The sequence below is a fragment of the Anaerobacterium chartisolvens genome (assembly GCF_003337415.1).
Taxonomy (GTDB): domain Bacteria; phylum Bacillota; class Clostridia; order Acetivibrionales; family DSM-27016; genus Anaerobacterium; species Anaerobacterium chartisolvens.
In genome coordinates this window covers 57,672-115,342 of sequence record NZ_QPJT01000005.1, presented here as the reverse complement: position 1 = coordinate 115,342, position 57,671 = coordinate 57,672, and the positions used below count along the sequence as shown (strand labels likewise).

The 57,671-nt window shown below is 40.9% G+C and carries 53 protein-coding genes and 5 tRNA genes (1 of these 58 only partly in view); 14 read left to right on the top strand and 44 right to left on the bottom strand.

Annotation, left to right across the window (positions count from 1 at the left end):
• From DFR58_RS05975 to loaP, 7 genes are all read right to left on the bottom strand, one after another.
• Positions 1-3,151: the 5' end (the start) of a non-ribosomal peptide synthetase gene (locus DFR58_RS05975; protein WP_114296896.1), read on the bottom strand. It extends 7,361 nt beyond the left edge of the window; 3,151 of the gene's 10,512 nt are visible here — the first part of the coding sequence; the start codon lies at positions 3,149-3,151; its stop codon lies beyond the left edge, outside the window.
• Between the two features lie 41 nt (positions 3,152-3,192).
• Complete coding sequence (locus tag DFR58_RS05970) at positions 3,193-5,679, bottom strand: penicillin acylase family protein (RefSeq protein WP_114296895.1); 2,487 nt, start codon at positions 5,677-5,679, stop codon at positions 3,193-3,195.
• 313 nt (positions 5,680-5,992) lie between these two features.
• A complete protein-coding gene (tsaA, locus tag DFR58_RS05965) occupies positions 5,993-6,475 on the bottom strand; it encodes a tRNA (N6-threonylcarbamoyladenosine(37)-N6)-methyltransferase TrmO (protein ID WP_114296894.1) in 483 nt (160 codons plus the stop codon).
• A gap of 24 nt (positions 6,476-6,499) precedes the next feature.
• Complete coding sequence (locus DFR58_RS05960; RefSeq protein WP_114296893.1) at positions 6,500-7,267, bottom strand: alpha/beta fold hydrolase; 768 nt, start codon at positions 7,265-7,267, stop codon at positions 6,500-6,502.
• A 49-nt stretch (positions 7,268-7,316) separates the two neighbouring features.
• Positions 7,317-8,492, bottom strand: a complete 1,176-nt coding sequence (locus DFR58_RS05955; protein ID WP_114296892.1) for an acyl-CoA dehydrogenase family protein — start codon at positions 8,490-8,492, stop codon at positions 7,317-7,319.
• Positions 8,493-8,624: 132 nt separating this feature from the next.
• Positions 8,625-9,392 (bottom strand): thioesterase II family protein, encoded by a 768-nt coding sequence (locus DFR58_RS05950; RefSeq protein ID WP_114296891.1) that lies wholly within the window; start codon positions 9,390-9,392, stop codon positions 8,625-8,627.
• Between the two features lie 199 nt (positions 9,393-9,591).
• Complete coding sequence (gene loaP / locus DFR58_RS05945) at positions 9,592-10,113, bottom strand: antiterminator LoaP (protein ID WP_114296890.1); 522 nt, start codon at positions 10,111-10,113, stop codon at positions 9,592-9,594.
• A gap of 853 nt (positions 10,114-10,966) precedes the next feature.
• Here loaP and DFR58_RS05940 point away from each other — a divergent pair.
• Positions 10,967-12,676 (top strand): IS1634 family transposase, encoded by a 1,710-nt coding sequence (locus tag DFR58_RS05940; protein ID WP_114296889.1) that lies wholly within the window; start codon positions 10,967-10,969, stop codon positions 12,674-12,676.
• A 409-nt stretch (positions 12,677-13,085) separates the two neighbouring features.
• Here the strand turns inward: DFR58_RS05940 and DFR58_RS05935 are convergent, their stop codons facing one another.
• From DFR58_RS05935 to mnmC2, 3 genes are all read right to left on the bottom strand, one after another.
• Positions 13,086-14,330 carry a DEAD/DEAH box helicase gene (locus DFR58_RS05935; RefSeq protein WP_114296888.1) on the bottom strand — a complete coding sequence of 415 codons (1,245 nt, stop codon included), beginning with the start codon at positions 14,328-14,330 and terminating at the stop codon, positions 13,086-13,088.
• Between the two features lie 109 nt (positions 14,331-14,439).
• A complete protein-coding gene (locus DFR58_RS05930) occupies positions 14,440-15,792 on the bottom strand; it encodes a DEAD/DEAH box helicase (protein WP_114296887.1) in 1,353 nt (450 codons plus the stop codon).
• An 88-nt stretch (positions 15,793-15,880) separates the two neighbouring features.
• Complete coding sequence (gene mnmC2, locus DFR58_RS05925) at positions 15,881-16,579, bottom strand: tRNA (5-methylaminomethyl-2-thiouridine)(34)-methyltransferase MnmC2 (protein WP_114296886.1); 699 nt, start codon at positions 16,577-16,579, stop codon at positions 15,881-15,883.
• A gap of 551 nt (positions 16,580-17,130) precedes the next feature.
• Here mnmC2 and DFR58_RS05920 point away from each other — a divergent pair.
• Complete coding sequence (locus DFR58_RS05920; protein ID WP_114296885.1) at positions 17,131-17,331, top strand: cold-shock protein; 201 nt, start codon at positions 17,131-17,133, stop codon at positions 17,329-17,331.
• Between the two features lie 185 nt (positions 17,332-17,516).
• Positions 17,517-17,729: a hypothetical protein gene (locus DFR58_RS05915; protein ID WP_114296884.1), complete on the top strand. Its 213-nt coding sequence runs from the start codon at positions 17,517-17,519 to the stop codon at positions 17,727-17,729.
• A gap of 133 nt (positions 17,730-17,862) precedes the next feature.
• Here DFR58_RS05915 and DFR58_RS22145 read toward each other — a convergent pair whose 3' ends face one another.
• From DFR58_RS22145 to DFR58_RS05825, 18 genes are all read right to left on the bottom strand, one after another.
• On the bottom strand, positions 17,863-18,069 hold the full coding sequence (locus tag DFR58_RS22145) for a hypothetical protein (protein WP_207659139.1): 207 nt from the start codon (positions 18,067-18,069) through the stop codon (positions 17,863-17,865).
• Positions 18,054-18,989: an IS1634 family transposase gene (locus tag DFR58_RS05905; RefSeq protein WP_114296882.1), complete on the bottom strand. Its 936-nt coding sequence runs from the start codon at positions 18,987-18,989 to the stop codon at positions 18,054-18,056. The genes DFR58_RS22145 and DFR58_RS05905 overlap by 16 nt, the downstream gene beginning before the upstream one ends.
• Before the next feature lie 184 nt (positions 18,990-19,173).
• Positions 19,174-19,248: transfer RNA gene (locus DFR58_RS05900), tRNA-Cys, on the bottom strand.
• Positions 19,249-19,266: 18 nt separating this feature from the next.
• Positions 19,267-19,341 (bottom strand) — tRNA-Gly (locus DFR58_RS05895).
• A gap of 85 nt (positions 19,342-19,426) precedes the next feature.
• Positions 19,427-19,502: transfer RNA gene (locus DFR58_RS05890), tRNA-Phe, on the bottom strand.
• Between the two features lie 56 nt (positions 19,503-19,558).
• A tRNA-Asp gene (locus DFR58_RS05885) sits at positions 19,559-19,635 on the bottom strand.
• Between the two features lie 5 nt (positions 19,636-19,640).
• A tRNA-Val gene (locus DFR58_RS05880) sits at positions 19,641-19,716 on the bottom strand.
• A gap of 174 nt (positions 19,717-19,890) precedes the next feature.
• Positions 19,891-20,787, bottom strand: a complete 897-nt coding sequence (hslO, locus tag DFR58_RS05875; protein ID WP_479722726.1) for an Hsp33 family molecular chaperone HslO — start codon at positions 20,785-20,787, stop codon at positions 19,891-19,893.
• 137 nt (positions 20,788-20,924) lie between these two features.
• Positions 20,925-21,125, bottom strand: a complete 201-nt coding sequence (locus tag DFR58_RS05870; protein ID WP_114296880.1) for a cold-shock protein — start codon at positions 21,123-21,125, stop codon at positions 20,925-20,927.
• A gap of 134 nt (positions 21,126-21,259) precedes the next feature.
• Positions 21,260-21,565, bottom strand: coding sequence for an MGMT family protein (locus DFR58_RS05865; protein WP_114296879.1), 306 nt, complete (start codon positions 21,563-21,565; stop codon positions 21,260-21,262).
• Positions 21,566-21,577: 12 nt separating this feature from the next.
• Entirely contained in the window at positions 21,578-22,327 is a 750-nt protein-coding gene (locus DFR58_RS05860; protein ID WP_242987412.1) for a class I SAM-dependent DNA methyltransferase, read from the bottom strand.
• 304 nt (positions 22,328-22,631) lie between these two features.
• Positions 22,632-22,817 (bottom strand): alpha/beta-type small acid-soluble spore protein, encoded by a 186-nt coding sequence (locus DFR58_RS05855; protein ID WP_114296877.1) that lies wholly within the window; start codon positions 22,815-22,817, stop codon positions 22,632-22,634.
• Between the two features lie 61 nt (positions 22,818-22,878).
• Entirely contained in the window at positions 22,879-24,081 is a 1,203-nt protein-coding gene (locus DFR58_RS05850) for a S41 family peptidase (protein ID WP_242987410.1), read from the bottom strand.
• Between the two features lie 184 nt (positions 24,082-24,265).
• On the bottom strand, positions 24,266-25,393 hold the full coding sequence (locus tag DFR58_RS05845) for a murein hydrolase activator EnvC family protein (RefSeq protein ID WP_114296875.1): 1,128 nt from the start codon (positions 25,391-25,393) through the stop codon (positions 24,266-24,268).
• 30 nt (positions 25,394-25,423) lie between these two features.
• Entirely contained in the window at positions 25,424-26,332 is a 909-nt protein-coding gene (ftsX, locus tag DFR58_RS05840) for a permease-like cell division protein FtsX (RefSeq protein ID WP_242987409.1), read from the bottom strand.
• A complete protein-coding gene (ftsE, locus tag DFR58_RS05835) occupies positions 26,295-27,002 on the bottom strand; it encodes a cell division ATP-binding protein FtsE (protein WP_114296985.1) in 708 nt (235 codons plus the stop codon). Before ftsE ends, ftsX begins: the two co-directional genes overlap by 38 nt.
• A gap of 51 nt (positions 27,003-27,053) precedes the next feature.
• Positions 27,054-28,181: a PucR family transcriptional regulator gene (locus DFR58_RS05830; protein ID WP_114296873.1), complete on the bottom strand. Its 1,128-nt coding sequence runs from the start codon at positions 28,179-28,181 to the stop codon at positions 27,054-27,056.
• A 200-nt stretch (positions 28,182-28,381) separates the two neighbouring features.
• Positions 28,382-29,494, bottom strand: coding sequence for an ABC transporter ATP-binding protein (locus DFR58_RS05825; protein WP_114296872.1), 1,113 nt, complete (start codon positions 29,492-29,494; stop codon positions 28,382-28,384).
• 299 nt (positions 29,495-29,793) lie between these two features.
• On the opposite strand from DFR58_RS05825, the gene argC reads away from it, so the two are divergent.
• From argC to DFR58_RS05785, 8 genes are all read left to right on the top strand, one after another.
• The gene (gene argC, locus DFR58_RS05815; protein ID WP_114296870.1) at positions 29,794-30,747 is read left to right on the top strand and encodes an N-acetyl-gamma-glutamyl-phosphate reductase; all 954 of its coding nucleotides are present in this window, start codon (positions 29,794-29,796) and stop codon (positions 30,745-30,747) included.
• 255 nt (positions 30,748-31,002) lie between these two features.
• A complete protein-coding gene (gene argB / locus DFR58_RS05810) occupies positions 31,003-31,905 on the top strand; it encodes an acetylglutamate kinase (protein WP_114296984.1) in 903 nt (300 codons plus the stop codon).
• 303 nt (positions 31,906-32,208) lie between these two features.
• The gene (locus DFR58_RS05805; protein ID WP_114296869.1) at positions 32,209-32,868 is read left to right on the top strand and encodes a PilZ domain-containing protein; all 660 of its coding nucleotides are present in this window, start codon (positions 32,209-32,211) and stop codon (positions 32,866-32,868) included.
• 93 nt (positions 32,869-32,961) lie between these two features.
• Positions 32,962-33,111, top strand: a complete 150-nt coding sequence (locus tag DFR58_RS22140; protein ID WP_207659137.1) for a hypothetical protein — start codon at positions 32,962-32,964, stop codon at positions 33,109-33,111.
• Between the two features lie 37 nt (positions 33,112-33,148).
• On the top strand, positions 33,149-34,210 hold the full coding sequence (carA, locus tag DFR58_RS05800) for a glutamine-hydrolyzing carbamoyl-phosphate synthase small subunit (protein ID WP_114296983.1): 1,062 nt from the start codon (positions 33,149-33,151) through the stop codon (positions 34,208-34,210).
• A gap of 1 nt (position 34,211) precedes the next feature.
• On the top strand, positions 34,212-37,421 hold the full coding sequence (gene carB / locus DFR58_RS05795; RefSeq protein WP_114296868.1) for a carbamoyl-phosphate synthase (glutamine-hydrolyzing) large subunit: 3,210 nt from the start codon (positions 34,212-34,214) through the stop codon (positions 37,419-37,421).
• 33 nt (positions 37,422-37,454) lie between these two features.
• Positions 37,455-38,378 (top strand): ornithine carbamoyltransferase, encoded by a 924-nt coding sequence (argF, locus tag DFR58_RS05790; RefSeq protein ID WP_114296867.1) that lies wholly within the window; start codon positions 37,455-37,457, stop codon positions 38,376-38,378.
• A gap of 10 nt (positions 38,379-38,388) precedes the next feature.
• Positions 38,389-38,874: a GNAT family N-acetyltransferase gene (locus DFR58_RS05785; protein WP_114296866.1), complete on the top strand. Its 486-nt coding sequence runs from the start codon at positions 38,389-38,391 to the stop codon at positions 38,872-38,874.
• 46 nt (positions 38,875-38,920) lie between these two features.
• Here DFR58_RS05785 and DFR58_RS05780 read toward each other — a convergent pair whose 3' ends face one another.
• Entirely contained in the window at positions 38,921-39,556 is a 636-nt protein-coding gene (locus DFR58_RS05780) for an HD-GYP domain-containing protein (protein ID WP_170138050.1), read from the bottom strand.
• Between the two features lie 239 nt (positions 39,557-39,795).
• Positions 39,796-40,740 carry an Rpn family recombination-promoting nuclease/putative transposase gene (locus DFR58_RS05775; RefSeq protein ID WP_114296865.1) on the bottom strand — a complete coding sequence of 315 codons (945 nt, stop codon included), beginning with the start codon at positions 40,738-40,740 and terminating at the stop codon, positions 39,796-39,798.
• Positions 40,741-41,137: 397 nt separating this feature from the next.
• On the opposite strand from DFR58_RS05775, the gene DFR58_RS05770 reads away from it, so the two are divergent.
• Positions 41,138-42,085, top strand: a complete 948-nt coding sequence (locus DFR58_RS05770) for a hypothetical protein (RefSeq protein WP_114296864.1) — start codon at positions 41,138-41,140, stop codon at positions 42,083-42,085.
• A gap of 9 nt (positions 42,086-42,094) precedes the next feature.
• The gene (locus DFR58_RS22470) at positions 42,095-42,220 is read left to right on the top strand and encodes a cyclic lactone autoinducer peptide (protein WP_341457388.1); all 126 of its coding nucleotides are present in this window, start codon (positions 42,095-42,097) and stop codon (positions 42,218-42,220) included.
• A gap of 198 nt (positions 42,221-42,418) precedes the next feature.
• Here the strand turns inward: DFR58_RS22470 and DFR58_RS05760 are convergent, their stop codons facing one another.
• From DFR58_RS05760 to DFR58_RS05750, 3 genes are all read right to left on the bottom strand, one after another.
• Positions 42,419-42,766: a helix-turn-helix domain-containing protein gene (locus tag DFR58_RS05760; RefSeq protein ID WP_170138049.1), complete on the bottom strand. Its 348-nt coding sequence runs from the start codon at positions 42,764-42,766 to the stop codon at positions 42,419-42,421.
• Positions 42,767-42,942: 176 nt separating this feature from the next.
• Positions 42,943-43,986 (bottom strand): zinc-dependent alcohol dehydrogenase, encoded by a 1,044-nt coding sequence (locus DFR58_RS05755; protein WP_114296861.1) that lies wholly within the window; start codon positions 43,984-43,986, stop codon positions 42,943-42,945.
• A gap of 108 nt (positions 43,987-44,094) precedes the next feature.
• Complete coding sequence (locus tag DFR58_RS05750; RefSeq protein WP_114296860.1) at positions 44,095-45,054, bottom strand: D-2-hydroxyacid dehydrogenase; 960 nt, start codon at positions 45,052-45,054, stop codon at positions 44,095-44,097.
• 569 nt (positions 45,055-45,623) lie between these two features.
• Here DFR58_RS05750 and DFR58_RS05745 point away from each other — a divergent pair.
• Positions 45,624-46,802: a sensor histidine kinase gene (locus DFR58_RS05745; RefSeq protein ID WP_114296859.1), complete on the top strand. Its 1,179-nt coding sequence runs from the start codon at positions 45,624-45,626 to the stop codon at positions 46,800-46,802.
• Between the two features lie 50 nt (positions 46,803-46,852).
• On the opposite strand, the gene DFR58_RS05740 is transcribed toward DFR58_RS05745, so the two are convergent.
• From DFR58_RS05740 to DFR58_RS05690, 11 genes are all read right to left on the bottom strand, one after another.
• Complete coding sequence (locus DFR58_RS05740) at positions 46,853-47,242, bottom strand: CoA-binding protein (protein ID WP_479722725.1); 390 nt, start codon at positions 47,240-47,242, stop codon at positions 46,853-46,855.
• A 30-nt stretch (positions 47,243-47,272) separates the two neighbouring features.
• Positions 47,273-47,923 carry a YigZ family protein gene (locus DFR58_RS05735; RefSeq protein ID WP_114296858.1) on the bottom strand — a complete coding sequence of 217 codons (651 nt, stop codon included), beginning with the start codon at positions 47,921-47,923 and terminating at the stop codon, positions 47,273-47,275.
• A gap of 107 nt (positions 47,924-48,030) precedes the next feature.
• Positions 48,031-48,444, bottom strand: coding sequence for an NUDIX hydrolase (locus tag DFR58_RS05730; protein ID WP_114296857.1), 414 nt, complete (start codon positions 48,442-48,444; stop codon positions 48,031-48,033).
• A 165-nt stretch (positions 48,445-48,609) separates the two neighbouring features.
• Complete coding sequence (gene hflX, locus DFR58_RS05725; RefSeq protein ID WP_341457387.1) at positions 48,610-50,424, bottom strand: GTPase HflX; 1,815 nt, start codon at positions 50,422-50,424, stop codon at positions 48,610-48,612.
• Positions 50,425-50,456: 32 nt separating this feature from the next.
• Positions 50,457-52,961 carry a U32 family peptidase gene (locus DFR58_RS05720; protein ID WP_114296856.1) on the bottom strand — a complete coding sequence of 835 codons (2,505 nt, stop codon included), beginning with the start codon at positions 52,959-52,961 and terminating at the stop codon, positions 50,457-50,459.
• Positions 52,954-53,841 carry a peptidase gene (locus DFR58_RS05715; RefSeq protein ID WP_114296855.1) on the bottom strand — a complete coding sequence of 296 codons (888 nt, stop codon included), beginning with the start codon at positions 53,839-53,841 and terminating at the stop codon, positions 52,954-52,956. The genes DFR58_RS05720 and DFR58_RS05715 overlap by 8 nt, the downstream gene beginning before the upstream one ends.
• A gap of 6 nt (positions 53,842-53,847) precedes the next feature.
• Entirely contained in the window at positions 53,848-54,267 is a 420-nt protein-coding gene (locus tag DFR58_RS05710) for a hypothetical protein (protein WP_114296854.1), read from the bottom strand.
• Positions 54,268-54,322: 55 nt separating this feature from the next.
• Entirely contained in the window at positions 54,323-54,922 is a 600-nt protein-coding gene (gene zapA / locus DFR58_RS05705) for a cell division protein ZapA (RefSeq protein WP_341457386.1), read from the bottom strand.
• Positions 54,922-56,355 (bottom strand): flotillin family protein, encoded by a 1,434-nt coding sequence (locus DFR58_RS05700; protein ID WP_242987408.1) that lies wholly within the window; start codon positions 56,353-56,355, stop codon positions 54,922-54,924. The genes zapA and DFR58_RS05700 overlap by 1 nt, the downstream gene beginning before the upstream one ends.
• Positions 56,356-56,370: 15 nt before the next feature.
• Positions 56,371-56,967 (bottom strand): NfeD family protein, encoded by a 597-nt coding sequence (locus DFR58_RS05695; protein WP_114296853.1) that lies wholly within the window; start codon positions 56,965-56,967, stop codon positions 56,371-56,373.
• 103 nt (positions 56,968-57,070) lie between these two features.
• A complete protein-coding gene (locus DFR58_RS05690; RefSeq protein ID WP_114296852.1) occupies positions 57,071-57,646 on the bottom strand; it encodes a DUF1836 domain-containing protein in 576 nt (191 codons plus the stop codon).
• Between the last annotated feature and the right edge of the window lie 25 nt (positions 57,647-57,671).

Below are 57,671 nucleotides of genomic sequence, written 5' to 3'. Positions count from 1 at the left end.
GTTGAAATGCAAAAGCGATTTGAAAAACAGGTGAACGGCTGGAATCCCTCTCAATATTTACCTGCTCGACAAGCCTTCCAAAGGGATAATCCTGATGGTCAAAGGCTTCCAGAACAGTTTTACGTACCCTACATAAAAGCTCATTGAAAGTAGGGTTCTCTCCCAAATCTACACGTAGTGGAAGCATATTAATAAAATATCCTACCAGTCCGCCAAAACCAGCCCGGCTCCTACCTGTAGCAGGTGTCCCTACAATTATGTCATCCTGTCCTGTGTATCTATAAAGCAATACCTGCAGGACAGTCATTAAAGTCATATATAGAGTTGTACCATGGGTTTGACCATAGTTTTTAGCCAGCTCCGTCAGTTCATGTCCAAGTTCCAGGGCTTGTGAAGCACCCCGGTAGGTTTGAACATGAGGACGCGGATAATCAGTAGGCAAATTCAGCTTGGGCAGTTCTCCCCCAAGTTTTTTCTTCCAATAGGCTTCTAACCTTATCCCTTCAGCCCCTGCCAGCAATTGCTCCTGCCAACGTACATAATCGGTATACCGGTAGGTTATTGGGCTAAGGCGTACAGGTACTCCCGAACACTCTGATGCATAAAACTCGCCGAATTCCCTGGCAATCACCGCCAATGACCAGAAGTCAGATATAATATGGTGAATTACGAATAAGAAAATATACTCCTCCGAACCGCACTCCAATAAATGTGCTCTGAATAGCGGACCTTTCTCGATATCAAACACCCGGTGAGCCTCATAGTCTATGTATTCATTTATAGCGGCACAGTCCCACCTGCAAGAGTCTTTATGGTAAAATTCAATTTCCATTTCATTATGCACATGTTGAACCGGCCTGCCATTTACCCCTGGAAATGTCGTACGAAGTGAAGGGTGACGTTCAGCCAATCTTCGGAATGCTCTCTGAAATGCAGACACATCCAATTTGTTTTTGATCCGGACAGCACTGGAAATATTATAAGCAGGACTTTCCGATGCCAGTTTATTGAGGAACCATAATGCCCGCTGACCGTAAGAAGGCGGACATTGCCCTGCACCGCTTTCAATAATTGTGCCTTGCTCCTCTGATTTTTCCGTTCTTTTTTCAAGTTCCTCCAGTATACGTAAAGAAATCTGTTCAATATTCGCTCCCTGGAGCAAATCCACTATAGGTATCGCTATACCAAGGCTTGATTCAACATGATGTGTCAGCTCCACTGCCATCAATGAGTCAAGACCCACGCTGCTAAGAGGCTGTCCAACATCCAGCTTGTCTTTAGATATGCGAAGTATACGCACTGCCTGCTCCTTAAGATAGAGATTGAGCAGAGATTGTTTTGCAGCTTTATCGTATACAGCGGTCAATGCCTTTTTAATAAAGTTCTCCTCAACTTTAAGAGCCGTTGACCCTTCACTTATATCATTGTCCAGAGTACTTGTCCCCAGAATTTCAAGGCTTTCTTCCAGATATTTGTTTCTGCATGCATGACGCTTAATCTTGCCGCTGGATGTCTTAGGAGTACTTGAGGTCTTAACCATGACAAAGGTGTGTACCGCCAATTCATGGCCCTCTGCAACTGCCTGCCTTACAGCCGTGGCAACTTCATTCACATCCGCTTTCCTCTGCGTCCTCTCAACTTCATAAACGATTATCAACCTTTCTTCATCACCCACATCGACGGAAAATGCGGCCCCACATCCCGCCCTTAAAGCCGGGTGGCTTTTCTCAACCGTAAGCTCGATATCCTGAGGATAATGATTTCTTCCCCGTATGACAATCAAATCCTTGATACGCCCAGTAATAAACAACTCTCCCCCGCTCATAAATCCAAGGTCACCTGTACGGAGATAAGGACCATTCTTTGTGTTCTTAATGTATGCGTTAAATACTTCCATTGAAGCTACAGGACGATCCCAATAACCCTTTGCCACACTGGGTCCTGAAACCCATATTTCCCCTATTTGTCCGGTCAGGCATTCCTCCTGCGAATCCGGGTTCACCACAGCAATTCTCTGTCCCACGGCGACATACCCACAGCCCACCATCGTACGGACATCAGTATTCCCCGGTTCTGCCGGTATAGCCTGTTTTTGCTCCAGAGCATCCTTTTTAAAGGCTTTAACCGATGCCTTCTCTTCCTTTTTACCCCCTGAAACAATAAGAGTCGCTTCGGCTAATCCATAGCATGGATAAAAGGCTTCCTTACGAAAGCCATGTTGCCCGAAAGCCTCTATAAACATTTTCATCGTTTCCTGCCTTACAGGTTCTGCACCATTAAAAGCCAAATCCCAGCTGCTTAAGTCAAGTCCGGCCTTTTGCTCATCTGTAATTTTTTTTGCACAAAGCTCATAAGCAAAATTCGGCCCGCCGCTAGTTGTTCCTTTAAATCTTGTAATTGCCTGCAACCAGCGTATCGGTTTCTCCATAAAAGCAACCGGAGACATCAGTGCAACCCGAAAACCCACATACAGGGGCTGCAAAATTCCTCCAATAAGACCCATATCATGATATGGGGGAAGCCATATAACTCCCTGGCTTTCCGGAGTATGTTTAAAAAAACTGCAAATCAGCTCCAAATTGTGAATCAAGTTGCCATGACTCACCATAACACCCTTAGGCATAGCTGTAGAGCCTGATGTATATTGTAAAAACGCAAGGGTATCCCCGGTAATACTTGTCTCTTTCCACTCATTTGCCATAGAGGAGGATAAACTGTCTGTAGTAAACCACCTTATGCTTGGAACATTTGCCTGTCTCCAGCTTTCATCAGGCAAATTGCGTTCGAGGGTAAGAGCTATGGTAGTTAAAGAATCCATTACAATTGCCTGAAGTCTTGAATCCTGTTTATTGGTTCTTACAGGATATGAAGGAACTGCAATCGCACCTGCGTACAAACATCCGAAGTAAGCTGCAATATACGATAACCCGGGTGGGTAAAGGAGAAGTACACGCTCATTTTCAGCTCCTGCATTTTGCAGCATTGCTCCAATGGCGCGAGCTTGCCTGTCAAGCTCCTCATATGTAAGAATCTCTTCCTGTGTTTCACCATCATTCAGAAAAGTATAAGCCGGCTTATGCGCATCGGAGGATGCCCTCAAGCGTAAAACCTCCACTAGATTTGAAAAGTGTCCATGAACAAAATTCTTCATTTTCTAATCATCCTTATAAAAAATAATTTTGTTTTGAAAACTTACTCCTTAAAGCGCAGTGACAACACATCTTTTCCATTTTTCCTAACTGTCTCAGGCTTAAAGAACATAGGAATATAATCATTTTTCCACCATAACTGAATTTGGTCCTCACGATTCTTATTAAATGTGACGGCACATTGTCCCGAAGTATTTATTACAAGCATCTCATCAAGGTTATTAATATCTACAATCATACGTTGAGATGTACCGAAGCCGACAATAAACGGACTTTTCCAACTATACTGAGCCATATTGACTGTCGACAAGCTTCCTGATGCCGGTAAGGTTTTGCTATTGAAGATATCTCCTATTACCGGAATTCCCATAATGCCAAAGGGCATATGAGTAAAGGTAACAGTGTGCATTTTCCCCCACTCCCAGTCCTCAATATCCCTACCTAATTTATTTTTCAACTTTGAAAGTGCCTCTTTAAAGCTTTTACGGATTATATCATCACGTTTTTCGACTTCCAGCGTGGTTCTATCATCAAACCATCTGCTATTAGGCTCCGACATTAACTTAATCATAGTCGGCTGATGCATATCGCTATAATCCAAATACGAACTGGCAAACTGGGGACCTTGATTTGCTTTCTCATCCAATCCAAGATTTTTAGCAAACATGTGTTTTATCATAAAATTATACCAGGTTTCATATATTGATGCGCCAATGCTGTCATTATCAGTATTTAAATCCCAGTTTCTTATCTTTTCCAGTGCCTTTCTTTCAAATTCGTTCCCAGGCGTAACCTCTAACAGAAAAGGACGCAGGGACTCTGCAGTCATGGAATATGTGTCGGCCTGTATATCTTTCATATCTTCTACAGTCAGTTTACCTGCTTTACTTTTTATGAGATTGCTTATCCTTGCAGCACGATCACCGGGCGCCCAATCATAAGAAATTGTGTACTTGTAATTTTCGGGAGTTATTTTGTTATTGGTTGTAACAATAAATCCTGCTTGAGGATTGAAGCTGGTAGGAAGCTCTTCAAATGGGATATACCCCTTCCATTCATATTCCCCCGTCCAACCGGGCACCGGCACAATTCCCTGATGCTTGGATTCACGTATAGGTACTTTGCAAGCCGCCTGATATCCGATATTTCCATCTACATCAGCATAAACAAAATTCTGGCATGCATTATCCCAATTTTTAAGAGCTGACCTGAATTCAGTCCAATTTTTAGAACAATTAACATCAATAACAGCTTTAATCAGCATACTTCCTTCGCTTAAAGTCCAGCGAAGTGCGATAGGGCTCGAATTGGAAATGCCGATAACCTTGTTTATAATTGGACCATGGCGTGTGAAATATGTTGTAAGCTCCTCAGAACTTCCGCCCTTAACATTAATCTTTTCCTTCAAAGTATCAACCTTGTACCAATTTCCTTGAAATTCATATTGCGTAGGGTTATCATTGTTATCAAGCTTCTCAAGGTATAGGTCCTGAACATCAGAATTCATATTGGTAATTCCCCATGCAATCCTCTGGTTATGTCCTGTTATCACTAAAGGAATTCCTGGGAAAGTAAATCCGGCGCAATCAAATCTACCTCCGTGCAAGCCATTTTCATACCAAATTGATGGCATACCCAGATTAAGATGAGTATCATTTGCTAAAATTGGCTTTCCTGTTTTTGTTAAACTCCCGCTGACCACCCAGTTGTTGCTCCCCCATTTCGAGGAAGTCTCATATCCCAGGGCTTTAAGCGTATCAAAAGCAACTACCTGCTTATCCTTCAACCAGTAATAATCCTGTGCTTCGTCAGGAATCATCAAAGTTGTATTATCTGATGGAAAAGGAAATAGTTCCTTAACTGCATCCCTACCATTGTTTGCAATTATTTTGGCTCTGATAATCTCCATTTGATAGTTGTAGGACATAAAAAATGCCATAACATTTCCAAGTGTTAGTGTATCAACAGGTGTCCATGGTTCCGGGTCAATCCCCAAAACCTTAAATTCTATTGGCAGGGAGCCCCTATGCGTATCAATAAATTCATTTACTCCTGCTGCATAGGCTTCAAGCAAGAAACGACTATCCTTATCAAGCTTTTTCCAGGTCTCCTCAGCACTCCTGCTCAAACCAAGGGTTCTATAAAAGCTATCCATTTCCACACCCATCTTGCCAAAAATTTCACTCAGCCTACCGTTGCTGGTATGGCGATTCATCTCCATAGCCCACAACCTATCCTGAGCATGTACATACCCTTGCCCAAAAAGCAAATCATATTCATTATCTGCATATATTTGAGGCACGCCCCATTTATCTCGTATAATCTCCACCGTTCCATGCTTTAGGCTTGCTAGTGTCTCTACAGCCTCGGGAGATTTTCCTTTATTTTTGTTACTGCTTGAAATATCTACTGTCCCATTAGTTTTAGGCCATGAATTAACGGTAATCCATGTTACAGCAGCTACTAGAATAATACAAATAGCCAATAAACCGCACAGAATTCGGACTGCCCATTTTCTAAGTTTTTTCATTAATTGCACCTCATATAATTTTTGATGGATTAAATTTTGAAAACCGAATTGATTTCAAAACACAAGAGAAATACACCTGATTAGAATGGAAGAATTCCATCAAATACAGGCGTTTATATTTATGTCAATATTAATAATTTTTCTGAGTGAATATTAAGAAATTCTGAAGGATTATACAAAAGTAAAACAAGTTTAGTAATTATTATAAAGTTTAAGGAAACTCAATTATTCAAAACCGCCAAACTTAAGGGTATTTTTGGAAGTTAAAGTTTTAGTTTATATGTATGTATGAATTAATTTTTCAAGCAAACACTCAATCGCTATCCGCAGTCCACCAACCTGTCCATTCCTGCGGAAGCCACTCAGGCACATCTACCTCTTCCACACGGTCACATATTGGGACATATGCCTTCAAATCAATAACTGATGTTCCATCAAAAGAATCAATATTCTTAAGTTGGATAATTCCTTTTTCCTCGTCAATACTGAGTATTTCACAAGTTGTCATTGCAATAGGATTGGGACGATAGGGTGCTCTTGTTGCAAAAACACCGACAATATTTCCCTCGGCATAAGGAGGCCTTGTCCTTAAGGTATTGCGTATATCATTGCCATAAAAATCCTCAGCCCACCATAGTACAATAACATGACTGAATTTATTAAGTTCTTTTAATGCGTCTCTATAATACTCAAGTATTTCCAAGTAAGCACCGCTACCTCCGCCAACCTCATCTTCGGATTTTCTTACAAATCCAATTGGATGTATTTCATATGTAATATCTTTTTCATTTCCCATAATATCTTGTCCTCCTTTGATAAACTACCGAATGCTTTCCAACATTTTCAAGATTGTACCGTTTACTAATTCCGGTTCTTCCGATACAATGTCATGTCCGCTCTTTTCAGTGATAATTTGTACCATATTAGGATAGTCAATCGACCAACTTTTATGCAAAAAGCATTTCATATCAATATCTTCTTTTTTTAAGCCCATAAAATTTTTTTCTACATATCCATAACGGCTTGAGGATATAACAATAACAGGAATGTTATCTGGAAACTTGATTTCTCTGATACAATCGGTATTTTCAAAGTAAGATTCCCATTCCTCTTTAAAGCAACCTTTTGACCTTTGTGCCATCATATCCATTCCACTCATATATGCCTGCCACTCATCTTCAGTCCGTCTATTTTTTACTCCCAACATAAAATCCTCATGAGACGGATCAACTAAAATCATACCCTTGACCTCATCGGTAAACATTGAAGCAAATGCACGACTTACAAAGCCTCCATAAGACGCTGCTACAAGTAAAAATGGAGGCTCTATCCTTGCCTCGAATAGCATGGATTTTAGTTCCCGGGCCATAATTAGTATATTTCTTGGATTCGGACTTTTTTCAGACCTGCCGTTTCCAACTCTGTCATAAGCAATTGACCTTGCTTTTTTCGAAACTTCCATTTGTACAGGACACCATGAACCGAGATTACCACCCATCGCACTTTCAAAAATAACAGTAGGGGTTCCCTGTCCCATCTCCCTCATAAAAAGTTGAAAACCATCTACTTTTATTTTGCACTCAATCATAATTCTGCTAATATATCTCCTGTTTATATATTTTAAGATTTATTTGGCATCAACTGCGTTCCGCTTGCTTTGGCATGCTTTGTCTTCTCTTGCTAAACGCATGTCTGGCAATAAGAACCTGCTGTATTTGTGTACTTCCCTCAACAATTTCCATAATCTTTGCATCTCTCATATATCTGGCAACCGGATATTTAGCGCTGCAACCATTGGCCCCATGAATTTGAACTGCATCGCTGGCTGCCTTGGAAGCGATTGTTGAAGCAAAGTATTTGGCTAAAGATGTTTCCATTATAGACCTTTGATCGCCTGCTTCTCTCAAGTATGCAGCATGCAGACACAAAAGCCTTGCTGCGGTTACATTTGTCATCATATCTGCAATCATCTGTTGAATCAGCTGATGTTCCTTCAAATAAGTATCAAATTGCTTACGCTCGCTTGCATATTTGACACAAGCATCCAAACATCCCTGTGCAAGCCCCACGCATCCCCAAGCTGTGCTATATCTTCCATGGGTCAAGCCATAGTTGGCGACATGTGACAATCCAAAACCAAGTCTTCCAACAATGTTTTCCTTAGGTATCCTACATTCATCAAAATTGAGTTCTGCAAGCATTGAACCTCTGAATCCCAACAGGCCCTTTATAGGCTTGGTTGAAAAGCCCGGAGTATCCCGCTCAACCAAAAAAGCACCGACTTTTCCATCACATTGAGCAAAAACTAAATACAAATTTGCACTTTGCCCAAAAGTAATCCATTTTTTACTACCATTTATTATGTATTCGGAATTATCCTGCATCACGGATGTCTTCATACTTTTCACATCACTACCTATATCAGGCTCCGTTAAAGCAAAAGCAGCTGTAATTTCACCGGATGCCATCCTGGGTAACCAATTATTCTTCTGTTCATCGCTTCCCCATTTAAGTATCGCGCTTGAAACCATACCCTGTACCCCTACAAGATTCCTTATATTGGCACATCCTCTGCCGATTTCTTCATTGAAAAGCCCATAGGAAATCATATCAAAACCCCTACCACCATATTCACGAGGTAATTCAGCCCCCCAGAAGCCTTTTTCAACCATTTTATTTATAATATCAAACGAAATATACTCATTTTGATCAAACGCAGCCGCCAGAGGAACAATTTCTGAGTCAACAAAAGCCCTGAATGCAATTTGATTATTCCCCTGTATTTCAGTTAAATCGAGCGAATATAATTCCATAATCGGTCTCCTTCTATGTTAAATATTGGATAAAGAATTTTTATTTGGTGTTATACTTTGTAAGCAAATTCTGTATTGAATATTACATTCAAATAAACTCTCATTAAGCATTTACATATTGCGATAAATATTTTACAATTTCTTCAACATATTGCCAGTAAGTTTTAGTTCGTTAACTATGCATTGTAATAGTGGTATTTGAGCCTCGCGGAGAAAGAAATGCCCTCCCGGAAACATCTTCATTGAAAATCTATCTGTAGTATACTTATTCCATTCCATCAAACCCTCAATGCTTACTTCAAGATCATCCTCGCCACCAAAGACAGTTATAGGATATTCGAATGGTTCACAACATGAGTACCGATATGTTTCCTCAAGTTCAAGATCTGCTCTCAGAATTGGAATAAAAACATCCATTAATTCCTTATTATTTAAAATAAAATCCGGGGTTCCGTTATATTGACGAATTTTCTCAATAAATTGTACTTGAGGAATATTATGTATTATTTCTTCATCTGGTATATGTGGTGCTGTATTCCCAGAAATAAACAAATGCATCGGTTGAGGATGCATATTTTGTCTTAATTTTTGTGCAAGTTCAAAACAAATTGTAGCCCCAAGACTATATCCAAAAAAAGCATATGGCATGTAAAAATAATCTATAATATCTTTCATTAAGTCATCTACTAAAGGTCCAATACTAGTATACGGCTTTTCACTAAATCTATTTTCCCTTCCCGGAAGCTGAATGGAACATACTTCAATATATTCTGGAAGCTTAGAAATCCATGAATGAAATACAGAGGCAGCTCCACCAGCAAATGGAAAACAAAATAATCGAATACGCGCATTACTATTTGGCTTTTTATTGACTATCCACTTTCTATCAACACTTCTCATTTTATTTTTCCTCTTAGTATAAATAATTTTTATATCATATCACATTTTGTTTTATCAGCTTATAAACAACAGTTTAACTTTATATTACCAATAAACGTCTTAAAATGCTTCCTACACTTAATGCCCAATTCAAATATCTCAATAATACCTTATCCTGTAGCAACGTATTGTAATTACTCACCAATGTAAGATAAATGAACTAGCATTTTTCAACAATCTCAAATCCCATGCGAAATAACCTTTTACAACCCATAAATTCAATCTCAATCCACACTTGTCTTTTATGACGATTTACTTTTTTTATTACACTATCCATACCTTTCAGCGGTCCGCCAATTATTTGTATTCTATCCCCTTCTATAAATACACTTGATAATTCTACACAATTGTTGTTATTGCTTAACCCCAGCAAAACTTGCCTTTCATGTTCTCTCATTGCAATCTCTGTATCAGAGTATTTTAATATACTAATAATATTACGCGAATCACAGATTAAGGTACTTATCTTTTTTCTAAACTCTAAATCGGTTACTTCTGACTCGATAAACACATAACCTGGAAACAAAGGCATTCGCTCCTTCTTTAAGGTTCCATTAGTCTTAAAAAGGATTTCCTGTAGTGGCACAAAAGGCACAAATATTCCTGTATCCAACCTTTTTTTTAAAAATTGCTCAACCTTATATTCCTGACCTGTTTGTACAAAGAGCACATACCAATACATCTATTCTACCTCACAATTTGCTCAATGCAATTCCATAGCTTCGCCCTTTCACTTATCTTACAATATAAGTTACAATGACTTTCATTGTATATTCCTCATCAGAGCTAATGTGACCCACCAGCGATTAACATCCAATAAGTGCCTATTATGCTAACATAATACTTAACATTTACTTAATATCAAGTTTACTTTTATTATGTTTGTGGTATAATAAAAAATAGCAAAGCAAAATAGCATAAAGCTATTGTGCTGCTAACCCATGAATCATTGGTTTCCGCCAAGAAGTTGTATGATTTATGGGTTTTTTGATTTAAATCTTTCCTTGCAACTATCTAATCAACTTAAATTGCTATTAAGTAATATATCCAGGCTTCTACTTTGCATCATTATGTTAACAAAAACAAAAAGGCTTTACCTAACTTAACAAACACCAGTAAGGAAGCCTTATCTATTTAAAACCTAAGCCATATATATATATTCAACTAACAATTCAGTGAATAAGAAATTCCCCCACAATTTTGCTTTGTTCCAACTTTCTATTAAATTCTCTATATACTTTATTTTTATCTTTTTTTAATTATAAACAAGTTCATACTTTCTGTCAATTATTTTTTTTTTTACAAATTGTTGGAATTTGTCGATTTTTGCCTATGCTATTTTATTATTATTTTAAGATACAAATATGTAAATCTTACTTCCTTTTACCACTGTTTTGCAGTTAGTCTTTAAGCTATAGAGCTTGAAACCTAGATAACTAAAAGGATTCAAGCTATTTTCATTTTTATGAATATTTTAGTAGCGTATTTCGGCGTATTATGATATAATATAACTATTAATACTAAGGATGGTTGATATGTATTTAAAGAAAACTCCTCAAAAAAGTGGAAGAATTTATTTATCAATTGTTGATGGATACCGAGATAAGCTAAAAGGCTATTCCCGACAAGTTACAATAGAAAAGATTGGGTATCTGGATGATCTGGAAAAACAGTTTTCCGACCCCATCGCTCACTTCACAAAAAAGGTTGAACAACTAAAAAAAGAGAAGGCTGAGCGAAAAGTCGCATATACTTTTTCTATTGAACCCGACGAAAAAATATCAAAGGACACAATTTACAGAAAAAACTTTGGACATGCGGTTTTGAGTAAGATTTATCACGAATTAGAAATTGATAAATTCATGCTAAGTAGACAGCGCAGTACAAAGCTAGAGTTTGACACAAACAACATTATGAAGCTGCTGACATTCTCCAAGCTTCTAAGACCCGCCTCAAAAAAGAAGACTTTTGAAGAACGAAGCCGATATTTCGAAAAAGAAAATTACACTTTGGACGATGTATATCGCTGCTTGACTTTCTTGAATAAACAAAGTTCAAATCTTCAGCTATGGCTAAATGACCGTATTAAGCAAAATTATGGACGTGATACAAGTCTTGTTTACTATGATGTAACTAACTATTACTTTGAAACAGACTCTATGGACGATTTCAAAACTAAAGGAGTTTCAAAAGAGCATAGGCCAAATCCTATTGTACAAATGGGACTTTTTACAGACAACAACGCACTTCCCATCACTTATCAACTCTTCTCAGGAAATACAAACGATTGTTTAACTTACCGTCCAAACTTCACCAGGATTAAGACAGAATATGGTTTAGGACGGGTGGTTGTTGTGGCTGATAAAGGCATGTGTACAGGAGATAATATTTGGTACACACTATCCGCTAAGGACGGCTATGTTTTTAGCTTGTCTGTCAGAGGTTCCAATAAAGAGATGAAGGACTATGTTTTAAAAGAAGATGGATATGAATGGCTTGGTAGTGAATACAAAAGGAAATCTCGCCTTTATCCTAGAACCATCTGGGTCACTTCAACCTCAGGCAAAAAGATGAAAAAGGTCGTACATGAAAAACAGGTTATCTTTTACAGCGAAAAGTATGACAAACGAGCTAAGGCAGAACGTGCTGGCGTTATTGCCAAAGCACAGGATCTTATCTCCAACCCCGGAAGATATACTAGGAATACCTCCTACGGTGCAGTCAGCTATATTAAGGGAATTGATTTTGATAAAGAAACTGGCGAAATACTTACTCCATCAAAATCTCTCTCATTAGACTGGGATAAAATCAAGGAAGATGAGGCTTTAGATGGTTATTATGCTATAGTTACCAGCGAGCATGAAGAATCAGATGATAGAATTATCGAAATGTACAGAGGACTTTGGAAAATTGAGGAGGCATTTAGAGTTACAAAAAGTGATTTAGAAGCTCGTCCTGTATATGTTTCTAGAGAAGATCATATTAATGCACATTTCCTAACGTGCTTTGTATCCCTTTTGATTGCCAGAATCCTTGAAATGAAAACAGATCGTCGTTACAGTATTGGAAAAATGCTTCAAAGCCTTGATAAATCAGAATGTACACTACTTAAAGCTAATCATTATTTATTTGATTATATTGATGATGTTTTGCTAGATGTCGGAAACAAACTAGATGTTGATTTTTCCTATAGAAGTCGCACTTTGGGGGACATTAAAAAAATTTTAGCAGCTACAAAAAAATGAATTAATTCGCTACAACTTTTTGTAAAAAACGAAAGCCCGCAATCCCTTTTAATCTAAGGGATACGGGCTGTTTTTTATCTCTTTTTGCTGCAAAACTCAGGTTATGATAAGTTTATGTTGTTTCTACGGTACAGTCAAGAGAGATTAACTGTTAAATTGCTTTTTCATCTCCCCTTGTCTCGACTGTCTAATCTCTCAGATTATGATACAATTTAGCATTAATCGAATTCTGCTAAAAAGTATTATTACTGCTAAATTGTTTGAACACCCTTTAAAGTACACCCTATAAAATGGACAGTAAAAAGTTTAGAAACCCTTGTTTGTGGATATTTAGGGGTATAAACTTTAATCAAAGGGTCGAGGCCAAAATGGTGCAAGGTGAGTTGACGAAAAGGATTCATTTTTATAATTATTTTCTTGGTAACTTTCTTCTGCTACTCCTAAAATAACCAATTGAGGCTGGTCTTCCATCAACAGTTTTTCTTGTTTTATCCTTATCTTCTGCCGGTTTCGTTAAAGTTAAGGTATAAGGGTGGTCTTCAATTACAGGTATTGACTTGGATATGAGTTTTTCAATATCTTTCAGATATGGCTTTTCATCCGCATCACAAAAAGAAAGTGCTACTCCACCTAATCCTGCTCTTCCAGTACGTCCAATCCGATGAACATACGTTTCAGGTATATTAGGCAAGTCATAATTAATTACATATGACAATCCTTCCACATCAATTCCCCTGGCAGCTATGTCCGTCGCTACTAAGACCCTTGTCTTTTTGTCTTTGAAATTATTTAATGCCCTTTGTCGTGCTACCTGTGACTTATTCCCGTGAATAGCTTCCGCATTTATCCTTGATTTGGCAAGGTCTTTTACTATTTTATCAGCTCCATGCTTTGTTCGTGAAAACACCAGTGCAGAAGTAATGGATTTGTTTTTTAACAGGTGGATAAGCAGTAGTTTCTTGTCTTTTTTCCCTACAAAATATACTGCTTGCTCAATAATATCAACTGTCGATGAAATAGGAGTAACTGCAACTTTTACAGGATCCGTTAAAATAGAGTCTATCAGCTTTGAAACCTCCAGGGGCATGGTTGCAGAAAATAACATCGTTTGCCTCTTTTTAGGCAAGTGTGATATGATTCTTTTTACATCAACCACAAGCCCCATATCAAGCATGCGGTCTGCCTCATCAAGCACAAAGTACTTTATATGATGAAGGTTTATATATTTCTGATTCATTAAATCAAGTAATCTGCCCGGAGTTGCAATCAGAATATCTACTCCTTCTTCTAATGCATCTGTCTGAGGTTTCTGTGACACTCCCCCGAAAATCACGCTATTTTTAAGACCTAAGTATTGTCCATAAACTGTGAAGCTTTCTCCAATTTGAACTGCCAACTCGCGTGTCGGGGTTAATATTAAGGCCTTAATGCTTCTAAGTTCTTTTGAATCCTTTTGTTCTCCAGAAAGCATTTGCAGTATGGGAATAGCAAATGCTGCTGTCTTTCCGGTTCCGGTCTGAGCGCACCCGACCAGGTCTTTTCCTTCAAGCAGGAGCGGAATAGTCTGTTCCTGTATATCGGTAGGTGCAGTATATCCTTCCGCCAATAGTGCCTCCCGAATTGGCGAAATGAGATTTAATTTATCAAATAACATTTTTTTCTCCTTTTATGATTACCCTTTAAAAGGGTGATATTTCTTTGATTAACATGACATACCCGAATAGACCTGATACTTGGTGGCAATATATATTTTTTGGGTTTCTTTACCGCCCGTTTTCGTACCTGTGCAAAGATTTTCTTTTGCTAGGCTTTTCCCCACTGTTGAGCTTCCTGTTTGATGATGTAGACTTGCCAAATCTGGTTTCTCTTTCAGGTTTTTTACCGTAATTTCTAGCCGAATTTCTATTCCCATAGCTTTGGCTACCACTTTCCGGTATTCTTCTATCTTTGCTCCACTTCCTTGTGCTTCCGCTTACGCCTTCTTTTTTTGCAGATAATTCTTCTGCGGCTATTCTACGTATTTCTAATTTGATTTGAATTCCTTTTTCAATTAACGCTAAAGACTCCTGATCCTTAAGCGTGGCAAAAGTAATTGCTTTGCCTGTCTGTCCTGCTCTCCCAGTACGGCCAATGCGATGTATGTAGCTTTCAGCATCCTCTGGAATATCATAGTTAAATATATGCGTGACCCCTTCAATATCCAGCCCTCTAGCAGCAACATCAGTAGCAACAAGAAAATGTATTTTTGTGTTTCTAAATAACTTCATTACCTTTTCACGTTTTGCTTGAGTTATATCACCATGAAGTTCATCAGTATTATAACCTCTATTCTGCAAAGCTTGATTAAGATTACTTGCACGCCGTTTGGTCCGGCAAAAAATTATTGCCATAAAAGGATTTTCCTCTTCAATAATCTTTACAAGTGCATCTTGTTTTGCTCTATCAGTAGTTTTAATTACAAGCTGCTTAATCCCATCCAGCGTAATATTTTTACTTTGTATATGAACCTGAGCAGGACTTTTCAAATATTGAGCAGCCAATACTCGAACTCCTCTGGACATAGTTGCAGAAAAAAGCATTGTCTGATGCGCTTTGGATGTCTGGCGTATGATCATCTCAATGTCTTTAGAAAATCCCATGTCTAGCATTTGATCTGCTTCATCTAGTACCAAAATTTTTAATTTCTTAAAATCAACGCTGCCCCTTCTAAGATGATCCAACAAACGTCCTGGTGTTCCAATTACAATTTGAATAGAACCTTTTAGCTTTCTAATCTGACTCTCTACATCTTGACCACCATATGCCGCTAATATTTTTATCTCAGTTTCCAAAATTAGCTTTTTGACTTCAGCTGTAATCTGAATTGCCAGTTCCCTGGTAGGTGTTATAATCAAAGCTTGTATAAGAGGTTCAGCTGTATTAATTCGCTGGATAATTGGCAGCAAAAAAGCAAGTGTCTTTCCTGTACCAGTTTGTGCCTGTGCTATAATATCCTTTCCCGCTATTAACTGAGGTATAGACTCTATTTGAACCGATGTCGGTTCAGTGATGCCATTTTTCTTTAAAATATTGTCCAATTCCTGATTAACACCGAGAGAAGAGAAATTTACATCCATATTGTTTTCCTTTCTTGTTTTTGTGTTGTCATTACATATATTCTACAATGCTATTAAATTTTAATCTTCATAATGAGCAACTTCCAACTCAACCTTTCACTCCGTGCAGAACTTCATTTTTCCCACCGCACCCAGGAAGTTTCTTAAGTGTAAAGCCTGCGGATATGAGGGCACTTTTCACAGCACCTGCTACAGTAAAAGTGGCACAGGTGCCTCCCGTTTTTGTCTTTTTCCCAATTCCCGCAAGCAACTCTGGGCGCCATATTGAAGGATTTTTTTTTGGACTGTGCCCATCAAGAAACCAGACATCACAGGGCTTTTCCAAAGCATTCACCATTTCAAGCGCTTCACCTATCCAAAGATTAAGCTCAAGCGTTCCAAATGATTGCTGTATTTTCATTGAATGCCAGCCAGATACCGACATATCAATACTTCGATATGCTTCCACAAGTGTATCAATCCCTTCACCGACCCGATCTTTAAATCCGTTTAGGATATCGAGCATTCTCTCAGGACTCAAGGGATACAATTCAACTGAATTATATTCTATAGAAACATTTTTCAAACCGCTATTCTCCATAAATTCCATAAGTGAAAGTGCCACGCGTCCAGCGCCAAAACCTGTTTCACCAATTATAAAAGGCGTTTTCGATTCTATCCCCATAGTAATCCGCTCAATTAGATTATTATTCCTAAAATAAATCTGTTGCGCTTCGTCCAACGCATTAACCACATCAAAATAGCGATCATCAAACTGCTCATTCACAAGATACGATGGTATTAACATATATCACATTTTCCTTATCCCCAAATAGTTTACATAGTAATTTTACAGGAATAACTTGCGAAGGATTTATTTCAATTTTGCTTCCATCGTATTGGACAATTATTTTATAATTTTTCATTCTGCTCCCTTTTAAAGCTATATTTTTACTACTATTGATATCGAACTATAAATTAGCGATTTCCAGGCACGGTACAAGCTGATATGACACGCCATCATCCCGCCTAGGAAAATTACCTTAAGAGTTCCTTATCTATATATTACCCTAGGCAATTTAGCTTTTATAATAATACTACACTATTTTATTAACTTGTTCAAATTCTAAATACTATTCAACATAAGTATGATCGGTTATTCAAGCACTAATTGTCAAATAGCTATATTTTGTTAGATTATTTGACACATCGTTATATATGTGCTAAACTGAAGAAGTATTTAAAAGTGATAATTATTTGCACATATTTTTGTAAATGATTTAAACATTAAAATCATTTACAAAAATATGTGCTTTTGTTTTTGCAACGAAATATAATATAATCGATGGAGGTACCAACATGAATAATGGTACAGTAAAATGGTTCAACGCAGAAAAAGGATTTGGTTTTATTACCGTGGATGGTGGAGATGATGTATTCGTTCATTTTTCTTCAATCCAGTCAAGTGGCTACAAAAGCTTGGATGAAGGACAAAGAGTGAGCTTTGATATGGAAAAAGGTCAACGTGGTCTGCAAGCAACTAATGTTTATCTTGCTTAAATTTCCGTTGAAAAAAGCTATCTCTTTGTGAGGTAGCTTTTTTGATTTTATGTGTCATATGAGTAATCACATGATACAGATGGAATGGATTGAGATGGTAATCAACAAACTTTGAGAGCTGCACTGAAGGCGCTCTCCTGCCCGAACTTTAATGTAGGAAAAACTATAACGTAGGAGGTATTGAGATGAAATTAAGTGAAATAAAGCCCGAAGATTTATTAACTGTTTTTGATAAGCCAAGTAGAAATATTCGTGAGAGGCAAGGCAAATATGTATCAGGAAATGCTAACTTTCTAACCATTCAATTCCTATATTATAAAGACAGTCTCTCACTATCCGATTTAATGCTGGGAAAAGTTACACTATTTAAAGACAAGGAAGCTGTGACCTTATTCTGATTTCATAGACAGAGAGAATGCCTCCGGATTAATGATTGTAAGTGACTACAATTGCGGGGATAAGTCATATCAATGATTTAAAAATAAAAATTCATTCTGCTTCTCTTATAACCTAAATTCCCGCGAAATTATCCTATACAGGAATAGCTGCAAACCATGATGTTAAATCATCAGCAGAAACACTGCATTCACTCAGAATATCCCTTTGCTTTTTTGTGACCGGGGACAGAAATTTTCTTCCGTCCCTTGTTACAACATACTTAATTTTCCGGAGTTCTTTTAATACTGTAGTAAATGATATGCAGTTGGTACTCATATACTCTTTCAACTTATTCTGCATTCTGAACGGTTTACAATCTCACTTCTATATTTGTCGATTAATTCTTTTGCAAACGAGGAGGAATTTGGAACGCTGACTATAAATCTGGCTCCTGCATCGGTCATGTATTTCAAGTTATCCGCACTGAAGAACCCTCTGTCTAATACATATTTTGCATTTTTACACCCAATCAATTCATTATCTCTCAGCATATACACCAGATGGGTTTTATCTGGCACACTCCCAGGATACATACAATAGTAAAGCGGCAGCATGCTTTCTTGTCCATAATACATTGCAAAATTAGGCTGCGGGAGGCTTTCTTTATCTCTGTTGTAGCCCCACTCCAAAGCCTCAATTCCTGATGAGTAAGACGAAAATGACGTAACATCATAGGCTATGTATTCTGATTGCTTCCTCGCATAAATCCATGTCCTGAAAAAATCCATTCTGCTCTTGTAATCAATGGATTGAAAAACACGGCTGATTTCAGCCGAACCAAGTTTAGTCCCATTGTAGGGATAAACTTCATCATACCAATCTTCATAGTATGACATAACATTACCTTCGCAAAGCATGTACTCCGCCAGCGCTATGATTTTATCAGCATTTTTCGGGAACCTTCTCTTTATGACATCATACAACCCGGTCTCTCTAAACTGGCTATCAATCGCAAAGGTTACTCCACAGCTTTTTATCGATTCAATATCGCTATCTTTCAAAGGATTACTTTTCGCATAAATTTCATAATAGTTCCTGTTAGGAATAAGCATTCCTGTTTCAGCATCAATTTTACCAATAGAAACCCTGTCATTGGTGGGCTTGCCTTTCTCGTTTCTATATATTCGAGTAATGTAATAGACATAGACAACATCCCCACTTTTATATTTTACTATTCCCTGCCCAGGTAACGGAACTTTTACAGAGTTATCTAATGCCATATTGCAACACCTCAGCTTTTAGTGTATAGTATAATTTCGCGGGAATTTAGGTTCTAAAAGTGTTGATTTTACTGGATTTTACGGTTGTATTGTATAATAATTCGGGAATTTAGGTTGATAAAAACACCCGATAAAACAAAAATCCCCAAAAGTCTTGAAATCAAGGCTTTTGAGGATTCTTTTTTGGAGGTGCCACCCAGATTTGAACTGGGGAATAGAGGTTTTGCAGACCTCTGCCTTACCACTTGGCTATGGCACCATAAATATAAAAAAAGTTTGGAGCGGGTTACGCGATTTGAACGCGCGACTTTCACCTTGGCAAGGTGACACTCTACCACTGAGTTAAACCCGCAAATCTATAAAAAAAATTTCCAAGGCCGGAGTCTAACTTTATACTGATGCATCTAAAACTCTACCCTCTGGCTCTTGCTTACTTCTGGTGCCCAGAGCCGGAATCGAACCAGCGACACGAGGATTTTCAGTCCTCTGCTCTACCGACTGAGCTATCTGGGCAAATATAGCGACCCAAAAGGGGGTTCGAGACCCCTTTGTGTCTTTATAAAGTTTTTTGGCGACCCGGAAGGGGCTCGAACCCTCGACCTCCAGCGTGACAGGCTGGCATTCTAACCAACTGAACTACCGGGCCATATTTGGTGGGCACTATAGGGCTCGAACCTATGACCCCCTGCTTGTAAGGCAGGTGCTCCCCCAGCTGAGCTAAGCGCCCCCAATTTGCCGCTGCTCTTACAAGTTAAGCGACAATGAATAGTATACAAAAATATTAATTCAAAGTCAATACCAAAAAACTGTTTATTTTAAAATTAATTTGATAAGACTCTCCATTCCTTCGGAATGCTTTGTATTTCTAGCTTACAGAGAACAGCAACCTATTTTTTTAATTCTACAGCTCGTTTATTAAAGTCCTAAGCTGTTCTTCTGAAAACTGGTACTTGCTGTTGCAGAAATGGCATTGAAGCTCAGCACTGCGCTGCTCCTCCATTATGCTCAGAATTTCGGCCCTTCCAAGGCTTATGAGGTTTCTCTCCATTCTTTCTCTGGAGCAATTGCATAAATAAGCACACCGGCTCTTTGAATTAATTTTGAGATCCTTCTCTCCAAAAATTATATCAAGAATACCCTCAGGAGTTTCTCCATATGCCAGCATAGCGCTTACGGACGGAATAGACGCTATAGTGTTCTCTATATACCTTATCATCTGCTCCTCTGCTCCGGGCATTAATTGTATAATATAGCCTCCCGCATTTATTACGCTTCCGTCTGAATCAATAAGCACACCCAGCGCAACTACAGATGGCACCTGCTCCGACGAGGCAAAGTAATAGGCTATGTCCTCCGCGATTTCACCCGATATAAGGTTCACATATCCTATGTAAGGCTCCTTCAGCCCAAGATCCTTTATGACATTCATATACCCGTTTTTGCCCACAGCCTCTCCTACATTGAGCTTTCCTTCATCACTAAGAGGCAGCTCTACCTGAGTGTTGTGTACGTATCCCCGCGTGTTTGCGTTTGAATCGGATATGACGACAATTCCCCCTAATGGCCCGTCTCCCTTAATCTGTATTGTTATTGTATCTCTTTCGCCTTTCAGCATCTTAGACATGATGGCTGATGCCGTCAAACTTCTGCCCAATGCCGCTGAAGCCACGGGCGAAAGGCCGTGCATCTCTGCAGCCTGCTTTACCATATTTGTGGTTGAAGCCGCAAAAGCTCTTACGGTGCCGCCAGCAGCAGTAGCCGAAACAATATAGTCCTCCATCTGAACTTTTCCTTTCATCCCAATATATCGAAAACCCCGGTACATATATGTACCGGGGTAATTACTGGCTATTCAAATCTATGTTAAAGTCTTATTAAACTTTAAATTACATAGCATTCTGAACATCACAGTCTGCGGTTCCTTAGCACCTTCAACTACGCCCTCTGAACATTTGCAGCCTGCGGTCCCTTAGCACCTTCAACCACATCAAACTGAACCTCTGTTCCTTCTTCCAATGTCTTAAAGCCTTCCATTGTTATAGCTGAAAAATGTACAAAAACATCGTTTCCTCCATCTCTCTCAATGAAGCCAAAACCCTTTTCAGCATTGAACCATTTTACTCTTCCTGTTTCCATTCTTGCATTCCTCCTGAATAATTACTATGGTTTGGTATGTAATTTACTTTTTACCAAACATCTAAAAGTGTAACACATAAACCAACTGCTTGTCAATCAAATAATTTTGATGTTTATGTTAACGCTTGTTTATATTAAAACTTCCATAGATACTTCTCCAAATTTATTGTGCCCATATTATCAAATGCTATTCCCTCTTGCTCAAGCATTTTTTTCTGAATTTCGCTTCCTCCGAAAGCGAAGCCGCCGCTCAATTCTCCCTTTCTGTTCACAACCCTGTGACACGGCACAACGCCGAAATACGGATTTGAATGCAGCGCCCATCCGACAACCTTAGCGCTTCTCGGACGTCCAATTAATTTTGCTATCTGTCCGTAGGTTGATACTTTTCCCTTTGGAATATTTTTAACAGCCTCATACACCTCTTCAAAAAAACCCATAAAGTCCCCCTTTTATTTATTACAAATTTTTTTGCTCACAAAAAAAATTCTCTCGCTTTTAGAGTGAGGAGGATTAAATGTCAGGCTGTCAAATATACTTACGGTCTTTAGTCCTCCAAAGCTTAACATGCTCTCAATTTCACTGACTGAATATGCCCTTTGGGAATGAACCTCCTCACACTTTTCAAACAACTCTCCTCTTCTGATAAAAAAAGTCAGATCAAATATACACTGTCTCTTTTTCGCCTCATAGCTATTCTGCCATATATATGCCGCGTCATCTCCTATATCATAATATAAATTATTCCCTAGTATATCCTTAAGCTTATAGCAGCTATTTATATCAAAAATAAACAGTCCTTCGGGATTTAAGTAGTTTGCAACAAGCTTGAATATTTTCTTCACATCATTTTTTGCTGTAATATAGTTTACGCTGTCCATAAGGCATACTATAGCATCAACCGTTCCATACAATTCAAAATCCCTCATGTCCTGATTAAGGTACAGGATATTGTCAAGCCCCTTTTTAATAGATTTCTCTCTTGCACAGGACAGCATATCAGGAGATATGTCTATCCCTATCATATCAAATCCCTTTTGTGCCATTTCAATGCAGAAATTACCCGTTCCACATCCCAAATCCAATACCAGAGAAGGACTTACTTCATTTTTTTTAAATATGTCCTGTATATAACAGACCCATTTTTCATAATCAACGTCGTACATTAATTTATCATATATATAAGCAAAGCCTCTATACATATTTCTACCTCACAATTGTATTTTATAAGCACAAGCAGTATATCTTTCATCAAATACAGCCTGCCCTTTTATATATGTATCGATAAAGATTTTATATTGAGGATATAACTTGATGGAAGAAATTTTTTTCACCCGTAAGGAATACATCTAAGAAAAGCGCCTGATGACATACCCGTGAGACATTTCCCCGCAAGGCGTCTTTTCGTTGCTATTAAAAATTTCTGTAAGCAATTATATCCTCTATGTTTGTAAAATCTTTATCGTGTCCTATATAATTATAAATTATAATACAAAAGCCAGCAATTTATATTTGCTGACTCTTATCAATTTGCATTAGCTTTTTTCTCTTAGTCATAAGCCCGCCTATTCTGCCTGTCTCTTTAGCGGTCAGGCTTTTCCATCCCGACTGCTTTACCTTCTCAAACAGCCCCAGCTCAGAAGCAATTTCGTATTTAAGCTTCAGTTCCTTTTCATTTTCCTTTTTTTCCATATCTCCACCTCCTGCAAAGTAGTTTATGGAAAAAAATTTTTTTTATACACAGTGTGATACACTATCGCCTCAATTCGCTCTCCGCCAATTCAAGCGCCTTGCTAAGCTGCAAATCATCCTCCTGCGGGATATTTGAAACAGGGGTGCTCCGATACTTTTCATCCTGCAGCACCTCTATGTCCGGATCAATGCCCTTTCCCTGTATACATACCCCCGACGGAGTAAAATATCGCTGTACCGTAACTTTAAGCCCGGAGCCGTCCTCAAGATTGAATGATGCCTGCACAAGCCCCTTTCCATAAGTTCTGGTGCCCACCAGAGTTCCCCTTTTATTGTCCTTAATCGCTCCTGCAAGAATTTCCGACGCACTTGCGCTGTTTCCGTTTACAAGGACTATTACAGGCATATTCAACTGCTTTGCGTCTGAGTATTTGTATTCCTTTTTTTGGTCTTTATCCTCGGTATACACTATTGTGCATTTAGGGAGAAGCATATCCGCTATAGACACCACCTGATTGTAATAACCGCCGGGATTATCCCTTACATCTATAACCAGTCCACGCATACCCTTTTGGGTAAGTGAATCAATATTATCCTTAAAATACCTTGCTATTTCACTGTCGAACTTAATAATTCTTATATACCCTATGTTATCAGACAGCATTCTGCTGTTTATATTTTCCTCCTTTATGCGCCTCCTTGTAATATGAAGCTCAATAAGGTTACTCTCAGAGGGCCTTAGAACTGCCAGCTGCACCTCCGTCCCCTCTTTACCCTTAATCATTTTTATAATTGTGTCCTCTTCCTCGTCGCTTACATCCTTACCATCCACCTTTACTACCTTATCTCCGGGTAAAACTCCCGCAGCCTTTGCAGGAGATCCCTCAAAAACCTCCATTACGGTTAAAAGCCCATCGCTGGCTGTGTGTACCATAACCCCAATGCCCACAAAGCTTCCTGTTAAGTCCTGCTGAAACATTTGCCACTTATCCTTGCTGAAATAAGAGGTATACCTGTCTCCCATTGCACCGGCCATCCCTGATATTGCGCCCTCGATAAGGGTATTGTCGTCAACGTTTTCATAATATTGGGATTTTAATATTTCACGCACGCTGTTAAATTTGCTTACAGCGGTTTTGCTGACCGATTTATTGTCAAAGGTTATTCCCGGAGGATTAACCCGTAGCCAGCCCGCAAATACCAATACTGAAATGCCAAAAGAAATCACTGCCGTTGCTGCTACAAGCAAAACCTTATTCGTCAAATCTTTATTATTCTTGTACAATAAGCAAACACTCCCTCTGCTCTTTGTTCTTTTCTTAAAGCTAAAAAAGTTAAATGTACCGTTAACCCTGCTTTTAAATTATATGCTCCCGTAAATACTATTAAACCCGGAATTTATTCCGGGTTTATATTGTATGATATAAAATTAATGTGCAATTTATGTACTATTTCCCCTTTAAATAGCTTATGGGGTCTGTGCTGGCACCATCCTTTATTACCTCAAAATGCAGATGAGGACCGGTTGACCAGCCTGTGGAGCCAACCTTCGCTATTGTCTGTCCCGTTTCCACCTTGTCTCCCACACCGACAAGCAGCTTGCTGCAATGCCCGTATAACGTGGCTATTTTCCCTCCGTGATCAATAACCAGCATGTTTCCATAAGCCGTATCCCATTCAGCCTTAATAACAGTTCCATTTGCTGCGGCAGTTATTGACGCTCCGCTTTTTGCACCTATATCAATTCCTGTATGTACCTTATATTTTTTAAGTATAGGGTGAAGCCTGTTGCCGTATCCTGAGGTAATTGTAGTAGAGCTTGGAACAGGCCATTTCATGACGCCGCCGGTGTACTTGCCCGCGCTCATCAGCTTTTCAATCTGCTTGTTTATCTCCTTAGAGCGTTTTTGCAGCTCATCCTCTCTCTTTTCCAGAAGCTCCAACGCAACCTCATATTTTTGAATATCCTTGTCGGTATCGGCTCTTGATATCTTTATCTGAGTTATTGCAGTTTGCTTCTCCCTGACCTTCTTCAAGGTAAGGAGCTTTTCTTCTTCCTTCCTTTTCTTCTTGGAATCGAGATCCTTCTTTGCATTTTCCAGATTGTCTACAATCAGCTTATCATTTTTTGATATGGCAGAGATAAGCTCAAGCCTTTCAAAAAAATCCGTCATGCTTTTTGACTCTATAAGAGTCTGAAGATAGGATGTGCTTGAATTCTCATACATTACCCTAATGCGTGTCTTTAAAAGCTCCCTTTGGTTATTGTACTCCTGCTCGCACTCACTGTAGCTTCTCTCAAGCTCTGTCAGCACAGCCTCAAGCTCTTCCTTCTCGGTCTTAAGCTTCTGATATTCCTTTTCTCTGTTCTGCTGCTGATTCTCCAGATACTGCTTTTCCTTTTTCTTGTCCTGTATGCTGTCCTTTATTTTGCCCTTTTCACCGTTTATAGAATTTAACTGGCTTTTAACATCGTTCTTTTGCTTGTTGTAATCAGACAGTTGATCTGCCCGTACAGGCAGAACCCACACCAATGATATTGAAATAATCAAAACCCACAGAATCCCTCTTCTCATTAGTTAACCCCCCGTTTTACCAATTCTATTCTATACCTGCAGATATTTTCTTATAGATATGAAGCTCCCTACCGCTCCTACGGCCACTCCTATTAAACAATAAATCCCCACAATCTGGATGGCTATGTCTTTAATCCCTACTATTTTTATTATATCTACTCCTATTTTAGCCATATCCTCGGTAATCCTGCCCTCAAGCGCATTATACCCATAACCCACAACCGCAAATGCAAAGACAGCACCCACAATCCCTATTATAACACCTTCCACTATAAAAGGCCAGCGGATAAACCAGTCTGTGGCACCTATATATTTCATGATATTGATTTCTCTTCTTCTGGCAAACACCGTAAGCTTAATGGTGTTGGATATTATCAGCATGGATACCAGAAGCAATATCCCCAGCAAGAGGCTGCTTATAAGGGGTATCCAGTATGTAATTCGGGAAATAAAATCAATGGCCTGCTGAGGATAGGATACCTTTTCCACACCGCTTAAGCCCCTGTAGTGCTCTACAACCTCACGGCTTTTTGAAGAGTCCTCAAGCTTTATGATATAGGAAACAGGCATTATGCTTTCGTCAAGGCCCTCCAATACCGACTCCTTACCGTCAAACATTTCTGTTTTGACCTTTTCAAAAGCCTCCCTCTTGCTTACTGCCTTGTATTCGCGGACATACGGGTTGCCCTTTATGTCCTCCTCTATTATATTTATTTGGGTTTCGTCCAGCTCAAGGTAACAGAAAACCTGTATCTCAGGCTGCTCCTCAAGAGTTCTGATGTTATGCCTTAAATTTACCGCCGCCAGAAAAAATACTCCGAATATGATAAGAGAGGCTGTAATTATGCTAAGTGAAGCCAGCGACATAAGCTTATTCTTATAAGCGTTTATAAAGCCTTCCTTAATTATGTATTTGGTAGTTCTTATCTTCATCGCCATATAATCCTTTCTGCTGATCCCTCACTAATATACCCTTGTCGAGCACTACCACCCTCTTCCTCATGGCATCCACAATATATTTCTCATGGGTTGCTATAACTACCGTAGTGCCCCTCTGATTTATTTCGTTTAAAAGCCTCATTATTTCCCATGAGTTTTCAGGATCGAGATTCCCCGTAGGCTCGTCGGCAACAAGAAGAGACGGATTATTAACCAGTGCCCTCGCCAAAGCCACCCTCTGCTGCTCACCCCCCGAGAGCTGACCCGGATAAGCATTGGCCTTCCTGCTTATTCCCACGAGTGCAAGAGCCATAGGCACCTGCCTTCTTATCTCTTTTGGAAGAGCCTCTACAATCTGCATGGCAAACGCAACGTTTTCATAAACCGTCTTTCCCGGCAAAAGCCTGAAATCCTGAAAAACAATACCCAGACTTCTTCTAAGCACGGGGATGTCCTTCCTTCTCATCGCCGATACCTCATAGCCGTTTATAAAAACATCTCCCTCGGTAGGATTCTCCTCCTTTAAAATCATCTTTATAAGAGTGGACTTGCCAGAACCGCTTGAACCGATAATAAAAGCAAATTCACCCTTGTTTATCTTAACGCTTACATTCTTGAGCGCTACTGTTCCGTTAGGATATCTTTTTGTAACATTCTTAACCTCTACCACCTTTGAATACACCCCGATTATTAAAATATAAAAGCACCTGCTTTTTAAGATTTAAAGGTTCTCTCCGTCTTCAGCTTCCTTCAGGCCGTCCATTTGCAGAACAGCCTGTCCCTTATCCAGATACCTCTTTACCAGCATTGCAAATTTTAAAATTATAGCATCATCAAATTTTGTTATATCAAGCCCTGTCACCTTCTGAATTTTGTCCATCCTATACACAAGAGTATTCCTGTGTACAAACATTTGCCTTGAAGTCTCACTCACATTGAGATTATTCTCAAAAAACTTTTGAATAGTTAATATATATTCTGCGTCAAGAGACTCAAACGAGCCATTTTTAAACACTTCTTTGAGAAAAAGCCTGCAAAGCTGCTCAGGCAGTTTATAAATGAGCCTTCCTATCCCCAGGTTATTATAGTTTATAATATACTTGTCATTTTCAAATATTGCCCCTACCTTAAGCGCAGTCTGAGCCTCCCTAAAGGAGCGTCCTATATCCATTATGCTGTCTACTGCCGTGCCTATCCCTATCATAGCCTTGACCATGGATTCTGTGTTTAACGTATCGACAATAGCCTGAGCAATTTTATCCGTTTCCTTAAAGTCCTCGTTATTCTTTATCTCCTTTATCAGTACAATGTTCTCGTCATCAAGCACTATAATAAAATCCTTAAGCCTGTTTGGAAAGAGCTCCTGTATTACTTCATGGGCATATACCTCCTGGTTTTTACCAGTATTTATAAGAAACACCGTCCTCCAGGCATTGTGCATTATATGCAGCTCTTTAGCCTTTATCTGAACATCTCCCGCCAGAATTCTTCCGTTTATAACATTTTTAAGGAAATTGCTCCTGTCAAATTTTTCGTCATAATAGGTCTTTATGTTTATAATATTAATAGCCATCAGAGAAAGATATTTTTGGCTCATCTCGCTATTCGACAAAATAAAGGCTATAAACTCAAGCTTTCCCTTTATATAAATCTTCTTGAATGAAATATTGTCTATAACAACCAAATCATCCTTGGAGCTAATAACGCTTTGTATCAAGCTATCCTCCTGCCCGATTCTGCTCTCGCTGGAACAGGCGATAACAAGGCCGGAATCATTTATAAGTCCAACTTCCTCATCTATTATCTCCTGAACCTGGCACATCAAATTTTGAAAAAGTTTTTTAGACAAAAGCTGCTCCTCCAGTTTCACGGTTTACGGCCCGCAGCTTAAATTTAGAACCTCAATTTAGTATATTAAATCCTAAGCTTCAGACCGATTACAGATAACCTTAACATATTCATAATTAATTATACACTAAAAAACCAAAAGAGGAAGATAAAATTTTATCTTCCTCTTCATATAATATAATATAATTTTATTTTGTAATTTTAGTTAATTATTATTCTCTCAGTTTCCTTGTCAAATAAGTGTATCTTGTTCATGTCAAATGCCAGCTTTATTTTTTCTCCCGCCTTAGCCTTTATCCTTGGATTTACCTTTGCGATAAAGTCAGCGCCGTTAACAACAATGTACAGCAGCGTCTCGGAACCAAGCATTTCCACGAGCGATATGTCGGCGTCAACTACGCCGTCCGGCATTGACTGGAGGAATACCTCCTCGTCATGTATATTCTCGGGTCTTATACCCATAATCACTTCTTTTCCTATATAAACGCTCCCTTCAAGCTTTTTAGCCTTTCCTTCGGGAAGCTTTACGTCATCCTTTCCGAAGAGAAGATGCAGCTCATCTCCGCGCTTTACAAGCTGTGCGTTCATAAAGTTCATCTGAGGGCTTCCTATAAAGCCTGCGACAAACAAATTGTTGGGCCTGTCATATATAGCCGTAGGGGTGTCAACCTGCTGAATAAAGCCGTCCTTCATAACAACTATTCTGGTACCCATCGTCATGGCCTCAGTCTGGTCATGCGTAACGTATACGAAGGTTGTCTGAAGTCTCTGGTGCAGCTTGCCTATCTCACTTCTCATCTGAACCCTTAACTTTGCGTCAAGGTTTGACAGAGGCTCGTCAAGCAGGAATACCTTTGGCTCACGTACCATTGCACGGCCTAAAGCAACCCTCTGCCTCTGGCCTCCTGACAAAGCCTTGGGCTTTCTGTCCAGCAAATGCTCTATACCAAGAATCTTTGCCGCCTCGCCTACCCTTCTCTTTATCTCATCCTTTGGAGTCTTTCTAAGTTTCAATCCGAAAGCCATGTTATCAAATACAGTCATATGAGGATACAACGCATAGTTTTGGAAAACCATTGCTATATCTCTGTCCTTGGGCTGAACATCATTTACAAGCTTATCCCCAATATAAAGCTCACCTTCCGATATTTCTTCCAAACCGGCGATCATTCTTAGAGTAGTAGTCTTTCCGCATCCTGAAGGTCCTACCAGAACAATAAACTCCCTGTGCTCGATGTCCAAGTTGAAATCATTTACAGCAATAACTCCGCCCTCGTACTTTTTATAGATATTTTTCAATTTTAAACTTGCCATTTTTTCCCCTCCTATTTTTTTTACCAACACGGCTAGTATATACACCTATAATATATCATTTCTCAACTTTATCAACCAGTACATTTTTAAACAAAATTGATTTTTTGTATTTAGTAACATTGCATAAAATGCCCTCACACAGCTTTTGAATAATATCCTTACAATATTTTTTAGTTTTCCCTTGAATTTTTATGCACTCAATTGTATAATTATAAATTATTGCTGCTTTAAGCTGTATAGCGCGCAGTAAAGCATTTTTATTTTTTACCGGCAATTATGCCGACAGGAGGTTTTATTTAATGAAGCATAAAATATTTGTAGACGGACAGGAGGGCACCACAGGCCTTAAGATAAATGAGAGACTCAACCTGCGTGATGATGTGATCATTCTCAAAATAGACCCCCAAAAAAGAAAGGATACCAGCGAGCGCAAAAGGCTGTTAAACGAAGCTGATATAGTTTTCCTGTGTCTTCCTGATGCTGCTGCCAGAGAATCCGTTTCCCTTGTGGAAAACGACAGAACGCGGATAATAGATGCAAGCACGGCTCACAGAACCGACGACAGATGGGCATACGGTCTTGCTGAGCTAAGTGCGGAGCACCGCAAACGCATTAAATCCTCCATGAGGGTTTCAGTGCCGGGCTGCTTTGCCACAGGCTTTAATGCTGCCGTGTACCCCCTTGTAAAAGAGGGAATAATTCCTTCGGATTACCCTTTAACCTGCCATTCGGTAAGCGGCTACAGCGGAGGCGGCAAAAAGCTTATAGAGCAATATGAGGATATTACGGAAAATTCCGAACGTCTTAAGAGTCCCCGCTTTTATTCACTGGGGCTCACCCACAAGCATTTACCTGAAATGCAGAAGGTATGCTCGCTGGATTTTGCTCCATTATTCACTCCTATTGTAAGCTGCTTTTATCAGGGAATGTCTGTGGCTGTTCCTATTATGCCAAGGCTTCTTCCCAAAAGGCTTGGTGCCGCTGAGCTGCAGGAATTCTTTTCGGATTATTATAAGAATGAGCATTTTATAAGGGTAATGCCTTATAACGCTGAAAGCAATCTCGATAACGGATATTTGGGAGCAGAGGAGTGCAACGGTACCAATTACCTGCATCTTTTTGTTTTTGGAAACGACGACAGGATACTTCTTCTTTCAAGGCTTGACAACTTAGGAAAGGGAGCGTCCGGTGCCGCGGTACAGAATATGAATATAATGCTTGGAATAGATGAGAAAAAAGGCTTGGATTTTTAAGTATTTCGTTTAATATATAGGATGCAATAAAGATTTTACAAACATAGAGGATATAATTGCTTATAGAAATTTTTAACTACAACGAAAAGACGCCTTGCGGGGAAATGTCTCACGGGTATGTCATCAGGCACTTTTCTTAGATGTATTCCTTACGGGTGAAAAAAAATTTCTTCCAGCAAACTATATCCCCCATGTAAAATCTTTATTGCTAAATATATAGTCCAATTTATGAGGAGGATAACACATATGTCGGCTATGGAAAATATAATAAAGAAGGCAGAGGTATTAATTGAAGCGCTTCCGTATATTCAAAGGCTTTACGGTAAAACAGTGGTCATAAAGTACGGCGGGAATGCAATGATAAGCGACGACTTAAAAAACTCCGTGATGGAGGATATAACTCTCCTTAAATACATAGGCATGAACCCTGTCATAGTTCACGGAGGCGGTCCGGATATTAACAAAACCCTTGATAGGCTTGATATAAAGAGCAAATTCATAAACGGCCTCAGGGTAACCGACAGTGCAACCATGGAGGTTGCACAGATGGTTCTTGTAGGAAAAACCAATAAGGAAATAGTTTCACTTTTAAACCAGAAGGGCAGTAAGGCAATAGGGCTGTGCGGTATAGACGGCAAGCTTATAGAATGTGAAAAATATAAATCCGGCACGGATGAATCCCAAGGGGATCTTGGCTTTGTGGGCAAAATAACAAACATCAATTCAAAGGTGCTGGAGCTGATAGCAAGGGACGAATATATCCCCGTAGTGGCTCCTATAGGCGTCGGCTCGGCAGGAGAAAGCTATAATATTAATGCCGACACCGTCGCAGGCGAAATAGCCTCCGCCCTGAAGGCAGAAAAGCTTATGCTGCTGACCGATGTAGAGGGGGTTAAAATGTCGGGAGACAGCAATGACATCATTCCCGCGCTGACAGTTAAGGAGGTTCATGACCTTATAGACAAAAAGATAATATGCGGTGGCATGATACCAAAGGTTTTAGGCTGTGTTGACGCTCTTGAAAAGGGTGTGGGTCGTACCCATATAATAGACGGGAGAATCCCTCACTGCATACTTCTTGAAATATTTACGTATAAGGGCATAGGTACTATGATTATGAAGGAAAAAATACTATACCACAGTCAGGAGCAGATATGACGGGACTCTGTGAAATAGTCCAATCCCTCTTTGCTTATTGCCCGCAGAAAATCCGGCCGCTTTTTAAGGACCGGATTTTTTATTAAATTCAAATCTTTTGCAGGAATTTGCAAAATAATGGAGAATTAATATATATATATAACCCTTGGTACCTTACATTTACTAATTATATTATACTGTCTAATGCACTTAAAATATATTGTATTTTCAGAAAAGCATATTTACTTTAAAGCGGCGCTGTTTTTCTATAGTTTTCATGATCTGTATATTATTAACTGTTTTTTTTGACAGGAGGTGTTTGCATTGAACCCGTTTGGAATATCCTCTATTTTAAAGGAAGGGCTTGTAGCCAGCACAAAGCTTGGTTATGATGACACATGGCATCAAAATGTTATTTACAGATGTGTTGAAAACATAATTTGGATATCTCTTCCCCAGTATTATATACAAAATATAATCATGGACGGAAGCAAAATAACCATAAAATATTGCAATGAGTTTTTTGAGTACTTGTTTGAGGGTGTGGCATTCGATATTGTTCCTGATTATCCTGCTCATGTGAAGGTTGTTGTTCATAGTGTCCATGAGATTGTGAACACGAGAAGTGCTCCGAGGTATGATACTTATTTGCCCTCACGCATAAAGTCATGCTGGAAAGAGGCAAAATACTTCTGCATTACCACAAATATATCCTCAGGGGGCGTTGCGTTTACGGCAAAGAATGAGTTTGATTATGGAGAGGATACCGAAATGTGGATATACCTTCCCGATAATCAGATAATAAATGTTCAGGGTAAATTAATAAGAAAATCGGCAAAGAACAAGCTGTTTACCTACAGTATGCAGTTCAGCGATGTCTATGGCATAAACAGCAAGCTCCTTTCAAGCTATCTGGCATATCTGGACAAGAAAAACTCAACCCTCCAGTTCAGCTTCTTTGACACAATTAAAAAGCTGCTGTAGATAAAATTAACATACCAATAGCTTAAGATAAAGTGCTTTATTTAAACTAAAAATAAGGCACTTTATTTTTTTATTGCATTTTTATACATTTCTATGTATAATTATAAGCATCGTATAAGCAATGGTATACTTAAAAAAGCTATATATTGTTTGGCAAGCACTGCCCCCCTCATTGCAATAGAGCCGGACATCGGCAGCATGACAGGGGTGCTGGACAGTGCAATCCATAAGCTGGCAGGTTAACAGTGAAATGAGCAACGATTATAAAAGGAGAGATATAATGAAATCGGTTTTAGTTCTGGAGGACGGAACGTATTTTGCGGGAGAAGGCTTTGGATATAAGGGCGAATCCATAGGAGAGGTGGTTTTTAATACATGCATGACGGGGTATCAGGAAATTTGCACCGATCCGTCCTATAACGGGCAGATTGTAACCATGACCTATCCCCTTATAGGCAATTACGGCTTTAACACATACGATAACGAGTCGTATAAGCCCCACATACAGGGCTTTATTGTAAAGGAGCTTTGCGATTCTCCCAGCAATTGGCGTTCGAGTGTAAGCCCCGAGGATTATTTTATAAAAAACAACATCGTGGGCATTAAGGCAATAGATACAAGGGCATTAACACAGCATATACGAAAATTTGGAAGCATGTACGGTATAATTTCCAGCGAGTGCGGCAACATAGATACTCTTATGGGAAGACTCGCAAAGGAAAGGGAAGCTAAGAGAAATCTTGTTATGGAGGTAACGACAAAAACGGCAGTACACCAGCCGGGAGCGGGCAAAAAGGTGGCTCTTCTGGATTTTGGAGTGAAGCATAACATTATAAGGTCTCTTAAAAGCCGCGGCTGCGATATCCATGTACTGCCCGCCTTCTACTCATATGAGGATATAATGGAGCTTAAGCCCGACGGTATACTTTTATCAAACGGCCCCGGCGATCCTTCCGATCTTCCTTCAGTAAAGGCAACTATACAAAAGCTTCTTGGGAGAAAACCTATTTTAGGCATATGCCTCGGGCACCAGCTTCTCGGGCTGTCACTTGGAGGCAATACCTATAAGCTTAAATTTGGCCACCACGGGGGAAACCACCCCGTAAAGGATTATATTACCGGGCGCTGCTATATAACCTCTCAGAACCACAATTATGCGCTTAGGGAGGATTTCAGCAGCGATGTGCAGATAACCCATTTAAATGTAAATGACGGAACCGTGGAAGGCTTCAGGCATAAAAACATGCCTGTAATAAGTGTGCAGTACCACCCCGAAGCCGCTCCGGGTCCTCAGGATTCAGCATATATTTTTGACGATTTCATAAGGCTAATGGAGGGTTGAAATGCCAAAAAGAGATGATATTAACAAGATCCTTGTTATAGGCTCAGGACCTATAATTATCGGTCAGGCAGCAGAATTTGACTATTCAGGGACTCAGGCCTGCAAATCCCTTAGAGAGGAAGGCTATTACGTTGTGCTTGTAAACAGCAATCCGGCCACTATAATGACTGATGCCGGGGTTGCCGACAAGGTGTATATAGAGCCCATTAATCTTGACTTTGTAAAAAAGATAATCCTAAAGGAGCGTCCCGACGGTATTCTGGCGTCTCTTGGCGGGCAAACAGGCCTGAATATGGCGGTAGAGCTTGCAAATGACGGCATACTCGACGAAATGGGTATAGAGCTTTTGGGAACCTCCCTGCAATCTATAAAAAAGGCCGAGGACAGAGAGCTTTTTAAACTGACCATGCAGGAAATAGACGAAAAGGTGCCGCACAGCACCATCGTAACCAGCCTTGCTGATGCGGTGGCTTTCGCCGAAAAGGTGGGTTTTCCGATAATTATACGCCCCGCCTATACCCTTGGAGGCACGGGCGGAGGAATTGCTTCGGACATGGACGAATTTAAGTATATATGCGGCAAGGGCCTCAAGCTGAGCATGATAGGCCAGGTATTGATTGAGCAGAGCGTGGCGGGCTGGAAGGAAATTGAGTATGAGGTTATGAGGGACAACGCCGACAACTGCATTATTATATGCAATATGGAAAATTTCGACCCTGTCGGTGTGCATACCGGCGACAGTATAGTCGTGGCCCCAAGCCAGACATTGTCTGATATTGAATACCAGATGCTTCGTTCAGCTTCAATAAAAATAATCCGTGCTCTGGATATTAAAGGCGGCTGCAATATTCAGTTTGCTCTTAACCCCTCAAGCATGGAATACGTTGTTATAGAGGTAAATCCAAGAGTAAGCCGTTCAAGTGCTCTGGCCTCAAAGGCAACAGGCTACCCCATAGCACGGGTTGCGGCAAAAATTGCGGTGGGGCTTAATCTGGACGAAATTAGAAATTCCGTTACCCGCAGCACCTACGCCTGCTTTGAGCCTGCCCTCGACTACATCGTAACCAAGGTGCCCAGATGGCCCTTTGATAAATTTACCACGGCAGACAGGAGCCTTGGCACCCAGATGAAGGCCACTGGCGAGGTTATGGCCATAGGCAGAACATTTGAAGAGTCTCTTTTAAAGGCCATAGATTCACTGGATATAAAATTCAACTACCAGCTCGGCTTAAGCCTTTTTGAAAACAAGACGGTGGATGAGCTGATGGAGTTTATACGACAGGCAAATGACCAGAGAATATTTGCGATATGCAAGGCACTTCAGAAGGGTGTCACCGCAGGAGAAATAGTAAATATTACAAAGATAGACCAGTTTTTCATAAGGAAGCTCAAAAAAATTGTAAAGCTGGCGGAAGAAATAAAAACCTCTGGCATAGCATGGCTGGACTACGATCTGTACTCAAGGGCAAAGAAAATAGGCTTCGGCGATTCCTATATTGCCAATCTGGCTAATGTGCCTCTGGAAAAAATACTTGAGCTGAGGGATAAATTCCCGGTAAACCCCGTTTATAAAATAGTTGACACCTGCGCGGGAGAGTTCGAGGCCGTCACTCCCTATTATTATTCAACCTATGAGGAACGGGATGACGTTACGGTATCGGATAACCAAAAGGTGCTTGTCATAGGCTCAGGCCCCATAAGAATAGGTCAGGGCATAGAATTTGACTATTGCAGCGTACACTCCGTAAGGGCACTAAAGGAAATGGGACTGGAATCTATAATTATCAACAACAACCCCGAGACTGTCAGCACAGATTTTGATACCTCCGATAAGCTTTACTTTGAGCCGTTGACAAAGGAATGTGTTCTTGACATAATACAGAAGGAAAAACCCGTGGGTATAATTGTTCAGTTCGGAGGCCAGACAGCAATAAATCTTGCGGCAACCCTTCACAATGAGGGTGTAAAAATTCTAGGTACAAGTGTTGAAAGCATAGACATCGCAGAGGACAGGGACAGATTTTTGAAGCTTCTTGAAAAGCTTGATATCCCAATACCTCCCGGAAGCACCGCCTTCTCATTCCAGCAAGCCCGTGAAATAGCAAACGGTATAGGCTACCCGGTGCTTGTCAGGCCCTCATATGTGCTGGGCGGAAGGGCTATGGAAATTGTTTTCAGCGACTCGTCCTTAGAGGAATATATGTCACTTGCGGTTGATATATCCGCAAAGCACCCCGTGCTTATAGACAAGTATATAATGGGCATGGAGCTTGAGGTTGATGGAATATGTGATGGAAAAGAGGTTCTTATCCCCGGCATAATGGAGCATATAGAAAGGGCAGGCGTACACTCGGGAGACAGCATAGCCGTATACCCTCCAAAGACCATAAGCCAGACAGTCAAAAGCACTGTTGCAGATTATACGTCAAGGCTTGCGGAGGCTTTAGAAATCGTGGGGCTTTTTAACATACAGTTTGTGCTTGATGAAAGCGGCAAGGTCTATGTTATAGAGGTTAATCCCAGAGCAAGCCGCACTGTCCCGGTAATGAGCAAAATAACAGGGATCCCCATGGTAAATGTAGCAACCAGGCTCATTATGGGAAGCACCTTAAACGAGCTTGGATATACTCCGGGACTTGCTCCGGAATGTGAATACACTGCTGTTAAGGCCCCTGTGTTTTCCTTTTCCAAGCTTGCCACAGTGGATACGTTCTTAGGCCCCGAGATGAAATCCACAGGAGAGGTAATGGGTGTGGACAGGGATTATCACAGCGCACTCTATAAAGCTTTGGTGGCCTCCGGCTTAAAGATACCTTCAGGCGGAAATGTTCTTCTGTCGGTATCGGACAGGGATAAGGAGGAATGCAGAGTAATTGCCTTAAGGCTTAAGGAGCTTGGCTTTAAGCTTATGGCAACAGAAAACACCTGTGCATACCTTTTAGCTTCGGGCGTTGACGCCGCTCTGGTTCCGCACAGTAAAATACAGGACTATATAAAAAATGACAGTATACAATTTATAATAAATACCCCGTCGAAGGGCAAGATACCGTCAAGGCAGGGCTTCCTTCTCAGAAGGACAGCCATAGAATACAATGTTCCGTGTATTACGTCGTTTGATACAGTAAATGCGGTGCTGCAGGTAATAGAGCGCATAATAAGCCGTGGTGAAACGGAGATATATTCTCTGGATCAGTATTCGCATTATAAATAGAGATGCATAACTTAAATTTGGAGGTTAACCGATATGAAGCATTTAATAAGCCTTTATGACTTAACATTGGAAGATTTTGAGGAAATATTTAATTTGTCCGAAAGACTGAAAAAAGAGGTCAAAGCGGGCATACAGCACCATCTTCTGAATGGCAAAACCTTAGGCATGATTTTTACAAAATCCTCTACCCGGACTAGAGTCTCTTTTGAAGTGGGAATGTATCAACTTGGGGGCTATCCCCTGTTTTTAAGCTCAAATGATATACAGCTAGGCAGAGGGGAAACTATTTACGACACCGCACAGGTACTGTCCCGCTTTATAGACGGCATAATGATAAGAACCTTTGACCACAAGGACGTAGAAGATCTCGCCAAATACGGCAACATCCCTGTTATAAACGGCCTCACAGATTTGATGCATCCGTGCCAGATACTTGCAGATCTTTTTACGGTGTATGAGAAAAAAGGCACCCTAAAGGGTCTCAAAATGGCATACGTCGGAGATGGAAACAATGTTGCCAACTCACTCCTTCACGGCTGTGCCAAGGTAGGAATGGACATTGCCGTTGCCGCTCCCAAAGGCTATGAATGTGACAAGGAAATAATTGTTCAGGCAAAGGAGGCTGCAAAGCTGTCCGGGTGTGAAATAATTCTCACCGAGGACCCTAATGAGGCTGTGAAAAATGCTGATGTAATATACACCGATACATGGGTCAGTATGGGTCAGGAAGCAGAGAAGGAAAAGAGGACAAAAATATTCATGCCGTATCAGGTGAACAAGGAATTATTCTCACTGGCAAAAGAGGATGCAATATTTCTTCACTGTCTGCCTGCATACAGAGGCTATGAGGTTACCGAGGAAATAATCGACGGGCCTCAGTCTGCTATATTTGACGAGGCGGAAAACAGGATGCATGTACAAAAGGCTATTATGGCTTTATTAATGGCTGAAAAGTAGGAGTATTTTTATGAACTATTCATTTATAATAAGGCGGGCAGAGTTGCAGGACGCAGAAGCAGTTAAAGGTATTCTGCAGCAGTCATTCAAAAAGTATATGTCCGATACCGGACTTACTGGAACCATGGAAGCACTGGAGGAGTCCGTTGAGTCCATAACAGATGCAATAGACGGAAGCTTGGTATATATAGCGTTTATAGACAGCGTGCCTGTAGGAACTATAAGGATAAATATTCTGCCGGACGGTACTGCTTATATAAGCAGGTTTGGAGTAAACTTAAATTATCATAACATAGGCATCGGTAAATCGCTGATGAATCTCGCAGACAAGGTTTTGGAGGCTAAGGGAGTAAAAAAGGCCTGTCTTCATACCGCTTCAAAGTACAGGGATCTGGTGCGCTTTTACTATGGAAGAGGCTTTTACATTGATTCCACCTCGAAGGACAGGGGATATGTCAGAGCCTTAATGGTTAAGGAGTATCAGCTTAAAAAATAATGAGTACAGACTTGCAGCCCCACAAAGGTTGCAAGTCTGTACTCCCTCATACCCCTTCGATCGCAAGTCCCTTCTCCCTCTCTTTTTCCTTCCATTTCCTCCACAGCCTTTCGGCAGCCTCAACAACCATAGGATCAAACTGAGTCCCCTTATTTGCCACAATCTCATCCATGCATTTTTCCCACGACATGGCTTCCCTGTACGGTCTCTGGGAGGTCATGGCATCTATGGAGTCGGCCACCGAAATAATTCTCGAGCCCAGAGGTATCTTGTCCCCTTTGATTCCATGTGTATAGCCCTTCCCGTCCCAACGCTCATGGTGATAGAGTACAATACGCGCTATGTGTATCAATCCCTTTGACTTGCTTAAAATATTATAGCCTATTTCAGGGTGCATCTGAATCTGGGCCCATTCATCAGGAAGCAGCCTTCCCTTTTTATTCAATACGTCGTCCGGTACACCCAGCTTGCCTATATCATGCAAATGTGCGGCAAGATGCACAGTTTCAAGCTTAAGACCCCTTAAGCCTATTGCTTTTCCCAGATCGGAGCTCATATCCGCTACTCTTAGCGAATGTCCACTTGTATATGCGTCTCTAGCCTCCAATGCGGCTACAAGGCACTCAATAGCCTCATGGAAAGCAGCTTTTCCTACCAGTCTGTTCATTAAATAAAAAAACATCAGCAAATCCTCTTCTAAACGTCTTTCCCCTGTAATAGAGTTGCAAATTTTTACCTTATGTTATAATTATATTTTTATTGATAATGATTGTCAACATCGCAGTTGGAATAGTGTGTCCGACAAAAGCTCCTAGTGAAAAAATTTGCCCCCAAGCACTTGTGCCTGGAGGCTTTTGGAACGCCACAGGGGGGCGTTCCCTACGGCCTTTGTTATATCCTAACCAGCGTTTTTTTAGCCGCCTACTTTATATTCTGAACCTCTTCCTCTGTAAGCCCTGTGACTCTGGCTATGTCCGAAGTCTTCATACCCATGCTGCGAAGATTCTTAACTATGCCTGTTGTTGCTTGCAGAGCACCTTCCTGCTTGCCTTCCTTTCTGCCTTTCTCTATGCCTTTCTCTATGCCTTTCTCTATGCCTTTCTCTATGCCCTCTTTCATACCCTCGTCCCTTGCAACCTTCTCCCTTGTTCTCTGATCCATAAGCCAGAGCTGCCTTGACTCATACTCCAGCCTCTTTTGCTCGTCATTGCTTATAACCTGCAGATAATTGAACGCATCCCTTATAGTCTCATTCGTCTCAGCCATAATCTCCATCTCTCCCTTCGTCCTTGCACCTATAAACCTCATCCAGTCTATAGACGGGTCATTTATATCCGTTATCCCCGTCCCCTCCCTTACCTTCTTAAGCTCACAGAAATGCACCTCAACCGCATCCGTCAGCCTGTGCCCCGTCTCATCCTCATTTAAGTGGTATACCGTATGCATCTTCCTTACAGGCAAAAATTCATAGTCTACTATATTTATCGCTATGCACTTCTTAAGAGCATGAAAGGTTTCTCCCTCTTTTACCTGCGTAGTGTACATCTTGCCCAAATAGTACAGCGTCCTCTCAGCCATAAACACCGACGGCAGCACCTGTATCTCTATATCCACCTGCTTCCCCCCGGAAAACCTCGCACGTATATCAAGTATACCCTTTTTGTCCTCCTCGAACATCCTCGGCAGCTCGGTGTTGATAATTTCTATCCCTTTAAACTCCTTCTCAGGCAGCCTCAGTATGGCACTTAGCAGCGATATGAGCCTTTCCTTATGCTTAATGTCTCCAAACAAAAGCTTGAAAACAAAGTCCACAACAGGCAGCATTATAAAGTCGCTGTCTTGTGCTGCCTTTGTATGCTTAGACATATGCTATCCCCTTTCGCAGCCTTCAATATACTATTATTTTACCAAAAATTTTAATGGATTAACATAGATTTGCTTCTAAAATATGCGATCAATAATGTGTAAGGATATTAATATGCACATGTGAAGCGTTATGTAAGTAAGTAAATAATTAATGTATGTCTTTTTATCTTATATTTTACAGAAATATATTGACAAGCACAGAATATTCCGATATTTTTATTAAGAGTATTATTTTAGGAAATATTTTTTTAAATAAGCATTTATAGTTAAACTGCATAAATATTTGCATTTGTAATTGTATTGTGCATAATAATTCTAAATTCAGCAAATTACAGATACACGCATAAATTCAATGAATGCTTTTATTGACTAAAGACAAGCAAGGGGGATAAATGCTATGTTTGGGGATTTTATGGCTTTGGATGTTATACAGAAAGTGTTGCTGAGTACTGTGCTTGTGTCAATTCCCGAGGAGATTTTTGTTTTTATGACAACCCTTATACTTATGGGTGAGTTTGACTATTGGAAAGAGGATGAGTGCGACAGGCTTTTTGAGAAATGGGATTATGTAAGAGTTTTTGTGCCCGCTGTAATATGTGCTCTTTTATCCAATATACTCCGCTATGCTGGTGTAGATTCAGGCATAATAACTATAGCAATGATTGCTACAGGGCTGATTCTCATGGTATTGACAGGTGACTTATGGGATGATGCAAAGGTTATGAGATGGATTGGAAAGGCTGCTTTATATCTGTTAATTGTTGTATTAGCAATAGGTATCATTGACTTTTTATCAATCCCTTTTGTTATATATGCTACAGGAAAAACTCTTCATGAAATACAAAATAATATTTTTCTTTTTTTTATGTTATGCCTAACGTCAAGAGTCATAGAATACACTATTCTTGTATTTCTTATAGCTAAAAAAAGAACCCTCTTAAAAGCCAATATAATAAATATAGTTTTTGAAAGCAAAATACTTACTACACTTTCTTTTTTAGTTTTAACCTGTAATTTTGCATTATTAATGATTATGGTAAGGATCATAGGGTATGAAAAAGCTCTTGAAAGCATGTCCTTTGATTTAAGACTGTTGGTTATTATGGCAACATGTATATTACCTGTATTAAACATCTCTCTTTTCTTTTGGAGCATATATTATGTTAAAAATAGGGAAGTCCAAAAGCAGAAGAATCTAGCGGAAAAATTGGATGATTTAACCAAAGAAATAAAATTATGTACAAACAGTGACTTTTATGATAACATCAAATGGAAATTAACATCGGTACAAAAGGACATGGAAGATATATCTTTAAATCTCTACCATACGCCTGAAAATAATTAAAAAGGAGCAATGATTGTTATGAAGAAGCTGCTTTACGTCCTAGCTGGTTTACTGAGCCTGTTTGCAATGATATCGTCCTCTGCGGCATGTTGGTGGATGGCTTACCAGCCAAAAGTCCCCAAAAGCTTGAAGTAGGCAGTACAGCCGCGAAAGCAAAGAAGAGGCCCTCTTTAAAGAGGGCCTCTTCTTGTAGGTTCTTTCACTCACGGCAGCATTTCTGCCTGAAGTACTGTACTTTTATAGTAAAGATTTTCGATCCACAGCAAAGGAGGCGGTTGTCCGCCTCCTTTGCTGTTCTCAATATCACATATTGGAGAGGTTGACTTTTTCCCGCTATCCCGCACATTCCGCTTCTTCCTTTGCGGCAGCACCTGCTTTTACGCCTCTTGCCTTTCTCAAATGTCTTACATTTTCCGGCTTCTCTGCAGGCATGTCCGCTTCCTCCGGCACGTGCCCGTGATTATAAACCCGTTCCTCGGAATAGCCTATGAGAAAATCCACGGTGACATTAAAATAGCCTGCCATTTCCTTTAAGCTCGCCAGAGTAGGCTCACGCTTGTCATTTATGTACCCGCTGAGCGTAGACAGCTTAACCCCCAAGGCCTCACCTATTTCCTTCTGCTTCATTTCTTTCTCTTTAATCAGTAGACGCAGTCTCTGTCCCAATGTAACCGAATTCATAATGCGCACTTCCATTCCTCATTATTTTGTCATTTATAACAATATTATAGTCTCAAAATATGGCAATTGTCAAATATTTTGTAATCTTATATCATCAAAGAAATTTTTTTTAATTCTTATGTTCACTCTTATTATTTGCAAATATGAATGCTAAAACGCAAATTAACACAACAGCTTTAAGGCCTGATGACAATTTTTATAACATTCTCATCCCTTTTTTCAAACATATCAACCGCCCTTTCAATTTCATTCAGACCCATACGGTGCGTGATAAGCGGAAGCAAATCAAGCTGTCCGCTTTCTATAAGCGTCATAAGCCTTTTAATATTTCCCGTATCGGCCAGACCCATATTAATATTTATGTTGCTGTAAAATACTTCATGCAGGGGTATTGATACCGGCATTCCCGATATTCCGACAAGCGAAACAGTTCCATTGATTTTCACCCCACGCACCGCTTGCTGTATGGCAGCCTCAGAGCCCGAGGCCTCAATAGCTGCGTCAGCCCCCCGTCCTTCCGTCAGCTCGCGTATTGACGTCACCGGCTCCTGACATGAGGCGCAAATTATGTCTGTTGCCCCAAGCCTTTTTGCCATTTCAAGCCTGAAGCTATCCGCCCTTCCCACAGCTATAACCCTTGACGCACCCGACAGCCTCGCGCAGGCTATGGCACATAATCCGACAGGCCCAGCCCCGAATACCGCCACGGTATCCCCAGGCTTTATCCCCGCTCTTTCAACGGCAGAATAACCTGTGGACAGTATATCCGATACAAACATTACCTGTTCATCGGTAAGTGCTTCAGGTATATGAGCAAGACAAGCATCGGCGTGGGGAACTCTTATGTATTCCGCATGAGTCCCCGAAAGCCCGCCCCTCTCTATTCCGCTTCCATGTATTCCGGCATTTAAGCAATGGGTTTTATTACCATCAAGGCAATTTCGACAATGCCCGCAAAACGGTACAGGCGGGCCTGTTACCCTGTCTCCGCGCTTGAAATTCCTCACCTCCCCGCCCACCTGCTCCACAATCCCCACATACTCATGCCCCAGCACATACCCCAGTGTGCTGGGAATACTGCCGCGAATAAGGTGTATATCACTGCCGCATATGGTTGTCAGCGTCACCTTTATTATTACATCGGTTTCACTTTGCAATTCAGGCCGCCGGACCTCCCGAAGCTCATATTTGTTTAATTGGGGAAAATATAATGCTTTCATAATAAACCATTCCTCCTATAACAAAAAATTATTCCAATAATTTGTATCGTATAGAAACATAAAATGGTTAATATGCAAAGCTAAAAAGACATCAAGTCTCCCCTATGCTCACTTATTCACAACATTTATAGGACTGCCTGACAAGAAGGCGGCTAAATTATCAACGGCAATATTCATAAGCCTGATTCTCGATTCCTTCGGAGCCCAGGCAATATGGGGCGTAATAATACAATTTCTGGCCTTCAGCAGAACATTGTCGCTGGGGATAGGCTCAGTGGATACAACATCAACAGCCGCACCTGCAAGCTTCCCTGAATTTAATGCATCGGCGAGATCCTGTTCCACAACCAGCGGCCCTCTTGATGTATTAATCAGCATGGCCCCATCCTTCATTTTTGAAATACTATTTTTATTTATAAGCCCTTGAGTAGAAGGAAACAGGGGACAGTGCAGCGAAACGACATCCGATTCCGCAAACAGCTCATCCAGCGGAACATATTTCATACCGCCATCCTGCATGTCCTCTCTTATACGCTCGTTATACGCCAATATTTTCATGCCCAACGCCTGAGCTATTTTAGCCGTTGCCCGGCCTATTCTTCCAAATCCTATTATTCCCATGGTTTTGCCTGAAAGCTCAATCAATGGGTATTTCCAGTAGCAAAAGTCGGCGCAGTTGCTCCATTCACCACTTTTCACGCTATTGCTGTGATCCCCTATGCGGTGGCAAAGCTCAAGCAGAAGTGCGATGGCAAATTGCGCTACCGCTCCCGTGCTGTATGCGGGAATATTGGTAACAGGTATGCCCTTTAGCCTCGCATATTCGGTGTTCACAACATTATAGCCCGTTGCCAGCACTCCTACAAATTTTATAGATGGACATTTGTCAAATATCTCCTTTGTTATCAGGGTCTTGTTTGTAAATATAATTTCGGCATCTCCTATTTTGTCAACCGTCTCATGGGGAAGTGTTCTGTCATACACCGTCAATTCACCGTGCTTCTCGAATCCGTGCCAGCTAAGATCCCCCGGATTCAGCGCATATCCGTCTAATACAACTATTTTCATAACAAGCCTCGCCCTCCAACCTTATTTAGTCTATTTTAGCACCCGATTTACCTAAAATAATAAGGCTTAATTCTCTGTCAGTCAAGAGCGGCCTGTTCTAAGTGCAAGGTGATTTCACGAAGCCACATCCTGCAAAAACCTTTTTCAAGAGTTTTTTAAAATGTCATTGCAGCATTAATATTTCGTCAGGAAAATCATTTTCAAAATTAAGTTTCCGTATCGCTGCTACACCCCATAAAATCACTCTATCTCTAATATTTTTTATCTCCTCCTATATAAAAAAATTTCCCTTTAAAAATATGCCTCCATTTAATATTAAAATTTCTTTAACCAATTATATTTACTATGGTTGGAAATTTTTTGGGGTTTATAATATCAGGAAATTATATTTACTTATCAGCCTAATTTCTGTAAAATATAAATGGTATTTTATGGAATAAGACTGACTGCTGTATTTTCTCTTTTTATACGCCTTAATTTACATTCGTTAAGTTAATAGTACCTTACGGCATTGCAACGGTGCTACTAATTTATATACAGCTTAAAAGTATTTTATAGGAGTGGTTTATATGCTGAAAAAGTTTAACAATCCCATGGTGCCAAAGCTATTCATTGCCCTGTCATTAAGTGCGTATGTAGCTACCAGGGCAGGTATAATATTCCTCCTTGGCGTGCCTCCGCAAGCTCCTTTATCTTCAGGCCCATACGGCGTGATGGCATTAGGCGGTATGAGCGCGGGCATCCTGCTGTATTTTGCGCTTGACACATTTCCCATAATTCTGGCAATCCTTTTTGCATTCATAGCTGTAAAAAATTTTTCCAGCAGGGCTTTTGCCGAAAGAAATATGTATCTGGAAGATTTGCAGATTAAGCAGTGTGAATTAGATAAGCAGAGGCAGCTTGTCGACAATCTTGTCAGGCTAAACAGAGAAGCCTCTGAATGCTCACAGCTTAAAATTGAATTCTTCTGCAATATATCACATGAGCTTAAGACCCCTTTGAGCGTAATACTAGGGGCAATTCAGCTTATTGACAAGCAGGGAGGGCCTGTTGCTTCGGAAAGAAAAAATTCGGCAAGGCATTTTAAAACAATAAAGCAAAACTGCTACAGGCTGGTAAGGCTTTTAAACAATGTGCTTGACATAACAAGAATTGACTCGGGCTATGTGAAGCTTAACATGTCGAGCTGCAACGTTGTCTACTTAATCGAGGAAATAACACAGTCCATAGTACCCTTCGCAGAGCAGAAGGATTTGACGGTTGAATTCGATACAGAATCGGAGGAAATATTTACCTCTATAGACATTGACAAAATTGAGCGCGTGGTTCTCAACTTGCTGTCAAATGCAATAAAGTTTACGCCTCCCGGCGGAAAGGTATCTGTATCGGTGTCATCCGACTCCGCAAGCAAAAATATGACCATATCGGTAAAAGACACAGGCCCCGGGATACCTTCTCATATGCATGGCGTCATTTTTGAACGCTTCAGGCAGGTCAGCAGTCCCTTTACCGTCGCTTTTGAAGGAAACGGTATAGGCCTGTCGCTTACAAAATCCTTTGTTGAAATTCAAAACGGCAGCATAAGCGTTAACAGTGAGGAGGGAAAAGGCAGCGAGTTTATTATTAAATTACCCATAGTTGCGCTGAATTCAAGCAGCTCTGCCGAATCCCCCAATACTAAAAGCCATAATAAAATAATAGAGGCAATAAATATTGAGTTTTCGGAAATATACTCCGCCGCCTCTTAAGGAGAAAGCACTTTAATAGTGAAACCTTGCAGCCGCAATAAATTTTCATATCAGGGCAATGCCACAAGAACACAAGCCTGAACAGCGTTCAGACCCTTTTCATTTATCGCAGCCATAAGCTCATTGTTATAGGTTCCGGGCTGAAGCCATATGTTTTTTATTCCCAGGCTTGCCGCTTCGTCTATGACGGCTATTCCTTTTGCGGGAGAAACCACCATGTCGATAACCTCCGGCATTTCAGGGAGGGAGGATAAGTCCTTATAGCACCTGTCGCCGTCTATTTCGTTATAATTGGGGCTTACGGGGTATACCCTGTAGCCCTTTAGCTTCAGCCTCTTGTATATCTTATAGCCAAACTTGTCGGTATTTTCAGTGGCTCCCACTACAGCCCATACCTTTTTGCCCAGCATGATTTCTTCCTGCATGATTTCTTCCTGCATGATTGCATCCTCCAATACTCTTTTAGTTATTTACTTTATTACGCTTCCGTCCATATCCGTCGAGACATACAGCACTTCCCCTGCCTGAGCAACGGCTCTTGCGTTTGTCAGCTCGTCCAGCTCTCCAATGACCCTCTCGGCATCGTCCTGTGGAACACTCAATATTATTTCCACATCCTCGGAATAAATTACATCCCTGATAATATACCCCTTTGAAGAAACAAAATTGCGTATCCTCCCAAAAAGAGTATACTCCGTGATTATGTTTACAGTTCTGCAAAGCTGCCGTCTTATTATCCCCGCCGCCTCTATCCCCATAGCCGCACTTTTTCCATAGGCCCTTATTAATCCCGCGGCTCCCAGCAGCGTTCCCCCAAAGTACCTTGTAACCACTACCGCGAGGTTTTGAAGCTCCATCCTTTTAATGACCTCCATTACAGGCATTCCTGCCGTCCCCGAAGGCTCTCCGTCGTCGCTGAACCTCTGTACGGTATTGTTACCCCCAATGCAGTATGCATAAACATTGTGCGACGCATCCCAGTATTTTGATTTAAGTGAATTTATAAATCCGAGTGCTTCCTCCTCCGTACCGGCAGGAGATACAGACGCAATAAATTTTGACTTTTTCTCTTCATATTCCGAAGACGCTGTGCTTAAAACAGTTTTATATTCCTTTTGCATTAATTACGCTCCTTAATAAAACAAATGGCAGCCGACACATTTCAGCTGCCATTTGTGCTAGTACCGTGAAAATACTCTCGCATATAATTGGCCTTGCCTTGACAATTTTAAGCCAGCTCTTTCATTTTGTCAAAGCATAAGCTCAAAAGGGATCTGTCCTGGCTGTAAGTAATACGCCTCAACGCATCCTCTTGGCTAAAGAACCCTCCGTCGGTAACATTTGCACTTTTATTCAATTCACATTCTTCACTGGAGGACTTCATAATATACCAGGTTACCTTGTTACAGACCGGTCTATGACGTGTTACAGAAAAGAACTCGTAATCTGTTCTTCCCGCAGTAGATACTATTTCCGCTTTTACTCCGGCTTCCTCTCTTACTCTTTTAAGAGCTACTTCATTAGCCAAATCACCATTTCTGATAATTCCTTTAGGAAGAATCCACTCACCCTTTTCATTTTTTAGGAGCAATACCTTTCCGCCGTAAAAAACCACACCACCCGCACAGTTTCTGACCAGCATACGAAAAACCCCTTTCACATATTAATTTTGCACCCTATAAACAATATATCATGTTGTAAAACCTATATTTAAACTGTAATACCTAAGCTAAGGCTTATATTATTATAATACCTCATTCTTTGATATTATACAATTTTAATTAAGGTTTTATTACTTAATTCACCTCTATTTTCCCACTAAATACTCCCTTATTTTATTAACATTTGACGTTTTAATAATAGCGTTAATTAATATCCCATTTTCTTCATATTTTTGGGCGACAACCCTTCCGTTCTCATGTACAAAAGGCAATATCCAACCCTCACTATATGGCGCAAGTATTTTTATCTCAGTCTGTTCTTTGGGAAATATTCGGGAAATATTCTCTTTAAGCTTATCTATTCCCTGTCCCGTTAACGCTGATACCTCAAGTGCCCCGGCTTTAAAGCCAGATATCGGAGGCCGTTCCTTTCCATCGGCCAGATCGGCCTTGTTCAGCACCTCTATAACAGGCTTATTCATGGCACCCAGACTGTCTAAAAGCTCGTTTACCACACTTATCTGCACCTCTGCCTCGCTTGAAGAGATATCTATGACATGTATCAGGGCATCGGCGTAAACAGCCTCCTCAAGTGTTGATTTAAACGCCTCAACAAGCTCATGAGGCAGCTTTCTTATAAACCCGACGGTATCTATAAGCATTGCCTCCCTGCCATCTTCAAGCTTAAGTCTTCTAACAGTGGGATCTAACGTTGCAAACAGCTTATCTTCCGCAAAAACCTGAGCATCACAAAGCTTATTCATAAGAGTTGACTTGCCTGCATTAGTGTATCCCACAAGGGCAATCGTAGAATGTGCATCCTTCTTCCTGCTTTCTCTAAGCATTTCTCTTCTTTTGCCTATTTCCTTAAGCTCCCTTTCAATGCTTCGCATTCTCCTTCCGATATGCCTTCTGTCAGTTTCAAGCTTTTTCTCACCTGGCCCTCTGGTTCCTATTCCCCCTCCCAGTCTGGACAGCACGGTACCAAGCCCTGTAAGCCTGGGAAGCCTATACTTAAGCTGTGCAAGCTCCACCTGCAGCTTCCCTTCCCTTGAGCGGGCTCTCTGTGCAAAAATATCCAATATGAGCACCGTTCTGTCAATAACCTTCACTCCTGTAGTATTTTCCAAATTTCTCACCTGAGCGCCTGAAAGAGCATCGTCAAATATAACCATGTTGGCATTTATCGCCTGACGCATAACATTTATGCTCTCTGCCATTCCACTTCCTATATAAAACGCGGAATCGGCAGACGGCCTTTTTTGCAGAATTTTATGAACAACCCTTACTCCTGCGGTATTTGCAAGCTCCTCCAGCTCCTCAAGGGATCTCTGTCCCTCGCTCATTCCGTTAACAAGCCTTCCCTGCAAGGTTTCCAGCCCTACAAGAATAGCCTTTTCCTCCTCATCGCCCATATCATATGCCATATTCCCGAAGGGCTTATCTATATCCCTTATTATCCCAAGAAAAGCCCTAAAGCCATCACTGCTGAGCTCTAAAGGCCCATATACCTGCGCCCTTGCAAATATGCCTGTTTCGTCCCTCTCGGGTAAGGCCGCGTAAATTTCGTTGACTCTGCCCTCCCTGACTCCCAAAGCAACCATTGCGTCAAGCCTCAGCTTTAAAAGAGAGCTTATATCCACCGGAGACAGCCTTGCGTCGCCTCCGGGATGAGTGTGTATGCATCGTATACCAGAGAGCCTCGTCATGTCCCGTCTGGTCTCAAGGTCGGGAATAGAGGCTTTAGCACTATCCCCCACGCTGATATCCACAATACTTCCCCTTCTGTTTATAAAAACCGCAATTTCTCTGTTTATTTTGTCTGTGATATGTGCCAGCTTCTCCGCGAGCTCATAGGGCAAAAAATTATCCGGTGAAATTTCCAGATTATACAGCTGCTCTATTTCATCAATAACGCTCTTTTTAAGCGACTCCACATTTCCCTTCAGTTCGATAAGCAACCACTCCCACTCTATTTATATTGTCCTGTGCCTTAAACTCCTCTGAAATAATGCCCCTTTGTGTATCCTCTTTTCCTTATATCCTCAATTATTCCCTCATACCTCTCTTCTGTGCAGGGCAGCCCCGATGCCTCCGCGCGGAAAAGCTCCGCAAGCTCCCTTACCCTCTGCGGTTCTTCGTCAATAATGTTAAGCCTTGCATAAGCAATCCCAGCCGCCTTGATTTTACTTAATACCTGCGGCACAAAAAGAACGTTAGAGTTGAAAATTGTGCTTATACAGTCTGTCGCGTCACATAGCACAGGAAATTCCATACCCATTCTGTCCCGAAGCCTGTATTCACCCTTAACACACTCGCCCGCACATATTGAGTCAGGGCCGGTATTCCCCGCAATGCTTCCAACCGGGCAGTGTTCACTTATCATCAGCGGAACTCTTCCATATACAAGCACTTCTCTTTCCAGCCCCTCCACATTCCTAAAGCCCTCTATCTGCCTGAGGGTATTTTCATGCGACAGCATCACACTGCTGCATCCTAAGCTGTAAAGCTCCCATGATGTCATGCTGTTGAATACGTTTAATGAATAATCCCCTGCCACCTTAAGGGGTGAATGCTTCTTCACAAGCTCAATAACTCCGAGGTTTCCCGCAAGCACGCCATCCACCCCCATACCCGTGAGCCTGTCTAGGCCGCCGTCAATAAGCCTTTCCCAATTGCCCCTCACCACCGGAGGAATCCATGCGTAAACCTCCTGCCCGCAAGCCCTGCAGGCATCAATTACTTTTTTGGCATTGTTATTTAGCATATACTTAAACGGAAGGTAAATTCTATCAATTCCAAGGGAGGAATAGTCCAATTCTTCCAATATGCGATAAAATAACATAGCAAGCTTGAGCTTACTTATCTTTTTTCTGCTATTTCCCGGGAAATACACGCCATTATCCCATTTATCTCCAAATTCCCCGCGCATTTCGTCATGCTTTGGAACCCTGCGCAGGCTTTCCATCTCTTCAAGAGCTTTGCGCCTTGCCGCATTTATTTCACTTACAGGCAACGTTACGCCATCGTCAAGCTGTAATTCCAGCGTTGAAAACTCAAAGGGCGAGCCTCCCGTCTTACTTAGCTGCTCTATGGCTCTTTCCCTTGTCAATGGCACATTAACGGCGGTCTGCGCCGGAATATTACCCTTAACCTGTACGGTATTTCCTCTTTTGTCTGCCGCCTGAAGCATTAGAGGCATATCCCTTTTTATTACTATTTTACCCTCCAAAAGCACTTTTCTTGCAAACCTTCCCGAAAAAGACTCTCTGGCCTTAACGGCAAGATTTTTGTCTGAGGTTTTATACACCTTATCTCCCTTATGTATTCTCCCCTTAACGCTTCCCAGTTCAGCAAGCTCACCTTTTTGAGCAGTTTTCCTTCTTACGCCTTCAACGCTTATCTCACTTACAACCCCTCCCGGACTTTCATCCTCTCCATTCCATATCTCTATTCCGTCTCCGTTTGACAGATCCTCCTTAAGCCTCAGTCTTATTTTCCTCGATTCCTTATTATAGGAAAAAACCTCTCCCAGATAAATTCCCCAATTTTTGGGCTTTTGATAGGCCATAAGCCCATACCCTGTCCTTCCCTTGAGGTAACCCTGCGAGAAGCCTCCTCTGTTGAAAATCTGAGTTAAGGCACGAAAATCTTCATTATTTGCAAGCGACCCGCCTTCCTCCATACATAATTTTCCATTTTGCGCCATATCTATATATTTCCTGTATATCCCCGTTACAGTAGCGACATATTCGGGACTTTTCATACGACCCTCAATTTTAAGGCATTTAACCCCTGACGGCACAAGGCTTTCCAGCTCATTTACAAGGCATATGTCCTTAGGGCTTAATATATATTTCCCATCCCCAGCAGCCACATCGTTATTTTTAAGCAAGCTGTACGGAAGCCTGCAGGGCTGGGCGCACCTTCCTCTGTTTCCGCTTCTCCCTCCTATGACACTGCTCATGAGACACTGGCCTGAATAGCATATACACAGTGCGCCATGCACAAAAACCTCAACCTCAAGGCAGGTATTTTGGCAAATATACCGTATTTCCTCCAGAGACAATTCCCTTGCCAGCACCACCCTTTTAAAGCCAAGCCTCTCCAAAATGCGCACCCCATGAATGTTATAAACCGTCATTTGAGTACTGGCATGGAGCTTAAGTCCCGGCAGGCTCCTTCTCAATAAGCCTGCAAATCCCAAATCCTGCACAATAATGCCGTCTATCCCCGTAAAAAACGCTTCTTCCGCAAGCCTTAGAGCCTTATCCAGCTCACTGTCCGAAATCAGGGTGTTCATTGCCATATATACCTTTACGTCTCTTACATGTGCATATTCAACCGCATTTTTAAGCTGGCTGCCGTCAAAATTTTCTGCTGACTGTCTGGCATTAAAAAAGGGCCCTCCAAGGTAGACTGCGTCCGCTCCGTTTTCAACGGCAGCTAAAAAAGCATCCCACTCCCCCGCCGGTGCAAGAAGCTCTATTTTATCCATTATTCATTATCTCCTTAAAAATTCCCGTTACGGCAGGGGTTATATCCATAAGAGATTCAATTTTTACTCCAAGTCCCCTATGCATATTTCCCATTATAATTGTAGGAACCTTATTATATGTGTGAGTTTTTACGCTGATATCCTCAATGTTTCCGTGATCACTGGTTATAAATATTATATCCTCATTTAAATCAACCAATCCTGCAAGCTCTCCCAAAAATTCATCGAGCAGCTCAATTTCCTTTATGGCAAGCTCCATATCCATTTTATGCCCTATTATATCGGTCATAAAATGCTCATAAAGAGTAAAGTCATTCTCTCTGCTTATGGAATACAGGCGTTCTGCCGCCTGCCGGGGAGTTATGCGTTCAACGTCATATCCTCTTTCAATCAGCATATGCCCGGTGATATCATGATAAACGCCTCTGCCTGACCTGTAGTCGTCAACCGTCCTGAAGCCCATCCCTGCGACCATTGTCATTACTGACGTAACAGACGGCCTGAGCCTTCTGTCGTGGGGATTAACCATCTTTTGAAGATATTCTGTGGAATACACATTGGAGTTAGTGACCCTTAACCCCATTTTCCCCAATTGCATGAACAGGTTGTTTTTATAAATGATGTTTTTAAGGGTTTCGGTAGGCTGTCCGTTTAAATGCCTCCCCAATATGCGGGGAGCATTTTCCCCGGTAAAAATAGCCGTTTGTCCCGTCGCGCTCTGAGGGAGCCCCTTTACTCCCAGCGTGGCATCGGTGGGAATAACGGTAAAGCGCTCCAGTATGTAATGAATATTAGGGGCTTTAGCAGCATACAAGGGGTTAACGGTTTTGTCCTCTTTTCCCAGTCCCAGCCCATCTATAAATATAAATATCATTCTCATAAAATTTTAGTCCTTATCTTTTTCCTCTGTTTGAGACCCGTTCCCGGAAGAATCGCTGAAGAAAACCCTTGTAATGATGTCCAGAAGATCCACAACACCTTTTATTCTTCCAAGTATGTCCTTTCTAACCGTCTGCGCCGCAGCGGCGATCATTTCTCCCGCCTCTCCAAGCCCATGTATTGCTGTCTCCACCGATTTAAGCTCATCTTTTGCAGTGGTGCTTATTTCGGCTACATTCTTAGATATTACGGGTATGTCCTTTAATGTGCTGTCTATGCATTCCCTGTTTTCCTTAAGCAGCTTCTTCAGCACCTTTATGCTTCCGTTTATATTTCTTATCAACACAATAAGATACACAGATATGACTACTAAAGCAAACAGTGCCGTTATCAGTACCAAATCTCCAAGCCTTATGATCATGTCCATAAATTTCATCCTCCGTTTAAAGTATGTTTAATTCGGGATTTGGATGTATAAGAGGTTATCCTTCTTCATATCCGGACTCCTTTTTTCTGCTTGTCCTCTCCAAAGAAGCTCTGACCTCAGACAATTCCGCCTCCCTTTTTGCAAGCTCAAGCTGCAGGAGCGTATTCCTGCTTATAATATTGGAATTGCTTTCCAAAAGTCTTTCGTTCTCGTGTCTCAATTTTTCCAGTTCCTCACAAGCCCTTTCCAATTCATCCTCAAGCCTTTTCTCATTTTCACGCGATTTAAAAAAATCATCGGCAACATTGACAGCAGCAAGAATTGATGCCATAGATGTACTGAGCAGACTGTTTGACCTTGTTATCTCATTTATCTTCTTATCTATGTACAGACCGACCCTCTGAATATATTCCTCTGCTTCAATGCCCACTAAAGTATAGTCCTTACCGCCTATCCTAATGTGAACCTTATTCTTTCCGGCCAAACAAATCAGCTCCTTTAGAGGCATAGCCCTCTGTATGCTGTTCTTAAAATACACTACAACATAATCATACCATATTATTCTATATTTCAGCAAAAATATTTGTGCCGTATAAAATTTAAGAGGCTGTTTTAAAACAGCCTCTCTGACATTCCATGTATTTCTCAAGCCCACTATTCGACCTCTATCTTTGCCGCCTCCGTCTTATCTCCATGCGCATAGTTTTTAATTATGTCGGTAAGATCTATTCCGGTAAGGCTTTTTACCGTCTCAGGAAGCTGTGCTACAACGCTTGTTATGTCCTTCGTCAGCTTAGAAGCACCCGAATCTCCTATCATTACGATTTTTTCAGTTTTCGACAACGGCTGCGAAATTGCCGAGGCAATGTCGGGAAGCTTTTCAATTACCATTTGAATCATTGCGGCATCATTAAACATCCTGTAGGCCTCAGCTTTTTTTGCCATTGCAGCCGCCTCCGCCTCACCCTTTGCCTTAATAATTTCCGCCTCGGCAAGTCCTGCCGCTCTTATTGCTTCAGCCCTTGCAATACCCTCCGCCTTAATCGCATAGGACTGTCCCTCAGCCTCCTTAGACCTTTTGACTCTCTCCGCCTCGGCATCCACCTCAGTTTTAAACCTGCTGGCTTCCGCGGGCTTCCTTACAATAGCCTCAAGCTCCTTCTCCTTTCTTAACGCCTCCTGCTGCTGAAGCTCTATTTCCTTCTGCTTTTTGACTATCTCAACCTGCATGGCCTCCTTCTGGACTTCCTGCTCTATAACATACTTTTTCTTATCATAGGACAAGTCGGCCTCGGCCTTTTTCTCATTTATAGAAGCCTGATAGTCGGCTACCTTCATTTCCTTATCCCTGTTGGACTCGGCGATTTTTGTTTCGGCAAGATATTTCGCAGTCTGTCCTGCCTGCATTGCCTCCGCGCTCTTTATGTCGGCATCCCTCTTAGCTTCAGCCTGGCCTATGACAGCGTCCCTCTGCACTCTGGCTATCTGTGCCTTACCCAGGCTCTCAAGGTATCCATTCTTATCCGCTATCTCACGTATTGTAAAGGATATTATTTTTAATCCCATGTTGGCAAGATCACCTGCGGCAAGCTCCTGAACCTTCTGTGCGAATGCATCCCTGTTCTGGTTTATTTCCTCCACGGTAAGATTACCCACTATGGATCTCAAATGCCCTTCAAGCGTCTGGGTTGCTATTCTCTTTATCTCTTCCTCCTTTAGGCTTAAGAACTGCTCTGCCGCCGTAGCTATAGCCTCCTGACTGGAATCAATTTTCACCTGCGCTATGCCGTCAACGGTAACCTGTACTCCCTGAGAGGTATATGCACTTGAGTTTACGTCCAGAGGCATAATCCTCAAGGATATAGTCTTTGCTACCTCAAGCACGGGCCATACAAAGGTAGCCCCTCCTCTTACAATTCTGAAGCCCACTACCTGCCCGCCGCTCATTTTCTTCTTTCTTCCGGATACAATTAATGCTTCGTCAGGCCCCACCTTGACATACCTGCTCACAAAAATCGATATCAGTATAAACAGTATAATTACCACGCCGACTCCGGCAAAAATTGAAATTGTTGTCGCCATGTCCATAGTAAAATTACCCCCTTAATTCTTATATTTTAGCTCTTCATTGAAACAGTTTTCTTCTCTGTCATACTCCTCCAAGCTGTCTATAGTGATTTTCTTGCCAACTACCGCAGTGTTCCCTGCTATTTCTTTTATTTTTACCGGTTCTCCCCTCTGTATTTCGCCTCCTTCTGCATCCCTTGCCGCCATGCTGTATCTTGTTCCGTTTATTGAACAGGCTATTTCTCCCATACCCTTATAAGGTATGGGTATGGTCACCTCAGCATCCATTCCGACAAGGTCATTTTGTGAGAAGGTTGAATCCGATTGAGAGCCATACATGAGCTTTACTATGCCGAAAAAAATGGCTGCGCCCACAATACCTGCAAAGCCAAGTGCAAAAGCAGAGCTCAATAAGTCTCCCATTTTAAAAGCAAGCTTTGATATAATCCCCACTGCTCCAAAGACAGTGACGGCGCTGGATATTACAATGGGGTTAAGAGGAGACGGCACGTCGGAATCCGCTCCGTGAGCGTGATCAACACCTCCGTGATCCGCACTGTGACCTCCCAAAAGCAATGAAAGGATAGAATAGGCAGCTCCAAAGGTAAAGCAGCCTATATACAGGTAAAGCATTTATATCCCCCCTTCGGCCTTTTAACAGCTCAAATTCATATTATTACTTCTATGCCAAAATTATGCCGGGACTTAAGCGGCACATCGTACTCTTATTGTACTCTTAAAGTATATATTCCTTCATAATCTCATTAATAAGATCCTTCATCGCCACTGTCTCAGCCATGATAGTTAAGGCTATCATAAAAGCTGCAGCAACATTTTTTTCCTTTTCATTTACGGCATCCTGGGATACCAGACTGTCAACCTTGTCAAAAATTTGAGGCAGAGACTCCTTCCACTTTCCCAGAGCTTCCTTTCGCATGGTTAGATAGTTCTTGTAAACATCGGTGGTTTTAATGATATCATCCTCAAAAATATCGGGGTTGTTGCGTATGGGCTGAAGTACCTTTTTTATATCCTCAAGAGAATAAATTTCCTTAAGGTTGTCTATCAAGGTAAGAAGTATCAAATGGTTTTTGGTGTAATACCTTTTATCTATAGGAGTGGGAAGCACACCCACTCTAACATAATTTTGAATCATTGTTTTGGTAAAATTTCTTCCCTGCTTGTCAAAAAATTTAACAACCTGAGATATTGTCAGCTCATCGCTTAAGGTCGCTATCTTCACCTGATCATCCCTGTCAATAATATGATTGGCGATTTCTAGCAAAGAGTCCTTGTCCATACATTTATCCACGCAACATCCTCCTCTATGTTTTGCA

Bases quoted from the DNA above. Each gene is read 5' to 3' on its own strand.
- DFR58_RS05740 (WP_479722725.1), bottom strand. From the start codon at position 47,242: ATGCAGGAAGAAATCATGCAGGAAGAAATCATGCTGGGCAAAAAGGTA.
- tsaA (WP_114296894.1), bottom strand. From the start codon at position 6,475: ATGGGAAATGAAAAAGATATTACATATGAAATACATCCAATTGGATTT.
- DFR58_RS05710 (WP_114296854.1), bottom strand. From the start codon at position 54,267: ATGGACATGATCATAAGGCTTGGAGATTTGGTACTGATAACGGCACTG.
- DFR58_RS05720 (WP_114296856.1), bottom strand. From the start codon at position 52,961: ATGGATAAAATAGAGCTTCTTGCACCGGCGGGGGAGTGGGATGCTTTT.
- DFR58_RS05920 (WP_114296885.1), top strand. From the start codon at position 17,131: ATGAATAATGGTACAGTAAAATGGTTCAACGCAGAAAAAGGATTTGGT.
- DFR58_RS05950 (WP_114296891.1), bottom strand. From the start codon at position 9,392: ATGAGAAGTGTTGATAGAAAGTGGATAGTCAATAAAAAGCCAAATAGT.
- DFR58_RS05695 (WP_114296853.1), bottom strand. From the start codon at position 56,967: ATGCTTTACCTGTATATAGGCTGCTTTACCTTTGGAGCTGCCTATTCT.
- DFR58_RS05760 (WP_170138049.1), bottom strand. From the start codon at position 42,766: ATGAATTCGGTTACATTGGGACAGAGACTGCGTCTACTGATTAAAGAG.
- DFR58_RS05750 (WP_114296860.1), bottom strand. From the start codon at position 45,054: ATGAAAATAGTTGTATTAGACGGATATGCGCTGAATCCGGGGGATCTT.
- ftsX (WP_242987409.1), bottom strand. From the start codon at position 26,332: ATGGCGATGAAGATAAGAACTACCAAATACATAATTAAGGAAGGCTTT.
- DFR58_RS05930 (WP_114296887.1), bottom strand. From the start codon at position 15,792: ATGGATGTAAATTTCTCTTCTCTCGGTGTTAATCAGGAATTGGACAAT.
- argC (WP_114296870.1), top strand. From the start codon at position 29,794: ATGAAGCATAAAATATTTGTAGACGGACAGGAGGGCACCACAGGCCTT.
- DFR58_RS05955 (WP_114296892.1), bottom strand. From the start codon at position 8,492: ATGGAATTATATTCGCTCGATTTAACTGAAATACAGGGGAATAATCAA.
- DFR58_RS05715 (WP_114296855.1), bottom strand. From the start codon at position 53,841: ATGAGAATGATATTTATATTTATAGATGGGCTGGGACTGGGAAAAGAG.
- DFR58_RS05935 (WP_114296888.1), bottom strand. From the start codon at position 14,330: ATGTTATTTGATAAATTAAATCTCATTTCGCCAATTCGGGAGGCACTA.
- hslO (WP_479722726.1), bottom strand. From the start codon at position 20,787: ATGAAAGGAAAAGTTCAGATGGAGGACTATATTGTTTCGGCTACTGCT.
- DFR58_RS05860 (WP_242987412.1), bottom strand. From the start codon at position 22,327: ATGTATAGAGGCTTTGCTTATATATATGATAAATTAATGTACGACGTT.
- DFR58_RS05845 (WP_114296875.1), bottom strand. From the start codon at position 25,393: ATGAGAAGAGGGATTCTGTGGGTTTTGATTATTTCAATATCATTGGTG.
- mnmC2 (WP_114296886.1), bottom strand. From the start codon at position 16,579: ATGTTAATACCATCGTATCTTGTGAATGAGCAGTTTGATGATCGCTAT.
- argF (WP_114296867.1), top strand. From the start codon at position 37,455: ATGAAGCATTTAATAAGCCTTTATGACTTAACATTGGAAGATTTTGAG.
- loaP (WP_114296890.1), bottom strand. From the start codon at position 10,113: ATGTATTGGTATGTGCTCTTTGTACAAACAGGTCAGGAATATAAGGTT.
- DFR58_RS05825 (WP_114296872.1), bottom strand. From the start codon at position 29,494: ATGGCAAGTTTAAAATTGAAAAATATCTATAAAAAGTACGAGGGCGGA.
- DFR58_RS05700 (WP_242987408.1), bottom strand. From the start codon at position 56,355: ATGGACATGGCGACAACAATTTCAATTTTTGCCGGAGTCGGCGTGGTA.
- DFR58_RS05745 (WP_114296859.1), top strand. From the start codon at position 45,624: ATGCTGAAAAAGTTTAACAATCCCATGGTGCCAAAGCTATTCATTGCC.
- DFR58_RS05915 (WP_114296884.1), top strand. From the start codon at position 17,517: ATGAAATTAAGTGAAATAAAGCCCGAAGATTTATTAACTGTTTTTGAT.
- DFR58_RS22145 (WP_207659139.1), bottom strand. From the start codon at position 18,069: ATGCAGAATAAGTTGAAAGAGTATATGAGTACCAACTGCATATCATTT.
- DFR58_RS05960 (WP_114296893.1), bottom strand. From the start codon at position 7,267: ATGATTGAGTGCAAAATAAAAGTAGATGGTTTTCAACTTTTTATGAGG.
- DFR58_RS05905 (WP_114296882.1), bottom strand. From the start codon at position 18,989: ATGGCATTAGATAACTCTGTAAAAGTTCCGTTACCTGGGCAGGGAATA.
- DFR58_RS05735 (WP_114296858.1), bottom strand. From the start codon at position 47,923: ATGCAAAAGGAATATAAAACTGTTTTAAGCACAGCGTCTTCGGAATAT.
- DFR58_RS05855 (WP_114296877.1), bottom strand. From the start codon at position 22,817: ATGGAAAAAAAGGAAAATGAAAAGGAACTGAAGCTTAAATACGAAATT.
- DFR58_RS05770 (WP_114296864.1), top strand. From the start codon at position 41,138: ATGTTTGGGGATTTTATGGCTTTGGATGTTATACAGAAAGTGTTGCTG.
- DFR58_RS05865 (WP_114296879.1), bottom strand. From the start codon at position 21,565: ATGGGTTTTTTTGAAGAGGTGTATGAGGCTGTTAAAAATATTCCAAAG.
- DFR58_RS05755 (WP_114296861.1), bottom strand. From the start codon at position 43,986: ATGAAAGCATTATATTTTCCCCAATTAAACAAATATGAGCTTCGGGAG.
- carA (WP_114296983.1), top strand. From the start codon at position 33,149: ATGAAATCGGTTTTAGTTCTGGAGGACGGAACGTATTTTGCGGGAGAA.
- DFR58_RS05870 (WP_114296880.1), bottom strand. From the start codon at position 21,125: ATGGAAACAGGAAGAGTAAAATGGTTCAATGCTGAAAAGGGTTTTGGC.
- carB (WP_114296868.1), top strand. From the start codon at position 34,212: ATGCCAAAAAGAGATGATATTAACAAGATCCTTGTTATAGGCTCAGGA.
- DFR58_RS05775 (WP_114296865.1), bottom strand. From the start codon at position 40,740: ATGTCTAAGCATACAAAGGCAGCACAAGACAGCGACTTTATAATGCTG.
- argB (WP_114296984.1), top strand. From the start codon at position 31,003: ATGGAAAATATAATAAAGAAGGCAGAGGTATTAATTGAAGCGCTTCCG.
- DFR58_RS05970 (WP_114296895.1), bottom strand. From the start codon at position 5,679: ATGAAAAAACTTAGAAAATGGGCAGTCCGAATTCTGTGCGGTTTATTG.
- DFR58_RS05730 (WP_114296857.1), bottom strand. From the start codon at position 48,444: ATGCTGGTCAGAAACTGTGCGGGTGGTGTGGTTTTTTACGGCGGAAAG.
- DFR58_RS05940 (WP_114296889.1), top strand. From the start codon at position 10,967: ATGTATTTAAAGAAAACTCCTCAAAAAAGTGGAAGAATTTATTTATCA.
- DFR58_RS05785 (WP_114296866.1), top strand. From the start codon at position 38,389: ATGAACTATTCATTTATAATAAGGCGGGCAGAGTTGCAGGACGCAGAA.
- DFR58_RS05780 (WP_170138050.1), bottom strand. From the start codon at position 39,556: ATGTTTTTTTATTTAATGAACAGACTGGTAGGAAAAGCTGCTTTCCAT.
- DFR58_RS22470 (WP_341457388.1), top strand. From the start codon at position 42,095: ATGATTGTTATGAAGAAGCTGCTTTACGTCCTAGCTGGTTTACTGAGC.
- DFR58_RS22140 (WP_207659137.1), top strand. From the start codon at position 32,962: ATGTATAATTATAAGCATCGTATAAGCAATGGTATACTTAAAAAAGCT.